Raw genomic sequence first — 55815 nt, 5'->3', positions numbered from 1 at the left:
CGCCGGAAATCCGGGGAATCAGGCCAGTATCCGAAGAGACCGTGGCGCGTTCCGGCGTCGTACGCCGCCGCGATGCAGTGCCGGCGGATGCTCCGGCAGTCGGAGCCCCGGCGGTTGCAGGGGCAGACGGAGGAGCCGCCGGTGCGCCGGAACCGCGGCCCAGCCGCCCCAGCAGGGGCCGAAGCAGGTCGCGCAGCTCGGTGACCCGGAACAGCTTCAGCAGAACCAGGTACGCGGCCAGCATGACGGGGCCGACGACGACGATGGTCACCAGGGCGGCCGGCCGGCTGCTCCAGGCGAAGCCGACCGGGCTGTAGCTGCCCATGAGCCACAGTGCCCCGACGCCGGCAACGGCCGAGCCGAGGGCGGCGTAGCCCATGCGGATGTACGAGTTGATGATCCGCGGACCGTCCAGGTGTCCCAGCAACCGGCGGAGGAAGATGGCGGAGACAACCACCGAGAGGATGTTCCCTGCGGTGTAAAGAACGGCGATGGCGAAAATGATCCGGTCGAACGGCAGGAACTGGATGAAGAAGGCGGCCACGACATTAACCAGCGCCAGCACCAGCTGGATGTAGAACGGGGTGCGTGCGTCCTCGTTGGCGTAAAAGACCCGGGACATCATGAAGTTGGCGCTCATGAACGGGGTGCTGAGCGCCAGGATGGTCAGGGTCTGCGCCAGCAGGATACCGTCCGTGGGGTGCCCGCCGGAGAAAAACATGCCCAGCGGACCCGCCAGGGCGAAAAGCGCCAAGGCTCCGAAAACGGTGGCCACGGCCATGGTCCGCAGCCCGTGGGACAGGGCTTCGCGGAGTTCTGCGCGGTTCCCATCCTGGGAGGCCCTGGTCATCCGGTTGAACAGCACCGTGGCCAGGGAGAGCGCGATGATCGAGTGTGGCAGCAGGTACAGCTGGCTGGCCACCTCAAGCACAGCGTTGCCGGGCAGCATGGCGGCGGCGCCGTCGTCGCCCGCCTTCTCGAGGCGAAGCCGCTCGGTACCGGGAATCGTGGCGATGCGCATGACATAAAGGAACGCCAGCTGCCCGACGGCGGCCGTCAGGAGCGTCCACACGCTCAGTCGTGCGGCATGGCCGAGTCCCACGCCGCGCCAGCCGAACCGCGGACGCAGTCCCAGCTTCAGGCGGAATACGGGAATCAGCAGAATGGCGGTCTGGGCAACCACGCCGATCGTGGAGAAACCGGCGACAAAAAACGTCTGGGACGCACCCCAGTTGTCCAGCGAATGCGGATTGGCCTCGTTGGCGCCGAAGATCCAGATGAACATGCCGAGGCCCGCGATGGCTACGACGTTGTTCATAATGGGCGCCCACATGGCAGGTCCAAACGCGCCATTGGCATTGAGGACCTGGGTGAGCAGGGCATACAGGCCGTAGAAGAAAATCTGCGGCAGGCACCAGAAAGCGAAGGCAACGGCCAGCGACTTTTGCTGCGGCGAGTAGCCCTGCGTGGTGAGTTCAATGACGGCCGGTGCAAACAGGGTGACCAGCAGGGTCAGGGACATCAGCACCAGGACGGCCAGCGTGAGCAGCCTGCTGATGTAGTCCGCTCCCCTGTCCGGGGCCTTGCTCGCTTTGATGATCTGCGGGACCAGCACGGCATTGAAGACGCCGCCGGCCACCAGCAGGAAGATCAGGTTGGGCAGGTTGTTGGCATTGATGAATGTGTCAGTGACGGTGGAGCCCAGGCCGAGGGCGGCGGCCAGCATCCAGGTCTTGCCGAAGCCCAGAAAGCGCGAAACGAGGGTTCCCGCTGCCATGATGGCGCTGGAACGGGCCTCACCGGGCTGCGCGGCACTGGAGGCGGCCTCGCTGGCGGGCGTCACACCGGGCGGTGTTTCGCCCGGCTGCGCGGGCTGGTCGGAAGACGGATTGGCTGCTGACATCGTCTTCATCGTCTCACCCGGGTGCTGATATTGCGGCACGCAAGACGGTATCCGGCAGGCATTGCCGGACGGTCAGAGGTGCTCGGGAAGGACTTCGCGTGCCAGGTCGGCGATGCGGCGTTCATTGGGGAACGAAAGCTTGCGGGCAAGCTCGTGGATGGGAACCCAGGCAACATCAACCGCTTCCTTGTCAGGATCGTTTTCGATGGTGAGTTCACCGCCGGTGGCGCGCAGCAGGTAGTGGTGCACTGTCTTGTGGACGCGGTGCCCGCTGACGGTAAACCAGTAATCGATGCTGCCCAGCGGGGCCAGAATCTTGCCGTCGATGCCGGTTTCTTCCGCAATCTCACGGACGGCGGCTTCCTCGTTGTTCTCCCGGCCCTCCGGATGACCCTTGGGCAGGCACCACTCCAGCCGTCCGCCCCTGTTAAGGCGGGCAATAATGGCAACCCTCAGTTCGTCGTCGGACGTGTCCACCACGACGCCCCCGGCGGAGATCTCCTCAACGGTGGGGAGCGAGGCCGGGGCCGAGTGCGGTGCAGGCGCGACGTGGGCACCAATTGCCGACGGCAACGGTGGGTTCGTCCTCCTGCCGGGAGCGCTCGGTACTGGATGGGCCATGCAGTCCACTCTAACGACTCTTGCCCCGCCGTGATGACCGGGACATGGCTTGCAGATGGACTGCATGTAACGGGCTTCGCCGGCGCCGTCGCACAATGACGGGATTTGGTGCGGTGGGGCTTGGTTTTCTGACAAGCTTAAGTAACTATGGCGCACGCACATCAAAAGACTGATCTTCACACCGTTGACTTCCAGGTGGACCCGGTGGTCCTGGAGCTCGGCCAGCGGTTCGTGGATGCCGGTCATGAGCTGTCGCTCGTCGGCGGCCCGGTCCGGGACCTCTTCCTGGGCCGCACCTCCCCCGACCTCGATTTCACAACGGACGCGACGCCGGACCAGACCGTGGCGCTGATCAAGAAGTGGGCGGACAACTTCTGGGAGATCGGCCGCGCCTTCGGAACAATCGGCATGCGCAAGGCCGGCTTCCAGATAGAAATCACCACCTACCGCGCCGAAGCCTACGACCCCGAGTCCCGGAAGCCCGTGGTGGCCTTTGGTTCCTCGCTCACGGACGACCTGCTGCGCCGCGACTTCACCATCAATGCCATGGCCCTGCGGCTGCCCTCGATGGAACTGGTGGATCCCTTCGGCGGAGTCCGCGACCTGCACGCCTCCGTGCTGGCCACTCCGGGCGCTCCCGAGGCATCTTTTTCCGACGATCCCCTCCGGATGATGAGGGCAGCGAGGTTTGCCTCCCAGCTGGGGGTGGCTGTGCGGGACGACGTCCGGGTTGCCATGACCCGGATGGCCGAGCGCATCAGCATCATCTCGGCTGAACGCGTCCGCGATGAGTTGGTCAAACTCGTCTGCGGGCGGCACCCCCGCGTGGGCATCGACCTGCTGGTGGACACCGGCCTCGCCGAGTTCGTGCTGCCCGAGGTGTCCGCGCTCAGGCTGGAATCTGACGAGCACCACCGCCACAAGGACGTCTACCAGCACTCCCTCCAGGTCCTCGAGCAGGCGGCCGCCCTGGAGACGGATTCCGACGGCGCCGTCCCCGGCCCGGACTTTGTCCTGCGGTTTGCGGCGCTGATGCACGACGTCGGGAAGCCGGCTACGCGCCGGTTCGAACCGGGCGGCGCGGTCAGCTTCCGCCACCACGACATGGTGGGGGCCAAACTGACGGCGAAGCGGATGAAGAATCTGCGCTTCGACAACGACACCATCAAGGCCGTGGCCCGCCTCGTGGAACTGCACATGCGCTTCTACGGCTACGGAGACGCCGGCTGGACCGATTCCGCAGTGCGCCGTTACGTCACCGACGCCGGTCCCCTGCTGGAACGGCTGCACCGCCTGACCCGCTCCGACGTCACCACACGCAACCAGCGCAAGGCCGACCGGCTGTCCTTCGCCTACGACGACCTCGAATCCCGGATTGCGACCCTCCGCGAACAGGAATCCCTGGACGCGGTCCGGCCGGACCTTAACGGCGCCGAGATCATGGCCCTGCTGGACCTAAAGCCCGGACCCGTCGTGGGCAGGGCGTACAAGTTCCTGTTGGAGGAACGGATGGAAAACGGCCCGCTCGATCCTGCCGACGCCGCGTCCCGGCTTCGCGCCTGGTGGGCGGAGCAGCCTGAGTCAGTTGCTCCCTCTCCCGACTCTTCTGTTCCTCCTGCTTCTCCCGCCGACGTCGAATCTTCCCCAACCGAGGAGTCCAAGTGAACGCCGCCAACATCGCCCGCCCCCAGCTCTGGATCCTGCGGCACGGCGAAACCGAATGGTCCAAGAGCGGCCAGTACACCGGACTAACGGATCTTCCCCTGACGGTGGAGGGCGAGCAGCAGGCAGTCGAGGCGCGCAGGATCCTGGACACCGTCGATTTCGACCTGGTCCTGACTTCTCCGCTGCGCCGTGCCCGGCGGACCGCGGAACTCGCCGGTTTCCCCGATGCCGTCCACGAACCGCTGGCTGTGGAATGGGACTACGGCGACTACGAGGGCATCAGCTCCGACCTGATCCGTAAGGACAACCCTGACTACCTCATCTGGACGCACGGCGTTCCCAACGGCGAGAAGCTCCATGATGTGGCTGCGCGGGCAGACAAGATCGTGGCCCGGGTCCTGGAGTCCGGGCTGGACAACGTCCTGATCGTGGCCCACGGCCACTTTTCCCGCATCCTTACCGCCCGCTGGCTCGAACTCGAGCCTGAAGAGGGCCGGCATTTCATCCTGGGAACAGCCAAAGTCTGCACCCTTGGCTGGGACAAAAGGACGCCTGCCATTGTCCGCTGGGGTCTGTAAATAGCACCTTCTGGATTTATTTCCAGAATTTCCTGGGAATAAAGTAGTCAAGTACATCATTCCTGGTGTACTTTTATTCCTGACCCCAGAGCGACCTGCCAGGGTCATGGCGCACGTTGTCCGGCCAGTCAGCCTGCAACGGCATAGCAGAAAAGGAGGTTGGGAAAATGATTACTTTGACTAGCGGATGGAAGATGACCATCACCGCGTTTCCGGCCTTCGCTGCTGACCCGCGCCCTCTTCACGGACTCGCCCGAGCCTAATTCTGACTCCCCAGCCGTTCTCCCACACCTAGCGGGAGAGCAATCGGGACACCGGCAGATGATTCTGCCACATTCTCAGAAACTCTGATCCCGGCGGTCTGACGTAGCGGAACCTCGTGGTTTTGCGCAGCTACCCCATAACTCGGAACTCTGCTTCTTGTTGGGGTCGCCGCGCTGCCGTTTCGCGGGCCAATTGCCGCTTTTTCGCGGATTCCATTTACTTCCCGGGCATTTCTTTGCCTTTTTACGGCCATTTCTTCACATGCTCGAATGGCTCTAATTGCCATGCCCGGATTCTTTCCGCCATTTCCTGAGAGGAGGTGAAAAACCATGTTGCGCAAACTCCAAGAGATCCTTTCCGGCCGTGATTCCAGCGGCGATGCCGGCCTTTCCGGCCTCGATTCCGCACCGGCCCGGCAGCCACAGTTCGATGGCCGGCTGCTGGACCGGAAACGGGAGGACGTCTACACGCTCATGCATCAGCAGATGAGCAGCCTGCGCTGAGTTCTCGCCTTTTCAGCAGGGACCCACCGGTAAGCTCGAGACCATGCAGGAGACACAGCCGCCGCCCGATCGAAAGCTCGCGCGCCTGGTGGTGCCAAGCCGCAGCGACCGGCTCCTGCGGAACTTCACCGAGCTCATCGGCGGGCCCCTTGGTCAGCGGTCTGTGCCGGGGGTGGTCGCGCCTGGCTTCTTCACAGTGGAACGCGTGCTGATCATCCTGACGGTGTTCGCCGCCCTCGCTGCCATCGCCATCAAGGACTACTGCCGGGTGAACGGCTGGGAGACGCCGTCGCAGTTCTACGCGACCTGCTACTCGGATTTCCCTGAGCTGTTCCGCAACCGGGGCCTGGGCGACGGGGCCTTTCCGTTCTTCACGCCGGGTGCCCTCTTCGAGTATCCGGTCCTGATGGGGCTGATTGCCGGCATCACGGCCCGCCTGGTGCCCGGCGAAGGAGTCACCGACGCCCGGATCCTCGGGTACTTCGACGTCAACGCGACCCTGATCGCGGCCGTGTGGATCGTCACCGTGCTGGCCACGGCCCGCATGACCCGGCGGCGGCCCTGGGACGCAGCCATGGTGGCCCTGGCGCCCGGCATCGTCCTCGCCGGAGTGATCAACTGGGACATGTGGGCCGTAGCCATGCTGGCCCTCGGTATGTATTTCCTGTCGCGGGAGCGGCTGGTCCTGGCGGGCGTCATGATCGGGCTGGGGACTGCCACCAAGCTCTACCCCGTCCTGGTGTTCGGAGCCATCTTCTTGCTGGCCCTGCGCACCGGCAGGATCCGTGCCTTCCTGGTTCTGGCGGCATCCGCCGCCGCGGCCTGGCTTGCCGTCAACGTGCCCATTGCCGCGCGGGACCCGGCCGGCTGGAAGTACTTCTTCGAGTTCACGCAGGACCGCCCTGCCGGCTACAGCTCGCCCTGGTTCGCATACAACCTGGTGGCCGGGCGGGTGCACTGGACACTTCTCACCCCGGAGGCCATCAACACGCTCGCCCTGAACGTGTTCCTGCTTGCGTGCGTCCTCATTGCGGTCCTGGCCCTGACCGCTCCGCAGCGGCCGCGGATTGCGCAGCTGACCTTCCTGATCGTGGCGGCCTTCATCCTCACCAACAAGGTCTACTCACCCCAGTTTGTCCTGTGGCTCGTGCCTCTGCTGGCCATTGCCCGGCCGAAGTGGCGTGATTTCCTGATCTGGCAGGGCATCGAGGGGCTGCACTGGGCGGCCATCTGGATGTATCTTGGCCAAGTGACCAGCGGCGGCGTCTCACAGCACAACATCGACATGCCGTACTACGTCCTGGCCGTCGCCGCCCATATGCTTGCAACTGCATATCTCATGCTGCGGGTCGCGTGGGACATCTGGGACCCCCGCTACGATCCCATCCGACGGCATGCCATGGACGATCCACATGGCGGTCCCTTCAACAACGTCCCGGACAGGCTGCGGATCGACCTGCTCCGTCCCTCCGCTTCCCTGCTCCCATGGCGAACGGCCGCCCGCGATGCCTGACGTCGCCGTCGTTGGTTCCGGACCGAACGGACTCGCCGCCGCCGTCGTCATGGCGCGTGCGGGGCTCAAGGTGCACGTGTATGAGGCCGCGGACCAGCTTGGCGGGGGATCCCGGACGTCCGAGGTCATCGAGGAAGGGCACTGGCACGACATCTGCTCGGCCGTGCACCCCATGGCGCTAGCCTCGCCCTTTTTCCGGGCGTTCGAGCTAGCGCGGCGGGTGGACCTGCAGCTTCCGCCGGTACAGTTCGGCTCCCCGCTGGATGGTGGCCGGTCGGCCTTGGCGTACCGGTCGCTCGACCGGACCGCCGACGAGCTGGGCCGGGACGGCCGCGCCTACCGCCGGCTCCTCGCTCCGCTGGTGCGGCACATCGACGGCATAGTGCAAACCACATCCGATCAGCTGCTGCGCATTCCCGGCGACCCGCTGGCCGCGGCCGTTCTGGGACTGCGGACCGTTGAGCAGGGATCGCCAATCTGGAACCTGCGTTTCCGGCAGGACCTGGCGCCCGCGCTGATCAGCGGCGTCGCAGCCCACGTCGTGGGGCGCCTGCCCTCAATGTCCGGGGCGGGAGCTGGCCTGTTGCTCAACGCCTTGGCGCACAGCGGAGGCTGGCCCATCCCGGTGGGCGGATCGTCCGCGATCGCCGAAGCAATGGCCAAGGACATCGAAGCCCACGGCGGCGTGCTGCAGACAGGGTTCCGTGTCACGTCACTGGCGGAGCTGGAACCGGCGAAGGCGGTGCTGCTGGACGTTGCGCCTCCTGCCCTTGCACGCATCGCCGGCAGCCGCCTGCCCGCCTCCTACCGCCGCGCGCTGGAGTCCTTCCGGTTCGGCAACGGCGCGTGCAAGGTGGACTTCATCCTGTCCGGTCCCGTGCCGTGGACCGCTGCAGGACTGGCAGGGGCCGGAACAGTACATGTTGGCGGCACGCGCGAGGAAATGGCCGAGGCGGAGAACGCCGTGTCCCGGGGCCGGCACCCGGAGCGTCCTTATGTCCTGGTTTCGCAGCCGTCCGTGGTCGATCCGGGCCGGGCACCGGCGGACAGGCATATCCTCTGGACCTACTGCCATGTGCCGGCGGGGTCCACGGTGGACATGGGGCGGGCCGTCATGGACCAACTGGAGCGCTTCGCGCCCGGATTCCGCGACCTCGTGCTGCGGCACAAGGTCACGACGGCGGCCGAACTGGCCGCCTACAACGAGAACTACGTCGGCGGAGACTTCAGCGCCGGACTCCTGGACGCCCGGGGCCTGATCCAGCGGCCGGTCGTCTCTCCCGTTCCATGGCGCACCCCCGCGCGCGGGGTCTACCTCTGCTCCTCCTCGACGCCGCCCGGACCCGGCGTCACGGGCATGCCGGGGTTCCGCGCCGCCAAATATGCTCTCAAGGACATGTTTGGGTTGGACGTCCCTGCACTCGGCGGATAGCCGAGCGGGGCCGGAGCGCGTCAGGGTTGCGGCGTGGCTGTGTTGTGGCTCGCGCCCCGCATCCGCCGGGGGATAATAACGCCGTGGGGAACACTAAAAAACTTTCACTTGTCCTTGCCGGTCTCATACTCAGCGGCTCACTGGTGGCCTGCGACGACGGTCGCGGCGGCGCGGAAGCCGCTGCGAAGCAGCTGGCATCCGCGGTCGCTGGCCTGGACCTTCGCCCGGTGGCCTTCGACGGGCGCGATTCGACGGTGGCCAACGACCAGCTCAACCAGGTCTTCAAGGCGCTGGCGCCGGCCAAGCCCTCCGTCGAAGCGGGCGAGCTGACGCTCGACGGCGACACTGCCAGGATCCCGCTGAACTACAGCTGGAAGATTTCCACCGGCGAGTGGAAGTACACCGTCGAGGCCGGCTTGCGGAAATCCGGCGACAAGTGGCTTACCGTCTGGTCGCCCGGGCTGCTGGTCCCGAACCTGGCCGAGGGGGAGATCCTCAGCAAGGCCACGCGGTCATCACCGCGGGCAGACATCCTCGGTGCCGGCAACCAGAAGCTCGTGACGTTGCGCCCGGTGGTCAACGTGGGAATCGACAAGCCGCAGCTGGGCGGCGCCGATGCAGCAGATTCCGCCACCAGGCTCGCCAAGCTCGTGGGCGTGGACCCCGCGGCCTACGTGCAGCAGGTGGAGGCGTCCGGGGCTGAGGCATTCGTTCCCGCCATCACCTTGCGTAACACCAGCGACCGTGCCGTGACCGATGCCGAGATCGAGGCCATCCCGGGTGGCCGGTCCATCCCGGGCGAACTGCCGCTGGCACCGACGCGGAACTTCGCCCGGGCGGTCCTTGGCACCGTTGGCGAAGCCAGCGCAGAGCAGATTGAAAAGTCCAACGGCACCCTGACGGCCGGCGACGTCATCGGCACGGGCGGGCTTCAGGAGCAGTACGATGCACAGCTCCGCGGAACAGACGGCACCGTGGTCCGCGTGCAGCGCGCCGATCTGACCCGGGAGGAGATCCAGGCCGCACCCACCGACCCGCGGCGCACCGTCTTTGAGGTGCAGGCGGTTCCCGGCACGCCGTTGCAGACCACCCTTGACACGAAGCTGCAGCAGCTTGCCGAGGACACCCTTGCCGACATCAAGCCGGCGTCAGCCATCGTGGCGCTCCGGCCGTCCACGGGAGCGGTCCTCGCCGCCGCGTCGGGTCCCGGAAGCAACGGCTACAACACGGCGATGCTCGGCCAATACGCGCCGGGATCCACTTTCAAGGTGGTGGACTCCCTCGCCATGATGCGCAACGGATTCACCCCCGATTCCACCGTCGAATGCACGCCCACGCTCACCGTCGACGGCAGGAAATTCAAAAACGCCGAGGGCTATCCCAAGGACTCCCTCGGATCCGTGACCCTGCGTGAGGCCTTCGCCCACTCCTGCAACACCGCGTTCATTGCCGCCCGGGACAAGGTCACCCAGGCCCAGCTGGAGTCCGCCGCCACTTCCCTCGGCGTGGCCGTGGAGGCCCCGAAGCTTGGAGCCGAGGCTTTCCTTGGCTCCGTTCCCGGTGAGGCCGAGGGCACCGAACACGCGGCCGCCATGATCGGCCAGGGCAGGGTGCTGATGTCCCCGCTGTCCGCCGCCGTGATGGCGGGCTCGGTGGCGAAGGGCGCCCCCGTGTCCCCGGTCCTGGTGGAGGAGGCCGCTCCGTCCGCGTCGGCTTCGGCCAGTCCTACGCCGACCACGGAAGGTTCCGCACCGTCGTCGACCGTCACAGCGGAAGCCCCCGCGAAGACCGCCCAAACACCCGTCACCAAGGCGGAAGCGGCGGCCCTCACGGACATGATGCGTGCGGTGGTGACGTCCGGCCACGCCGGATTCCTGGCCGAGGTCCCTGGCGAACCTGTTGGTGCGAAGACGGGAACGGCCGAGTTTGGCAACGCCAACCCGCCCAAGACCCACGCATGGATCATTGCCGTGCACGGGGACCTGGCTGTGGCCGTGTTCGTCGAGGACGGCGGGCTCGGCGCCACGACCTCCGGCCCGCTCCTGAAGAAATTCCTGACCGCCGCCGGCTGACGCCCGCCGCACTCCCACCCCGACCCCCAGCCGGAGTTTTTGTCCACTTGTCGCGACTTTAGGGCGCCTTTGGGCACGATATCTGGACAAAAACTCCGGCGTGCGGGGCGTGGGAGAATTGCCCGGTGGCCCATATTGACGTTTCCGGCATCGACTACTTCCTCTCCGACGGCACCCAGCTGCTCAACGGGGTGACCTTCAAGGTCCCGGACGGCACCAAAACGGCGCTCATCGGACCCAACGGAACGGGCAAGACCACCCTGTTCCGGATCATCGCCGGAGACCTCACCCCGGACGAAGGCGTGATCGGCCGCTCCGGAAACATGGGAATCATGCGCCAGTTCGTGGGGCAGGTCCGTGACGAGTCGACGGTCCGCGACCTTTTGGTGTCCGCCGCACCTCCGGCGCTGGCTGACGCCGCCCGTGCCGTGGATGAGGCTGAGCTGGCCATGATGGAGCACGACGACGAGCCCACCCAGATGCGGTACGCGCAGGCAATCGTCGACTGGGGAGATGCCGGCGGGTACGACGTCGAGACCGTCTGGGACGAGGTCTGCATGGCAGCGCTGGGACTGCCCTTTGACCGCGCCCAGCACCGCCGCGCGTCCACGCTGTCCGGCGGCGAGCAGAAGCGGCTGGTGCTGGAGGCCCTCTTTGCCGGTCCCGACGAGCTGCTGCTCCTCGACGAACCGGACAACTACCTCGACGTCCCGGGCAAGCGCTGGCTCGAGGACAAGCTCAACGAATCGAGGAAGACGGTCTTCTTCATCAGCCACGACCGGGAGCTGCTGAACAACGCTGCCGGCCGCATCGTCACGCTCGAGCCGGGCATCAACGGGGCCGGTGCCTGGATCCACGGCGGGGGCTTCGGGTCCTATGTGGAGGCGCGGGCGGACCGGAATGCCCGCTTCGAGGAGCTTCGCAAGCGCTGGGACGAGGAGCACGCGAAGCTCAAGGAACTCGTGAACATGTACAAGAACAAGGCCGCGTTCCGCTCCGACATGGCCAACCGGTACCACGCCGCCCAGACCAGGCTGGCCAAATTCCTCGAGGCCGGGCCGCCCGAGGCGCTGCCGATCGAGCAGAACGTGCAGATGCGGCTCAAAGGCGGCCGCACCGCTAAGCGCGCCATTGTGGCCGAAAAGCTGGAACTGACCGGCCTGATGAAGGCCTTCTCCACGGAGATCTGGTTCGGGGACCGGGTGGGTGTGCTGGGCTCGAACGGCTCCGGCAAGTCGCACTTCCTGCGGCTGCTCGCCACCGGGGGCACTGATCCGGAGCGGGAACACCTTCCGGTGTCCGACGTCGAAATCGCCGAAGTGCCCCACGAAGGCACCGTGAAACTCGGCGCCCGTATCCGCCCTGGGTTCTTTGCGCAGACCCACGTCCGGCCCGACCTGCTTGGCAAGACACTGCTGGAGATCCTGCACCGCGGCGACGAACACCGTTCCGGCCTGGGCCGGGAGGCCGCTGCCGGAGCACTCGACGGCTATGGGCTGGCGGGGCAGTCGGAACAGAAGTACGAGTCGCTGTCCGGCGGACAGCAGGCACGGTTCCAGATCCTGCTGCTGCAGCTGTCCGGGGCGACGCTGCTGCTGCTGGACGAGCCCACCGACAACCTCGACCTGCACTCGGCCGAGGCCCTGGAGCGGGCCATCGATCACTTCGAAGGCACCGTCCTCGCCGTCACGCACGACCGCTGGTTCGCCCGCACCTTTGACCGCTTCCTGGTCTTTGGCTCCGACGGCAGGGTGTACGAGTCCGCCGAGCCGGTCTGGGACGAGAAACGGGTGGAACGCACCCGCTGATGGTTTCGGCGGGCTCAACCAGCGGGCGGCGCCGTGACTGACTAGAGTTGTCGAATGACCTCAACCCAGCAGCTTGCCGGCCGGCAGGTCTCCGCCGCCGCCTTGGCCACCTTCATCATCTTCGGCGCCAACGGCCTGGTCTTTGCGAGCTGGGCGGCCCGCATTCCGGCTGTCACGGAGATCCTGGGAATCTCGTCCGGGCAGATGGGAACCCTGCTGCTGTGCACCGCCGTCGGATCGCTGATCGCGCTTCCCACCGCCGGCCGCGTCATCACCCGGATCGGCACCGCCAACAGTGTCCGGGCGAGCGGCCTCCTCGCCGCGCTGGCCAGTGCGGGCATCTCGGCGTCGCTGTTGGCCGAATCAGTGCCCGGCACCGCTGCCTCGCTCTTCTTCTTTGGCATGGGCGTGGGGCTCTGGGACGTGTCCCAGAATGTTGAGGGGGCCGACGTCGAGCACCGGCTCCGGAAGACCGTGATGCCCAAGTTCCATGCGGCCTTCAGCGGCGGCGCGTTCGTGGGTGCGCTGATCGGGGCAGGCCTGTCCGGGTTGGGCGTTGGCCTGCCGCAGCACCTGCTGGTCATCGCCGCCTCGGTGGCCGTGCTGACGTTCGTGGTCCCTCGCTATTTCCTCCCCCACACCGCACCCGAGCAGCCGGCCGACGGTGAAGTCAAAATGGCCCGCGGACCCTCTGCATGGCGCGATGGCCGCACCCTGCTGATCGGTGTCGTGGTCCTTGGGGCGACACTGACAGAGGGTGCAGGCAACGACTGGATCGCCAAGGCGTCAGTGGACGGGCTGGGAACCTCCGAGGCCACCGGTGCCCTGCTCTTCGCGCTCTTCGTGCTGGCCATGACCGCCATGCGGTTCTTCGGCGGCCCCGTCATCGACAAGTACGGCAGGGTGGCAGTGCTCCGGGGAAGCATGGCTGCCGCTGCGGCCGGCCTCGGCCTGTTCGTGTTCGCCGGAAACCTCTGGCTGGCTGCTGTTGGAGCGGCGCTGTGGGGTGTGGGGGCGGCCCTGGCGTTCCCCATGGGAATGTCGGCCGCGGCAGACGATCCGCGGCACGCGGCAGCCAGGGTGTCGGTGGTTTCCACGATCGGCTACGTCGCCTTCCTGGCCGGTCCCCCGCTGCTTGGCTACCTGGGGGACCTGACCGGAATCCACCTGGCACTGCTGGCCATCGGTGTGCCGATCCTGGTCGCGCTGGTGCTCGCGGGCGCCGCCAAACCTCTTCCTGTCAGGGAATGATCCGCCCGCACAGATTCGCCCGGGACAGAATTCTGCCGTAGCGGGAACACACGCCTGTACCGGGCGGTAGGGTGGGGAAATGCGACGAATGCTGCGCCGCGGACCCGGCTGGGTTGCCGCCCTTGACCGCACGTTGATGCGGGCCGTCTCCGGCTTTCCGGGCGGGCACCATGACACCCTTTTCAGGCGCCTCTCCGCGTCGGCCAACAAGGGAAAGCTTTGGTTTGGTGTGGCTGCCGTGGCTGCCGCCATCCCGGGACGCACCCGGCGCGCGGCGGTCCACGGGCTTCTGGCCCAGGGCGTGGCGTCGGCCGTGACGAACCTTGTTTTCAAGACCCTGCTGCCCCGCGCCCGGCCCCTGCCTGAGCATCTTCCGGTGTTCCGGTTCGTCCATCCCCAGCCCACCAGTTCGTCCATGCCGTCGGGGCACTCGGCCTCCGCGGTGGCGTTCGCCCTCGGGACGGGACTGGTGCAGCCGGTGCTCGGAGCAGTCGTCGCTCCTGTGGCCGCCGGCGTTGCATATTCCAGAGTGCACACAGGCGCGCACTGGCCCTCGGATGTGCTGTTCGGTTCCGCGATCGGGGCTGGCGCAGCCCTCGTGACCAGGAAGTGGTGGCCTGTCCGGCCGCCCATGCCTGCCACGTCCAGGCGACGGGTGGAAGTGGCCCCGCTACCGCAGGGCGAGGGCCTGAGCATCGCTGTGAACACGCTGGGCGGGTCTTTCACCGAGGAAACGGCTGCCGCCCTTAAGGAAGTATTCCCTCTCGCGCATCTAACGCTCATGGCACCCGAGGACGATGTTGCCCAGCGGATGGAGGAGGCAGCCACCCTGCCCGGCATCGTCGCTCTCGGCGTGTGGGGCGGCGACGGCACGGTGGGCACTGCCGCGGCTGCCGCCGTCGCACATGATCTTCCCTTGCTGGTGCTGGCCGGCGGAACCCTCAACCACTTCGCCCGGGACGCCGGAACGCCCTCCCTGGTGGAGGCGGTGGCCGCGGCGGAGCGCGGCGAAGCGGCGCTTGCGGACGTGGGCGCCGTGGCTGTTGAACGCGGCCTCGCGGACGACCCCGAAAAGGTGGAGCTGATCATGCTCAATACCGCGAGCATCGGGCTGTATCCGAACCTTGTGCGGCGCCGCGAACATCTGCAGCCCGCGCTGGGCAAGCCGCTCGCCGGCGTCGTGGCGATGTTCCGGACCTTCGCCGTGGAGAAGCCGATCACGCTGATCGTCAACGGCGTCCGGCACAGGCTGTGGATCATGTATCTGGGCCGCGGCCGCTACTACCCGCGGGACCACGCTCCGCTCTTCCGGCCGGTACTGGACGACGGTGTGCTGGACGTCAGGATGATGACCGCCGACGAGTCGTTCGCCCGGCTGCGCATGCTCTGGTCCGTCCTGACCGGCACGGTGGCGACCTCCAGGATCACCCACCTCACCGAAGCCACCCGTGTCCGCGTGGAGTGTGGCACCGCCCCCATGGTGCTGGCCGTGGACGGCGAAACCGTGCCCGGCGTCCGGGCCGTCGAGTTCACCCTGAAACGTGCAGCGCTGCGCTACTACTCACCGGCGGAAGGCAGCTGAAGCGTCAGTCATCCCACCGGATGACGCCCGGTACCCTGAATCGCCCCTGAATCATCCCTGAGACCGGCGAATTCGGCGGTCGGCGTCGGTAGCGTGGAACGTGCACACCAGAGAGCACCCCGCAGCTACGCAAAGGAAACCTTCCATGATTGAGGCAGAAGGCCTGACGAAGGTCTACGGCGACAAAACCGCCGTCGGCGGCGTCAGTTTCACCGTCCAAGCCGGCCAGGTCACAGGCTTCCTGGGACCCAACGGGGCCGGCAAGTCGACCACCATGCGCATGATCATGGGACTGGACACCCCGACGGCGGGAACGGTCACGGTCAACGGCGTTCCGTTCGCCCGGCACACGGCACCGCTGCGCGAAATCGGGGCGCTGCTGGATGCCAAGGCCGTTCACACGAGCCGCTCCGCGTACAACCACCTGCTGGCCATGGCCGCCACGCACAGCATCCCGCGGAAGCGGGTGCACGAGGTCATCGACATGACGGGCCTCGCGGACGTGGCCCGGAAAAAGGTCAAGGGGTTCTCCCTTGGCATGGGCCAGCGCCTGGGCATCGCCGCCGCGCTCCTCGGCGATCCGCAGACCATCATCCTGGACGAACCCGTCAACGGGCTCGATCCGGAAGGCGTGGTCTGGGTGCGGAACCTCGTGAAGTACCTGGCCTCCGAGGGGCGCACGGTGTTTCTCTCCAGCCACCTCATGAGCGAGATGGCCCTGACCGCCGACCACCTGATCGTGATCGGCCGCGGAAAGATCATTGCCGACGCACCCATCAAGGACATCATCACCGGCAAGGGCCAGAGCCGGACCCGGGTGCGCTCCGACCAGCCTGACCGGCTTATGCACGTTCTCGCCGGAACAGGTGTCTCGGTGGAGCTGCAGGACCACGAACTCCTTGAGGTCGCGGGCCTGGACCCCCGACAGATCGCCCGCAGCGCCCTGGACAACCAGGTTCTGATCTACGAACTCACCCCGCTCCAGGCGAGCCTCGAAGAGGCCTACATGGAGCTGACGAAGGACGAGGTCGAATACCACTCGCTGATCACCACGGGAGCCCCGGCTCCCGCCCAGTCCGGAGGCAACTGACGCCATGAGCACATCGACTTCCACCCAGCCCGCCGCCGGTCCCGGCCGCGCCGCCGCCCGCAACGTCACCGGAACTCCGGCCAGCCCGGGGCCCGGTCCAAGTTTCCTCCGGGTCCTGAACTCGGAATTCATCAAGTTCCGCACGCTCTTATCCACTCTGATCCTGCTCGCCTCGACGGCCGTCGTGATGGTTGGCTTCGGCGCGCTGTCCGCCTGGGCAACAGGACAGTTCGCGGACCAGGCCGCCTCCGACCCCGAGGCGGCAGCACAGATTGCGGCGCAGGGCGGTGACCTCGCCGTCACTGTCCCCACCTCCGGCGCATCCTTCGCGCAGCTGATCCTGGGCTCACTGGGCGTCCTGCTCATGAGTTCGGAGTTCACCACCGGGATGGCCCGCTCGACGTTCGCGGCGGTGCCCAAGCGGCTCCCCGCGTTCATTGCCAAGCTCGTGGTGGTCATCGTCGGCGCCTTTGTCCTGACGGCGCTGTCCACCTACATCGCGGGCCTGGTGGCTGTGCCGATCCTGGACAATTACGGACTCAAGCTCGACCTCGCCAGCGCGCAGTCGGTCAAGCTGCTCCTCGTCACCAGCGCCTATGTGGCCGCCGTGGCCGCCATCGGCATGGCGCTCGGCACGCTGCTCCGGAATTCAGCCGGCGGCATCATGACCCTCGTGGGCCTGTTCTTCGTGGCACCGATCGCGTTCCAGCTCATCCCCGGAGACTTCTTCGAGGAGGCCCGCAAGTACCTCCCCGGAAACACAATCAACCCGATGACCGCCGTCGAACACGTACCGGACACACTCGAGGCCTGGCAGGCGGCGCTGGTGCTCGGCGCCTGGGTAGTGGTGCCGGTGGTCCTGGCCATGATCCTGCTGAAGAAACGGGACGTCTAGCCGCACCCGTAGACAAACCCATGATTGATGCTGTTTCCGTGAAGGACGCGCCAGCGACGCCGGCTGACGCGTCCTTCGCCGAGCTCGCTGCCCGACGGCGGGGCCTGCTCCGGCGCTACCTGCACCGGCGGCCGCGGGTCATGGATGCCGTGGTCGTGGCCTGCTATGCGGTGCTGGTGGTGCCCACAGTGATCGACGCTGTGAATGCGGGCAGGTGGGCCGCTGTGGGGCTGCTCGCCGCGGTCGCGCTGTCACTGTTCCTGCGGCGCCGGCGTCCGCTGGGCGTGGTGGTGTTCGTCGCGGTGGCCGAGGTTGCCGTGACTCTGCTCCATCCGTGGGGATCCAACGTGTCGGCAGGGCTGTGGTTCTCGCTTTACGCCGTGGCCGTGGTGCACACCCGCCGTTTTGCCCTGGTCACGATGGCCGTGGCCACCGCGCCGGTGGCATTGCTCTATTTCCTGGCTGCGGTGGGACCCCTGGAGCGGGAGCTGCCGAACCGTCCCGTCTCGCCCGAGGAGTTCCACCTCGTGACGAGCATTGCCGCCGGCACCAGCATCGCGTTCTCCAATATCATCGCCACCGGAATCGGTATTTCCGTCCGCCAGCGCCGTGAGCACGAGCAGGAGATTGCTGCGTGGGCCGCGCAGGCCGGCCGACTGGGTTCAGTCAACGAACGCAACAGGATCGCCCGCGAAATGCATGACGTCGTTGCCCACTCGCTGACCGTGATGGTCGCCCTGTCCGACGGGGCCGCCGTCGTGGTCCGCAGGGATCCGGAACGGGCCGCGGAGGTCCTCGCAGAACTGTCCAGGACCGGCCGCGCCGCCCTGGCGGACATGCGCCGGGTACTCGGCGTCCTGCGGGACGATGCGTCCGCCGGCCAGGCGCCCCGTGAGCCCCTCGCGGACGGCGCCAGCCTCGGGAAGCTGCTGGACGGCTTCCGGACTGCAGGCCTTCCGGTCCATTACTCGCACACGGGTCCGGCGCTGCCGGAGGACGTGGCTCTCCAGCTGACCGTGTACCGGATCGTGCAGGAGTCGCTGACCAACGTGCTGCGCCACGGCCGCGCCCTGAGCCGGGTTGACGTGCTGGTGGTGCGCGACGATTCCACCGTCGCCATTGACGTGCTCGACGACGGCCGGGGCACCGTTGATGCCGTCATTTCCGTCGGAACAGGACAGGGCCTGACCGGGATGAAGGAACGGGCCCGAATCTACGGCGGTACGGTGGAGGCAGGCCCGGCCGCCGGCGGCGGCTGGCGTGTGCGGGCGGTCCTGGCACTGAACGGCAGAATGCGGGACGGCAACTTGGAGAACGGCAAATGGGGGAACGAATGAACGAGTCCGGACGCCTCCGGGTCCTGCTGGCGGATGACCAGCCGCTGCTGCGGATGGGTTTCCGGCTCATTCTGGAGGGCGAGGAAGGCCTTGAGGTGGTGGGCGAGGCCTCCGACGGGGCCGACGCCGTCCGCCAGGTGGGCCGCCTCGACCCCGACGTGGTGCTCATGGATGTCCGGATGCCTACGCTCGACGGGATCGAGGCCACCCGGGCCATCACGAGTTCAGGGTCGCGTGCCAGGATCATCATCCTGACCACCTTCGACCTGGACGAGTACGCCTTTGCCGGGCTCCAGGCCGGGGCCTCGGCCTTTTTGCTGAAGGATGTGGCACCCGCCGAACTTGTCCAGGCGGTGCGGGTGGTGGCCAGCGGGGACGCCGTGGTGGCGCCCCGCGTGACCCAGCGGCTTCTGGAGACGTACGTCCGCGGTGCCGGACCCGCGTCCGCGCCGGACGGTCCGGGCATGGCGTCCCCGCCGGCCGCGGCACCTGCTCCCCGCGACCCGCTGCTGGAGGACCTCACTCCCCGGGAAACCGAGATGCTGGAAGCGATGTCCGAGGGGCTTTCCAATGCGGAGATCGCGCACCGCTATTTCCTGTCGGAGGCCACCGTGAAGACGCATGTGCGGCGGATCCTGACCAAGCTGCACCTCCGTGACCGCGTCCAGGCCGTGGTGTACGCCTACGAAACCGGTCTGGTGACCCCGAGCAACCCGGACTACTGAACTGGACTGCTGAACCGGCAATCTACTGAAACAGGCTCCACAGCTTCCACACACCCGGGCCCTATGCACGCCATAGCAGGCTGGAGTTGGATGGTGCCATGACAACTGCACCCCGCGCACCCGAAGGTCAGCAGCCCCGGCACGAGCCGCATCCCAACCATGACCGCGGGCTCGAGTTCGATCTCTCCACGCTGATGTCCCGACGCTCGCTGGGACTGTTCCTCGGCGCCGGCACGGCGGCCGCACTGGCGGCGTGCACGCCCGGCGGGTCATCATCGGCACCCCCAGGATCGCCGTCGTCGGCTTCTACCGGCGCAACGGCCACCGCCACTTCTTCCGCCACCACAACGACGACGGCGCCGTCCGCTTCCGCCACGTCGTCCCCCACCGTCACCCGGGCGATCGCCGAATGCGGCGTGGAGATCCCGCAGGAGACGGCCGGGCCGTACCCTGGCGACGGCTCCAATGGACCGAACGTCCTTGAAGCCTCCGGGGTGGTCCGGCAGGACATCACCTCAAGCTTCGGTACGTCCACCACGATGGCGGACGGTGTGCCGCTGACCGTCACGCTTACCCTGCTCGACAACGCCAGCGGCTGCGTCCCGCTGGCAGGCGCAGCGGTCTACGCCTGGCACTGCGACAAGGAGGGACGGTACTCGCTCTACGATTCGGGGCTGGAGAACGAGAACTTCCTGCGCGGCGTGCAGGAAGCGGACGCCAACGGCCAGGTCACCTTCAAGACCATCTACCCTGGCGCCTACAACGGCCGTTGGCCTCATATCCACTTCGAAGTGTTCGAGTCCATGAACAACGCCACGGCGGCAGGGCAGGTCCTTGCTGTCTCGCAGGTAGCCCTGACCGACGCCGCCTGCCGGGAGGTCTACGCCTCTGCGGGCTACGAAACCAGCGCCCGGAATTTCCCCAACACCACGCTGCAGTCGGACAACGTGTTCGGTGAGGACGGTGGCATCTACCAGCTGGCCACCATGTCCGGTTCCGTCTCCGGCGGCTACACGGCAGGGCTCAACGTCACCATCTAGGCCAACGCTAGACTCGGAGCCATGCCTCTCCATTCCTCCCCCGCAGAGCACATCCGGGACCTGGGCGACTACGTCAGCGCCTCGCCGTCGAGCTTTCACGCCGCCCACGAGGGCGCCCGGCGGCTGGCGGAGGCCGGCTTCACCGGCCTGGACGAGCTGCAGCCCTGGGACGCCGCGGCAGGCAGGTTCTACGTGGTTCGGGACGGTGCGCTCATCGCCTGGGTCACGCCCGACGGTGCCGGACCCACCACCGGCTTCAATATCCTGGGCGCCCACACGGATTCGCCGTCGTTCAAGCTCAAGCCCAAGCCGACCACGGGCCGTTTCGGGTGGCTCCAGGCCGGCGTGGAGGTCTACGGCGGCCCGCTGCTGAACTCCTGGCTGGACCGGGAACTGCAGCTGGCCGGGCGCCTCGTGATGCTCGACGGCACGCAGCACCTGACCGCCACCGGTCCGCTGCTGCGCTTTCCGCAGCTGGCGATCCACCTTGACCGGGCCGTGAACGAAGGCCTCACCCTCGACAAACAGCAGCACATGAACCCGGTGTTCGGGCTCGGCGATCCTGGCGGGGAGGACCTGCTGGCGTTGCTGGCCGGCCGGGTGTCCGGCGCGAGCACGCCCGTTGACCCGGCCCGGATCGGCGGGTACGACGTCGTCATCGCGGACACGCAGCCGCCTGCGGTTTTCGGGGTCAGAAGTGAATTCTTCGCCTCCGGGCGCCTGGACAATCTGTCCGCCACGCACGCCGGGATAACGGCGCTCATCGCGCACGCTGACGCTTCCGACGGCGGCCGGGAGGCTTCCCGGGCAACGGCACCGATTGCGGTGCTTGCCGCCTTCGACCACGAAGAAATCGGGTCGGCGTCCCGGTCCGGGGCTTGCGGGCCGGTCGTGGAAGACATTCTGGTCCGGATCTCAGACGGGCTGGGCGCCTCGGCGAGCCAGCGGCGGCAGGCGTTCGCGGCGTCGTTCTGTGTTTCTGCCGACGCCGGCCACGCCGTCCACCCCAACTATGCCGAACGGCATGACCCCGTCAACCGCCCCGTCCTCAACGGCGGGCCGCTGCTCAAGATCAACGCCAACCAGCGGTACGCCACCGACGCCGCCGGGGCTGCACTCTGGGCGCGGCTGTGCGGCGAGGCCGGAGTTCCCTTCCAGGAGTTTGTCTCCAACAACACCATGCCGTGCGGTTCCACGATCGGCCCGCTGACGGCCACCCGGCTGGGCATCAGGACAGTGGACGTGGGTGTTCCCCTGCTGTCGATGCACTCGGCCCGGGAGCTTTGTGGCGTGGAGGATCCGCACCGCCTTGCCAGGGTGACTGAGCTGTTCTTTGGAGCCGCAGCGCACGCCTAGTACGCACGGGACAGATTTCCACGCGGTTACAGAAGTGCCTTATAGGCAACATTTGTTGCTTCCATGGGTGCGTGGCTGGAAATGTGCCCGTTTCCGATTGCCGTAAACTGTGTCTTTGCACAGCCCGGACCTGCCCCCGGCTCCCTTAGTGTGAAACGCACAGTGTGGTCCCCGGCACAGACTCTGCCGCCCGGCCACTGCCCAAAACCTGCAATCAAAACGAGGATGGCGCAGCCATGCACGCTGACCAACAACTGTCGAAATCCCTAAAACCCCGGCACCTGTCGATGATTGCCATTGCGGGCGTCATCGGCGCCGGCCTGTTCGTCGGCTCCGGCGCGGCCATCCAGCAGGCCGGTCCCGGTATCCTGCTGGCCTACATGGCCGCCGGCATCGTGGTCATCCTCGTCATGCGGATGCTTGGCGAGATGGCGGCCGCGAACCCCGAAACCGGTTCCTTCTCCACCTACGCAGACAAGGCGCTGGGCCGCTGGGCGGGCTTCAGCATCGGCTGGCTCTATGCGTGGTTCTGGATCATTGTGCTGGGCATCGAAGCCACGGCCGGCGCGGCCATCATGCACCGGTGGGTGCCCGGCATCGACCAGTGGGTCTGGGCGCTGGCGCTCATGGTCCTGCTCACGCTGACCAACCTGGGCTCCGTGAAGTCCTACGGAGAGTTCGAGTTCTGGTTCGCTTCCATCAAGGTCACGGCCATTATCCTGTTCCTCCTTTTCGGTGTGGCGGCGATCCTGGGCCTGGTTCCGGGCGTCCCTGCGCCGGGCCTGAGCAACCTGACGGGCAACGGCGGCTTCCTCCCCAACGGCCCTGGAGCCGTCCTGGCCGGAATCCTCGTGGTGGTCTTCGCGTTCTTCGGCGCTGAAATCGCCACCATCGCGGCCGGTGAATCCGAAAACCCGGTTGAAGCAGTCAAGAAGGCCGTGAAGTCCACCGTCTGGCGCATCCTTGTCTTCTACATCGGCTCGATCGCGATCGTTGTCACGCTGCTCCCCTGGAACTCCGCCAACGTTGCCAAGAGCCCGTATGTCGCGGTCATTGAACTGTTCGGTATCCCCGGCGCGGGCACCATCATGGACGTCGTGGTGCTTACCTCGGTACTGTCCTGCCTGAACTCGGGCCTCTACACGGCCAGCCGCATGCTCTTCTCGCTCTCGCTGCGCGGGGACGCCCCGAAGTCCTGGACCCGCATCTCCAAGCGGGGCGTGCCCGCCGCAGCAGTGCTGGCATCCACTGTGGTGGGCTTCATCACCGTGGGACTGAACTACATCGCCCCGGACACGGTCTTCCTGTTCCTGGTGAACACCTCCGGCGCCATCGCGCTCTTTGTCTGGCTGGTCATTGCAGCGTCCCAGATGGTGCTGCGCCGCCGGATGGGGGCGGCCGCGAAGGATCTGTCGCTGAAGATGTGGTTCTTCCCCTACCTCACCTGGCTGGCGATCGGCAGCATCGTGGCGCTCATCATCGGCATGGTGATCCTGGATTCCACCCGCGAGTCGCTCCTGCTTTCCGTGGCCCTGGCCGTCGTGGTGGTCGGCATCGGCGTGTGGCGCTACCGCAAGGGCGGTCCGGGCCGGGCTGAGGTGCCGGCCGGCTCCGAAACGTCGCCGAAAACCGCGGATGCAGGCGTGGGGTCCGGCCCGGCGTCGTAACCACGCCTCGGCAGCTCTTTTGGAACCATCCGTCCGCACGGCCTCCCGGCTGGCGGGCGGATGGTTTTCTGTTGGACGGACGGTTTTCCGTGCGGGGCGCTAGCCCTGCCGTGGGGCGAACATGATCACGGCAACACCAACCAGGCACACGGCAGCACCAATAAGGTCCCAGCGGTCGGGCCGGAACCCGTCAAGAAGCATGCCCCAGGCCAGGGACCCGACGATGAAGACCCCGCCGTACGCTGCAAGGACACGGCCAAAGTGCGCGTCCGGCTGGAAAGCGGCCACGAAGCCGTAAAACCCCAGCGCCACGATCCCGAGTCCGGCCCACCACCACGCCTTGTCCTCCCGCACGGCCTGCCAGATCAGCCAGGCTCCGCCGATCTCCGCCACGGCAGCCAGGGTGAAAAGGAGCACGGATTTCGCAATCGTCATGGCTCCAGTATTCCGCGCCGGGAGTTGTCCACAGCCTCGGGCCGTATGACTGGCGCCGGCGCCGGATTCCCCCTAGATTCACAGCATCAGTGAGAGTCCGACAGAAATCTGGGGAAAATGTCGCAACAACCACCTGTTTCCGCGCCCGCCGTGCCCGATCTTCCGGCGCATCAACCTGGAACACCTCCCGCCGCACGACCGGGCATTTCATTCTTCGATTTCCGCCTGCTTTGGACCGGCTCTGCCGCTGCGGCTGCTTCCTACGTCGCGGTGTACATGTTCAGCCTCGCAACCGTGGTCCTGTCACTGGCAGGTATTGCCGCCAGCCAGGGCAACCAGATTCCCGCACTGGGCGCCGCAATTGCCGCGGAGCAGGCACCGGACGCCTGGTCCCAGCTGGGCCAACTGACCGCCCAGCTGGTGGCCATGGCGCATTTGGGCAGTGCGGGCACCGCCGTGGCAGGTGTGGTGCCCTTTCTTGGGTCCGTCCGGGGCGAGGGCCACATCTACGCAGTCCCGCTGGCTGTGCTGCTGGTCAGTGCTGCGGGCATCTATCTGGCCAGCCGCCTGGCGGAACTGCGGTTTCCTTCTGCTGGCCGCCCGCAGCTCCTGCTGCAGTCCGCAGTCAGCGGTACGGTCTTCGCGCTGCTGGTCAACGGCGTGGCTGCGGCCGCTGCCGTCCGTTTCCCCGCCGGGGGCGGATTCAGCGTCGATCCCATTTCAGCAGCCGGCGGATGGCCTGTTTTTGTCGCCTTTCTTCTTGCTGCAGGGCTCTCTGCGCTGTCCCGTAACGCTGCATATTCGCGGCGCGCGGCGTACGCCGGTGCGTCCCTCCTTCGCGGAAGGCTGAACCTGCCGCTGGCCGTCGTCGCTGTACACACGGCAGTTTTTTCGGCTATCGCCGTACCTGCGGCATGGATCACTGCCGCCGTCTCCGGCGGCTGGGCTGCCCTGCTGTCCGGTCCGCTGCTGATCGGCAACGCGGCGGGTTACGGCCTGGTAGCCGGCCACCTCGGAGGCCTCCGCGTGCTGTCAGAAACGACGCAGATTTTCGGGGCGCAGCCGAGCCTGAACGAGGACCAGACCATTTACGGCTTCGGTGCTGACGCAGCAGGCACGGACACCGCTGGCGCTGCCTGGGGGGCGCTGGCACTGGTATTGGTCTGCACGGTCATTTCGGGCTTTTGCGTTCTGCTGCGTAGGGGACCGGTTCCACACGGTGACCTCCGGTCATGGGTGCCCGTGCCCGCCGGGTTCCTCCTGCTGGGACTGCTTCTGTTGCCGCTCCTGACCGTCCGCGCAGACTTTGACGCACCGGGACTCGCTGCCGGGCAATATGTCCTGGCACCGGCGTGGTGGTCGCCGGCCGTCTTCCTCGGCTGGGGGCTGCTGGTCGAAGTTGCGGCACGCTTCCTGGCGCCTTACCTGGTGCCGGTGGTGCCGGACCGGCTGCAGCGGCTGGCCCGTGTCCTCCCTGCCCGCCGTGCAGTCACCCAGCCGGGCGCGGCAGCCGGCGGCGGGGTGGCGAATCAGCCGGCCGGGGAAAGCCGGCCGGGTGTAGCCGGTCCTGCGGCGACCGCCCCTGCTGAACGGCAGCTTACGCCCAAGGGCAGGAAGCGCCTGCTGGTGGCAGCCGCCGTCATGGTGCTGGCCGTCGGTTCCGTGGTGACGGTCAATGCTGTCAAACCCGGTCCGGACCAGCCGGTGAAGGACTACGCCCAGGCACTCGTTGACGGCGATGCGCGGAAAGCACTGGAAATTCTGGATCCTGACGTGCCCAATGAGGAGCGGACCCTCCTGACGAATGAGGTTCTCGGTGCCGCAGCGAACCGCATCGACGGCTTCTCGATTATTTCCACCAGGATTTCCGGTGAGTCTGCGCAGGTCCGTGCCGAACTGAGGCAGGGCGGGCGCAAGTACGAGCAGACGTTCGCCCTCGCCAAGAACCAGCCCGCGCTTTTGGACGACCACTGGAAGCTTGAGGCGTTCCCTCTGCAGCACGTCACCGTGTCCGCCGATGCTCCCCTGGCTGCTGTCGCGGTCAACGGTGTAACTGTCACCGCGGGTCAAAATGAGGCCACTGCTTTTGGCACAAACATCAGCCTTCCGGCGTTTCCCGGTACCTACTCCGTGGGCCTCCCCGACGACGAGAAATACGTTGCAGCCGACGACCAGCAGGTGGTGGTCTCTGGCGAGTCCCTGCCGCAGGCGCCCGAGGTGGCCAGGCTCACCGTCAAGGCCTCGGATGCGCTGGTGTCCGAAACGTCCCGGCAGGTGGCCGCCGCCCTCGCCGCCTGCGAGAAATCCACCGAACTTGAACCGGAGGGATGCCCGTTCTCCTGGTTTGCCTTCGGCGATGTCCGGAACGTCAAGTGGTCGGTTACCGCCGATCCTGACTACGCGATCGACCGGTCGTTCGACGGGACATGGCGGCTCAGTGGCGGAAAAGCCGGCGAGGCCACGGTGTCCTACGAGCGAAATGCCTCCTTCAGCAAGGCGAACCCCGAGTGGGAAAAGGAGACGGACCAGGTCCAGTTCCACGTCAGGGGCAACGTCTCGGTCGGGTCAGGCAAGGTACTGGTGAGCCTTTCAAGGTTCTGACGCCGCGGCTTCCCGCATGCGCGGTTTTCCACATAGCCGGCCCGCCGCTTCCGGCCCGCCATCGGGGCCAGTAGCCTTGGAGCTGTCCGAATCGGGAATTCCGCCCCGATGCACTAAGATAGTGAAGTCTGTGCTGCGCCCTGGTCCATTTTTGGATGCGGGCGTGCACGGCATCGCAAATGAACCTCCTGTTACGGAAATACCGTAACCGCTTAGCCCAAAGGAGGTGGGTTCACATATGCGTCCTTACGAATTGATGGTAATAATCGACCCCGAGGTCGAAGAGCGTACCGTAGAGCCGTCGCTTCAGAAGTTCCTGAACGTCATCACCAACGATGGTGGAACCATCGAAAAGGTTGACATCTGGGGCCGTCGCCGTCTGGCTTACGACATCAAGAAGAAGTCCGAAGGTATCTACGCCGTGGTGAACTTCACCGCGACGCCGGCTACCGCCAAGGAACTTGACCGCCAGCTGGGTCTCAACGAGACCATCATGCGTACCAAGATCATCCGCCCCGAAGAGCAGAAGGTTGTTGCTGAGTAACTTCAGCTCACAACTTTCATTCTTTACCCCGCAGGAACGAACAAGGAGGCAGTAGATGGCAGGCGAAACCACTATTACGGTCATCGGTAATCTCACCAATGACCCCGAACTGAGGTTCACACCGTCAGGTTCGGCAGTAGCGAACTTCACCATCGCGTCCACGCCTCGCACCTTCGACCGCCAGTCCAACGAGTGGAAGGACGGGGAAACCCTGTTCCTCCGCGCTTCGGTCTGGCGCGAGGCAGCAGAGAACGTCGCCGAGTCCCTCACCAAGGGCACCCGCGTGATTGTTTCCGGCCGCCTGAAGAGCCGTTCCTACGAAACAAAAGAAGGCGAAAAGCGCACCGTTATCGAGCTCGAAGTCGACGAAATCGGCCCGAGCCTGCGTTACGCCAATGCCAAGGTCAACCGCACCCAGCGCTCCGGCGGCCAGGGCGGCTTCGGCGGCGGCAATAGCGGCGGTTTCGGTGGCGGTGGATTCGGTGGCGGCCAGGGTGGAAACCAGGGCGGCAACACCGGAGGAAACTGGGGCGGCAACCAGCCCGCAGCAGCGCAGGATGACCCATGGGCCACGCCCGGAGTCAGCAATGCGGGCGGCGGCTGGGGCAACGGCCCGGATTCCGAACCTCCCTTCTAAACAACAAAACAAAGGTCCGGCGCAGCTTCCGCCAGAGCGTTCCACACGGCACGCCCTGGGCAGGCCGCGATCGGACCACCACCATCCCGTGGATCACGATTCACGGGCTCCATAGAATAGGAGCTCCACGATGGCTAAGGCTGAACTCCGTAAGCCCAAACCAAAGTCCAACCCCTTGAAGGCCGCTGACATCACTGTCATCGACTACAAGGACGTAGCATTGCTGCGCAAGTTCATCTCCGACCGCGGAAAGATCCGCGCCCGTCGCGTCACTGGCGTCACGGTGCAGGAACAGCGCAAGATCGCCCAGGCAATCAAGAACGCCCGCGAAGTTGCTCTGCTGCCTTACTCCGGCGCTGGCCGCGGCTAAGGAAGGGATTAACTAACATGGCAAAGCTCATTCTGACCCACGAAGTAACCGGTCTCGGTGCTGCTGGCGACGTTGTCGAGGTCAAGGACGGTTACGCACGTAACTTCCTGCTGCCCCGCGGTTTCGCCCTGACCTGGTCCAAGGGTGGCGAGAAGCAGGTTGAGTCCATCAAGGCTGCCCGCGTTGCCCGCGAGCACGCTTCCCTGGAAGACGCTCAGAAGCAGGCTGCTGCACTCTCCGCTAAGCCGGTCAAGCTCGTTGTCAAGGCTGGCGAGACCGGACGCCTGTTCGGCACCGTCAAGCAGGGCGACGTGGCCGACGCTGTTGAGGCCGCTGGCCTCGGCCGCATCGACAAGCGCAAGGTGGAACTGCCGGCTCACATCAAGTCGGTCGGTTCCTACCAGGCCAACGTCCGTCTGCACGACGACGTTGCCGCTGTGATCGAACTCGACGTAGTCGCAGGCAAGTAGTCGATCCGGCATTTGCCGGATCAACTCCGCAGTCTTGAACTGCTGACGGCCCCCGCCGTCGGATTCCTCCGGGAAGCCGACGGCGGGGGCTTCGTCGTTCCCACGGCCGTCGTCCGGCCGCCTACCGGCTGTGCAGGACTGTGGTCCCGTGGCGGTAGCCGATGCTGATCAGCTCGGCCAGCACGGCTTCATCGATATCGGCCAGCTTGTTGATGTAGAGGCAGCCGGCGCCCGTTTTGTGTTTTCCCAGGCGGTCGAGGAGCGCAGCCGACTCCGGCGCGTTCGTAAGGCCATACAGCGAGAGGCTGGCTTTGCGGGGAGAGAACCCCACCGCTGCAGTGTCCCCTTCGCGCCCGGTGGCGTACTTATAGTGCACCCTGCCGAAACCGACGATGGTGGGACCCCACATCTCCGGTTCCTGGCCCGTCAGCTCCGCCATGAGGGCGCGAAGGCGCAGGCCGTCCTGCCGGCGCACCGGATGCGCCAGCGCCGCGATGAAGTCGTCTGCCGAAACCCCTGTCACCTGTGTCTTGTTATCCGCCATGGACGCAGTGTAGTGGGCCGTCCGGTGGATACCGGAATAAAGGCCGGCAGCCCCGGGTTGACGGAGTAGATGCAAATGCATATACAGAGCCAACCAGAGGAGACCGCCATGGAGACCCGCCGCCTTACCGTTCTGTCCGCCGGCCTGGGAGTGCCGTCGTCGACCCGCCTGCTGGCCGACCAGCTGGCCGCCGCTGCCACACGGGAGCTGACGGCCGCCGGCTACGAGGTGACCACGGACGTCGTGGAACTCCGCGAACTGGCCGTGGACATTGCCAACAACTTCGTCACGGGTTTTGCCCCGCCCCGGCTGGCAGAGGTGATCGCCGGCGTCGAGGCCTCCGACGGCATCATCGCGGTCTCACCGGTGTTCAGCGCGTCCTACAGCGGGCTGTTTAAGTCCTTCATTGATGTCCTCGACCCCAAGTCCCTGGACGGCAAGGCGGCCCTCCTGGGGGCCACCGGCGGAACGGACCGCCACCAGATGGTGCTCGACCACGCCATGCGCCCGTTGTTCAGCTACTTGCGCACACGGACGGCCGCCACGGCCGTCTTCGCAGGCCCGCAGGACTGGGGAAACACGGACGACGGCGGAAACCCCCTTTCGGTGCGGATCGACCGGGCGGCGGCAGAGTTCAGCCGCCTCCTGGAGGGGGACCAGCCGGGCCGCAGGCCGGCCGTGCTGGAGTCTCTGCCCTTTGAACAGCTGCTGGCCGGGATCGCAGGCGGGCAGTAAGGCGAACTAATCGCAGCACCCGCTCGTTGTGCCGGGCATGAAATGTCCCATTGATTCTTCAGACCTGGTCATGAGCGAACGCAGCGGGGTGGAAATCGACTACTGCCCGCAGTGCCGGGGCGTGTGGCTGGACCGCGGCGAACTGGACAAGATCATCGACCGGGTCAACGCGGGGGCGCCGGCGGCACCTCCGGCGCCCGTTCCCCCTGCTCCGGCGTCACCCGCCCCCGGCATGGTTCCTCCCCCGTTGTACCGCAACGTCGAACCGCGGCGTGACCAGCCGCGCTACGACGACCGCAGCCACGGCAAGGGATACGACCGCGACTATGACAGCCGCCGCCACAAGAAGAAGGAAGGCTGGCTGGGGGACCTGTTCGACTTCTAGGTGGCTGCTTCTAGATGCCCGCGGCCACCCGGCCGCGGCTACTCGTCCAGCAGGGCGATGAATTCGCGCGCCTGCTTCATGGTGATGTCCGAGTGCCGGGTCAGTGCGGTGGCGGCTGCCTCGATATTGCCGCTCTTGGCGAGCGTGCGGATGCGGCCGTAAATCTCGTCATTGAGCATGTTGCTGCTGACCTCCCGGGTGACATCGCCTTTACTGGCAATGGCCCGATACCGGTACGGGAACCGCTGCGGTGGCTCCTCGTCGTCTTCGGGTTCGCTGGGCTCCTGGGCGGGTGAGCGGAAAGGCTGCGGGTGGGCTGCCAGCGCGGCCACCGCGTCCCGCGATGCGCGCAGGCCCTGTCCCGACACCTCGTAGTACAGCTTGATCGCCGCCATGGCCTGGCCCTGGGCGATGAGCGCATACAGCCGCCTGTGTTCATCCTCCGACAGCTTGGCTGCGGCTTCCCTGGCCAGCTCCGCGGACTCCGCCGGCGGTTTGGCCGGCTCCCTGACTGTCCGCCGGCGGTGGCTCAACGCGCGTGCCGCGAGGGCCACGGCGACGGCGACGGCCACGAGGATCAGGAAGGGGATCAGGAGCGATTCCATGGTTACAGCCGATCTACATATTGCTTGGCGGTCAAAAGGTTGGAATGGGTAGCCTGGCGCACGAGCCTGATGGCCTGGAGCTTCTGCCCGCTGCGCACCAATGTCTGCAGCTGCAGCGCCAGCTGCGGGTCAAGGGCGGCCCCGGGCGCAAGTGCCGCAGGATGCTGGTTCTGCTGCTGGATCTGCTGCTGCCGGTTCTGGCTTGGCAGGGCTGCAGCCTCTATGCGTGCCCGGGCCGCCATGGCCGCCTGAACCTGGGCTGCGTAGTGGGCCTGGGAACGCCGGGCCAGATCCAGCTGGTAGCGGTCCGCGTCGGACATGCCCCCGTCGCGCGGCTTCAGTGCCGTAGCGAAAGCCCAAAGGGCTGCGGCGAGGACAAGGGCAGGAACCAAGACTGTCAGAACGTCGCCCATACCTAGAGCTTAACGCCAGATCCGCGTTATCCACAGCATATGCCCGGCCGCGCATAGTGCGGCCCTTCGGTGATGACCCCTGACGGGAAGATTCGTCCAGACGGCATGCATGCGTGGACGGTCCGGACATATGCCGGTGATCCGTATCACAAAGTGGGAATGTAGCCGGCAAAAAGGCCCTCCTGTGGCGGACTTACCGGCCGGTATCCCCAGCAGGCGGGTTAAGGCTGTGGATGAAGGTTGACGCAAAATTTAAACTTGTCCACAGCGAATTTTGGACGTTTCCGCACGTCAGACCGCATATATACCAAAAATAAAATTTCTATCCACAGCTTCGCCCACAGGCTGTGCACAAGCAGGAGTATCTTGTGCACACGTTATCCACAGAGGTGCGAAACTGCGGGCTTTGTGAGTGGCCCGCCGGGCGCTAACGTAGCGGAGACACCCCATTCGGGTGGGTTTTCCCTTCAGACTCGAAGACCGGGGCCGGCGAACAGCCGGACTCCGGGAGATTCGTGCTGCGCTGTGGAAAACCTGTGGATGAGGCGTCGCCGGGGTTCAACGGCCCGGACCGAAAATGTCAGGGCCTGCTGGTGTAGTTGCATTAGCCCGGGCAGCAGATTTTGCTGCCCGACCCACCCACGGCACACGGCACACGCGCCGCAGTCCTCCTGCACGGACCGCGGACACAATGGAGGACGGCAGCTTTGTCAGTTACGCACCTGGACTCAATCGAAGGTACCCGCGAATCCGAAGGCAGCCGTAAACCTCCCCAGGACATCCCCGCCGAACAGTCCGTCCTGGGCGGCATGATGCTCTCCAAGGACGCCATTGCGGATGTGGTTGAGATCCTGCGTGGGCAGGACTTCTACCGCCCTGCCCACGAAACCATTTATGAGGCCGTCATCGACCTCTATGGCCGCGGCGAACCCGCGGACGCCGTCACGGTGTCCGATGAGCTGACCAAACGCGGCGAGATCAACCGGATCGGCGGACCGGCCTACCTCCATGAGCTCATTCAGACGGTACCCACGGCCGCGAATGCAGGCTACTACGCCGAGATCGTGGCCGAGCGCGCCGTGCTCCGGCGGCTGGTCAATGCCGGCACCAAGATCGTCCAGCTCGGGTACGGGCAGGACGGCGAGGTGGAAGACCTGGTCAACCAGGCCCAGGCCGAGGTCTACGCGGTCGCCGAGCGCCGCACGGCGGAAGACTACGTCGTCCTGAAGGACGTCATGGAGTCCACGGTGGATGAGATCGAGGCCTCCGGCCACCGCGGCGAAGGCATGGTGGGTGTTCCCACCGGCTTCTACGAGCTGGACGAGCTGACGCACGGGCTGCATCCGGGCCAGATGATCGTCATTGCCGCCCGGCCCGCCGTGGGTAAGTCCACCTTCGCGCTGGACTTTGCCCGCTCGGCCGCCATCAAGAACAACCTAAGCACGGTGATGTTCTCCCTGGAAATGGGCCGCAACGAGATCGCCATGCGTCTACTGTCGGCCGAGGCCACCATCGGCCTGCAGGACCTTCGCAAGGGCACTATCAAGGATGAGCAGTGGTCCAAGATCGCCACCACCATGGGGCGTATGAACGATGCCCCGCTGTTCATCGATGACAGCCCCAACATGTCCCTCATGGAGATTCGGGCCAAGTGCCGCCGCCTTAAGCAGCAGCATGACCTCAAACTCGTGATCCTCGACTACCTGCAGCTCATGAGTTCGGGCAAGAAGGTGGAGTCCCGCCAGCAGGAAGTCTCCGAGTTCTCCCGTGCGCTGAAGCTGCTCGCCAAGGAACTCCAGGTCCCCGTCATCGCGCTGTCGCAGCTGAACCGTGGTTCAGAGCAGCGACAGGACAAGCGCCCTATGGTCTCGGACCTGCGTGAATCGGGGTCCATCGAGCAGGACGCCGACATGGTGATCCTGCTGCACCGCGAGGACGTCTATGACAAGGAGTCCCCGCGTGCCGGTGAGGCAGACATCCTCGTGGCGAAACACCGTAACGGCCCCACCAAGGACATCGTGGTTGCCTTCCAGGGCCATTACTCGCGGTTCGCCAACATGGCTGGAGATGCCGGCGGAGGCGGAGGCTTCTAGGCTGCTAGTGCGGTTGTGACTGCAGCAGGTGGTTGGGCAGCCTGTTTCCCGGGGCTGCTGCCCTGATTTCCAGGAGCTCCCGCGCGTGGGCGTGCAGCCGCTTGTCCTCTCCGGACGCCGGGGTCCATGCAGGGATGGCGACCGAGTTGCCCTCGGCGTCGCGGGCAACCATCACGGTGAGGCAGTACGTGGTCAGGTTCAGTTCACGGCCCTTGGGGTCCCCGGACCGGACATGTACGGCAATGTGCATGCCCTTGGTGCCTGTGTAGACGAGCCGGGCCTCCACCTCCACCACGTGGCCGATCAGCAGCGGCCGGTAGAAGCGCACGCCGCCGGAGAAGACGGCCACCGTGTCCCGGCCGCAGTAGCGTGAGGCGCAAACATATGCGGCCTCGTCGATCCATTTCATGACGATGCCGCCATGGACTTTTCCGCCCCAGTTCACGTCGGTGGGGGCTGCCATGAACCGCAGGACGACGCGCTCGGCGGTGCCGGCATCTGTATATTCCTGGGCGCTCATGGCTTTGACGATCTGCTCGCGGATCCCGATCCGTGCCAGGGCGTGGTCCCGCTGTTCCAGTTCCTCCGCCGTTACCGGCTCGAACTGCTTCACCGGGACGGGTTTCCCGTCCTCGCCGACCGCCACAAAGATCACCATGCACTGGCTGCGCATGGTAGCCGGCCCGCCCTTGGGGTCCCCCGAGGAAACTACCGTTCGGATATGCATGGAGGAACGGCCGGTGTAGACGATGGTGGCGGTGACCTCGACCATATCGCCGATGTTCACCGGGTCTGCAAAGTGAATGTTCCCCACATAGGCGGTGACGCAGTAGGACTTGGCCCAGCCGACGGCGGCCGCATATGCCGCCTTGTCCACCCACTCGAGCACCGTTCCGGCGTCAACGGATCCGCTGTGGCCCACGTCCATGGGGGCGGCAAGGAAGCGGAGGGTTACTGAGTTGGCGGCAGTCTCGCTCATGGTCGCAGTTTACTGACAGCTGTCCTTGGGGCAGATCCAGGCCTTCACAAACGCGCTCATCGGCGCCATAAGGCGCGCTGGCCCCGAATCCCGCGTCATGCGAGACGCGGAGTGGCTGAAATCGCTAATGATAATGATTATTATTAGTCACATGTTGACGAGACGATTCACTTTTCCTGCCCCGACCGCCACCCGCCGCCGCGGCCGCCCAGGGGATCCGCTAACAAGATCGTCCAGACGATCGTTCAGGGCGCCTTCCAAAGGACCGCTCGCAGCGCCGCTGGCCGCGCCGGCGGCCGCCGCCTGCGGAGCTGTCCTGCTGCTGTCAGGCTGCGCCGGCCCCGCGCAGAGTGCCGCCGAACGTTCCACCAGCCCTTCCCCGCACGCAGAGGTCGCGCAACCTGCCGAGCTTCGTGCACCTGAGCCGCGCCTGGTCTACACCTACGCTGGCGGCGTCGGAGTTCTGAACGCAGCAACCCTTGAGCCTGCGGGGGACGTTGCGGTGGACGGCTACAACCGCATCAGCCCTGCGGGGGACGGCCGCCACGTCCTGGTGGCAGCGGGCGACTCGTTCCGCGTCTTTGATGCCGGCGCCTGGACCGAGCGGCATGGCGACCATGGCCATTCCTATGCCACCCGGCCAACACTGACCGATCACGCGTTCGCGGCGAGCAAGCCTGGCCATGTGGTGCGGCACGCCGGCAGGACCGTCCTGTTCAGTGACGGGTCCGGCAAGGTGGAGTCCTTTGAATCGGCCGCCCTCGGGGCGCTGGCGGACGGCAGGCTTCCGGAGACGACGACCTACACCGCGCCCGAGGCCCACCACGGCGTGGCTGTGGAACTGGATGACGGCAAGCTGCTGGTGACGGTGGGGGACGAGAATGCCCGCAACGCCGTGGCCCTCCTGGGGCAGGCCGCGGGCCGGGGCCGCAAGGAGATCCTCCGGAGCCAGAACTGCCCGGGCGTCCACGGAGAGGCGGTGGCCGGCGAAAACACCGTGATCTTCGGCTGTGAAGACGGGATGCTGGTGTTCAAGGACGGCAAGTTCGCCAAGGTCGCCAGCCCTGCCGCCTATGGCAGGATCGGCAACCAGGCCGGCTCGCCGGCGTCGCCTGTGGTGCTGGGAGACTACAAAGTGGACAGGGAAGCGGTCCTGGAGCGGCCCACCAGGATTTCCCTGGTGAACACGGACACCAAGGCCCTGAGGCTGGTGGAACTCGGGGCCAGCTATTCCTTCCGGTCGCTGGGGCGCGGACCGGCCGGGGAGGCGCTGGTCCTCGGCACCGACGGCAAGCTGCGTGTTCTCAACCCGCTTACCGGCGCCACCGTGTCCACGATCCCCGTCGTGCCGGCCTGGGAGGAGCCAGAGGCGTGGCAGGACCCGCGGCCCACCCTGTACGTTCAGGGCGCCATGGCCTACGTCACCGAACCGGCCACGCGGAAACTCCACGCCGTCGACCTGAAGGCGGGAAAGGCCGTCCGCACAGCAACGTTGGCCCACACACCGGATGAACTGACGGGCGTCACCGGCTGAGCAGACGGCATCACTGACCGGCCGGGCTGACAACAAACCGGCCGAAACAATGGAAAAACATCAAAACGACGGCGGCCGCCCACCGGGCACCGAAGCGCCAGGCGAGCAGCCGCCGTCGTTATTTCCTGGACAGTCAGCGCTCTGGAGCGGCGCTGCATGGCCGGGAATTGTTACGCGAGAACCTTGAGCTTTGAATTGCTGCGGCCGAACAGGGCTGCGTCCGCAGAGAGGCGGCCGGCTCCGGCAAGGGCGATGGCGGCTGCCCCGGCTGCAAGCAGGAGAACCAGCTCGTAGCCGCCGGTGGCGACGAATACTCCGGCCGAGGCGTGGACCAGGAAGAGGGCCCCAAGCATGTCCAGGGCGAGCAGTGCGGCGAAGACGCGGGTCAGTACGCCAAGGATGAGGGCGATGCCGCCCACCAGTTCCAGCGTGGCGACGATCGGGGCAGCGACCTCAGCGGCCGGGACCCCCATCTTGGCGAAGGATGCCTGCGTGCCGGCGATGGTGAATTCGTTGAACTTCTGCCAGCCGTGCGCGGCGAAGAGGAATCCCGCGATCACTCGCAGGATCGTCAGGGCTGTGGTGGTCTGGGTGGACTGGTTCATGGAGATTCTCACCGTTCGGATCGATTGGGGGTTTGTCTCTATTGGGAACGCGGTGTGGAGCGCGTCGGGTGAAGCTTCCCTTCCACTCTCCCGAAATTTCGTTGAAGAGTCAACTAATGTGTCGCAGTTATCCTTTCTGCGGCAGCTAGGCTGAACGCGTGCCCCAACCGCCTTCCGCCGCCGTTTCCACCCCAAAACCCGAGAGCCATGGCCGCGAGATCCTCCGGCTCGCCGTTCCCGCCTTTGGCGCGCTGATCGCCGAACCGCTCTTTTTGCTTGCCGATTCGGCCATCGTGGGGCACCTGGGCGTGGCTCAGCTGGCCGGCGTTGGACTGGCCTCGGCGGTGCTGCATACCGCGGTGGGGCTGATGGTTTTCCTGGCCTACTCCACCACGCCTGCCGTGGCGCGGGCGGTAGGGGACGGCCAACTGGGCAGGGCGCTGGCCGCCGGGCGCGACGGCGTCTGGCTCGCCCTGCTGCTCGGAACCGCGCTGGCGCTGGCAGGGTTCCTCGCCGCGGATCCGCTGATCGGGCTCATGGGGCCGAGCCCGGAGATCCGCACGTTCGCCGTGGACTATCTGCGCTGGTCCATGCCCGGGCTGGTCGCGATGCTGCTGATCTTCGCGGGCACGGGCGTGCTGAGGGGGCTGCAGGACACCCGGACGCCCCTGGTGGTGGCCACGGCGGGATTCTCGCTGAACGTCGTGCTGAACCTGGTGCTGGTTTACGGTCTCGGGCTGTCTGTGGTCGGTTCTGCGGTGGGAACCAGCATCGCGCAGTGGGCTATGGCTGCGGTGTATCTGGTGATGGTGCAGCGGAACGCCCGTCACCACGGCGTCAGCCTGCTGCCCGACTGGCACGGCATCCGGGCCATGACCAAGGTGGGCTCCTGGCTCATGCTGCGGACCCTTAGCCTGCGCACCGCCATTCTCGCCACCGTCCTCGTGGTGACGGCCCAGGGGGCCGTGAACCTGGCTGCCCACCAGCTGGCCATGACGGTCTTCACCTTCCTCGCCTTCGCACTGGACGCCCTGGCCATCGCCGCGCAGGCGCTGATCGGCAAGGAGCTGGGGGCCTACAACCCCGGCAAAGCCCGGATCCTGACCCGGACCATGATCCGCTGGGGCGCCGGCTTCGGTGTGGCCACCGGCGTGCTGCTCGCCCTGGCGGCCCCGTTCGCCGGTGCGCTCTTCACCCCCGACGCCGGCGTCCAGTCGGCGCTGACCGCGGCACTGTGGGTCCTGGCCGCGGGCCAGCCGCTCGCCGGATACGTGTTCGTCCTCGACGGGGTGCTGATCGGGGCCGGCGACGCGAAGTATCTGGCGATTGCCGGCGTCGTAAATCTCGCGGTGTACCTTCCGCTGCTGCTGGCGGTGCCGCTGGCCGGGGCCGACGGCGCGGCGGCGCTGGTTTGGGTGTGGGTGGCCTTTTCACTGGGCTACATGTGCGCCCGGGCCTTGACCCTGGGACTGCGGGCCAGGACAGACCGCTGGATGGTGCTCGGCTCCTAGCTCGCGGCCCGGGATTCGCGGGCCCAGGTTGGCGCACTAAACTGGAGCGGTGAGTTCCCCCGTTAACCCTGCTGAATCCGACGTGCCTGCCCCCTCGGCGGAGCTGTGGAAACCCGCCCTGCTGCGGGCCGCCGCCGCGCTGGTGTTCGGCGCCGTGACAGTGTTCTGGGCGGCTCCTTCCGTGACCGGAATGTCGCTGGCGGGCGGGGCGTATCTGCTGGCCACCGGCCTGATCCTGCTGTGGGGCGTTCCGCTGACCGGCTTCCGCAGGGAGGCGCCTGCCGGCCGCATGCTGTCCGCTGCCGGCGCAGCCCTGACGGGTGCCGGAGTGGCCCTGCTGTTCCTGCACGGCAGCCTGGTGTTCGCCGTGATTGGCGCGTTGGGGTTGGCCGCGGCGTCGGCGGCCGAACTGTGGCTGGGCATTAAATTGCGCGGACGGCATGTCCTGGCCCGCGACTGGCTCGCCTCCGGAGTCATCGGGCTGGGCACGGCCGGCACCCTGCCGTTCTTTGTGGGCCTTGGCCCGCATGCGCTGCTGGGGGTTGCCGGCGGCGGGGCCATAATCTCGGGCGTGCTCTGGATCCTGGCAGGCCTCTCCCTCCGGCATGATGCGCGGGCGGACGCGTCAAAGGCCGTAAACTAGTACCAGGGCTTCTACTCGTTGTAGAACAGCCTTCGGCAAACCAGTACCCCTTCAGGACCAGCACACATCACAGAGGGCAGGCCGCATCGCGCCGCCCGCACGGGAGGAATCACCTTGGCACACCAGAAACCAGGAGAACCGCGCAATCTGCGGACCTCGGTGAAGGGACCCCTGATGTTCTCCGCCTTCTGGGCTGTGGTGGCGTTCGTCGCAGTGCTGATTTTTGCTTCCGGCGGCAGCGCCCGGTCGCCGCGGTTCGACCTTGCCTTCACCGCCGCCGGCATCGCCTTCATTGTCACGCTCGTCATCGCCGCGATGCTGTCCATGAGCTACAAGGACAACGCCGCCCACCTGGGCAAAGGCTCCGGCGTGAACCTGAGCTCGGCCCGGAAGTCCTCGCAAGGACACGGCGGCCATGGGACCCAGGGAACCCAAAATGAGGGAACCCAGCGCCGCCCGGATGCCCCGGGCGCTGCTGGTTCGGCCGGAACCGGCGAATCCGGGCCCAACGGCGAAGCCTCCTAACGCACGACAGTTAGTCGCCGCCGGCGCGGCATAGTCTCTGTACGCGCAGATTGCTTTCCGCTGGAGCTGATTACTCTCCGCTGGAGCTGATTGCTTTCCGCTGGCGCTGATTACTCTCCGCTGGCGCGGCGCGCCCGGTAAGCCGCCACATGCGCGCGGTTGGCGCAGTTTCCGGTGTCGCAGTACCGCTTGGACCGGTTCCGGCTGAGGTCGAGCACCGCCGCGTCGCAGTCATCGGCAGCGCACACGAGCATGCGGTCCATCTCCTTGCTGCGGATCACGTCCACCAGCGCCATCGCTGCTTCCGTGCCCATCCTGTCCGCCAGGGGGGCATCGTGCGTGGTGGCGTGCAGGTGCCAGTCCCACTGGTCGTGCTTGAGGAGCTGGGGGAGTGCTTGGGCCTCGCGCAGGAGCCGGTTCACGCCAGCCACGGCCGTATCCTCATCCGCTGTCCACAGGGCTGCCAGTTCCGTCCGCAGTGCGTGGATGCTGGACAGCTCGGCGGCGTCGTGGGTGCGGGAACCGGTAAAGCCCTCCTGCCGCAGGAACTCGTCCAGATCCTCCACCGTGGCCAGGTTTTCCTCGCCATTGGCGGCCGAATTGATGAGCTTCACCACGAAGCGCAGGGAGAGTTCCGTGTCAGGGGCAAAAACCATCTTGACTCCTTACAATGTGGAGGCGTAGTGTCAGGACCAATACCCCACTTTACTCCTGACGGGAGGCATCCGTGCCCGCATCGAACAACCGTGCCGAAATGTCGCTTACTTCTGCGGTGGCGCCGGCAAAAGCGTCCGGCTTCCTTGCGTCAGGACTGGGTGTCGCCCTTTTTTCCTCCGCGATCTTCGGGCTTTCCGGCTCCTTCGCCAAGGCGCTGCTGGAAACCGGCTGGACGCCCGGTGCTGCCGTCACTGCCCGGCTGACGGGGGCCGCGCTCATCCTGGCAATCCCTGCAGTTCCGGCACTCCGGGGCCGGTGGCACCAGCTGCGGTCGAACTGGCTGACCATTGTCCTGTTTGGCCTGATCGGCGTCGCAGGCTGCCAGCTGTTCTACTTCAATGCGGTGGCTAGGCTGTCTGTTGGCGTGGCACTGCTGCTCGAGTACCTCGGCCCGGTATTGATTGTGCTGTGGCTCTGGGTGGCCAGCCGGAAGCGGCCGCGCCCCCTCACCATCGCAGGGACGCTGCTGTCCCTGGGCGGGCTGGTCCTCGTCCTGGACCTCACAGGGGCAGTGAAGGTTGACGCCGTCGGCGTGCTTTGGGGCCTAGCCGCCGCTGTGTGCCTTGCCATCTATTTCTTCCTCACGGCCAAGGAGAACGACACTCTGCCGCCCATCGTCCTCGCGTCGGGCGGGCTTCTGATGGGTGCGGCTGTCATGTGGCTGACGGCGGCCACCGGCCTCCTGCCGATGGCCATGAGCACCGCCGATACCAAACTCGGCCCATGGACCACGCCGTGGTGGGTTCCGCTGGGCGGTCTTGTGGTGCTGGCGACCGTCCTGGCTTACGTTTCCGGGATCATGGCTGCCCGTGCTCTCGGCACCAAGGTGGCCTCGTTCGTGTCCCTCACCGAGGTACTGTTTGCCGTGATCTGGGCCTGGCTGCTGCTTGGCGAACTGCCCGGTGCCATCCAGCTCGCGGGCGGAATGCTGATCGTGGGCGGGGTGCTGTGCGTCCGGCTGGATGAGCTCCGGGGAGCCAAACCGGGGGCCCAGGCAGCGGTGACTGGACCGCTCGACCACGCGAACGACGTCGAACCCGTCCCCTAAGTCTTCAATGACGGACCCGTCTTTAGTGACGGGCCAGTCTTTAGTGACGCAGCGCTTAAATGCCGGAGGGCCGGACGCATGGTGCGTCCGGCCCTCCGGTGCGTTCCCGGTTTAGCGGGAGGCTTCCTCCTGCTGGGAAGCGTTGCGGCTGGCCTGCTTGCCGGCCTCGTCCAGTGCCTGCGCCACCTTGGCGAGGGCTGCTGCGTGCTGGCCGTGCCACTCGCTGCGGAACTTGTCAGCGTCCGGGCCCTTCCAGTCGGTGCCCTCGAGCACCTTGGTCAGCAGGGACTTCTGCTTCTCGATTTCGTTCGAACCAGCCTGAAGCTTGGTGCCCAAGTTCTTCAGCTGCGCAATGTCCGCACCCCAAATAGCCATTAGATATCTCCTTTAATCAACGGACCCGATCCAGTCGGCATCCCCAGCGGCCTCCGGCTCGTCCGGAAGATCCATTGCCTAAAAACTATCCTCCGGTCCAAAAGTGTGTCGATGGGCAGTGCTCCCCATGGAGTCCTCCCCATGGGCAGAAGCCCCTCCAGAAGGGGGCCCGGAAGGGTCGATCCTCGGCGTTCCAGAGCCTAGCATGGGGGTATGTGCCGGAATATCCGAACCCTCCACAACTACGAACCCCACGCGACGTCCGAAGAGGTGCACGCCGCGGCGCTGCAGTACGTCCGCAAAATCAGCGGCAGCACCAAGCCCTCGAAGGCCAACGAGGAGGCGTTCGAGCGCGCCGTGCACGAGATAGCGCACGTGACCCAGCACCTGCTCGAATCCCTTGTGACGCACGCTCCCGCCAAGGACCGCGACGAGGAAGCGGCCAAGGCGAAGGCGCGGTCGGCCGTGCGCTTCGGGACGGCTTAGGGTTTGGGTCCCGCCGGCCCAAGTGAGTAGCAGCAGAGGGCGTTCCCACGGCTGGGAACGCCCTCTGCTGCGACCTAGTTGGGTACTACCTGCCGAAGCGGCGCAGCCTGAGCGAGTTGGCCACCACCAGCACCGAACTCGCCGCCATGGCCACGCCGGCCACCATGGGATTGAGCAGGCCGAGGGCCGCCACCGGAATGCCCACCGCGTTGTAGAAGAAGGCCCAGAACAGGTTGGTCTTGATGGTGGCGAGCGTGCGCCGGGACAGCTCGATTGCGGTGGCAACCTGCCCGAGGTCGTTGCCCATTACGGTCAGGTCGGCGGCTTCGATCGCCACGTCCGTGCCGGAGCCCATTGCGATGCCAAGGTCGGCCTGCGCCAGGGCCGCGGCGTCGTTCACGCCGTCACCGGCCATGGCCACGGTCGCGCCGCCGGCCTGCAGCCGCCGGACGGCTTCCACCTTGCCTTCGGGCAGCACGCCGGCGAAGACATCGTCCGCGTCGATTCCGACGGCGGCAGCCACCTGGGCCGCGACCGCGGCGTTGTCGCCCGTGAGCAGCAGGGGCCGCAGGCCCAGAGCCTTGAAGCGTGCGACGGCCGCCTTCGATCCCGCTTTGACGGTGTCCCGCAGCTCGATGAGGCCGGCAGCCTCGCCGTCCACGGCCACCCAGATTGCCGTGGCGCCGGACTCTTCAGCGGCGCGGAGCGCCTGACCCTGCGCGGGCGTGGTCTCAACGCCGTTGTCCCGGAGCCAACCGCTGCGCCCGGCCACCACGAGCCGGCCTTCAACGGTTCCCACCACTCCGCCGCCCGGCGCGGAATGGAAGCCGACGACGGCGGGCAGGCCAGCGCCGTCGTCCGCTTCACTGCCGCCATGGCCGGTGTGCCGCCGGCCCGTCGCGGGCACTGCGGACCTCGCGGCCGCAGCGATCGCGGCGGCAATCGGATGCTCCGACGCTGACTCGACCGCACCGGCCAGCCGCACGACTTCCGCCTCGCTGAACGGGGCGAATGCCGCGGAAGCGACGACCGACAGCTGGCCGCTGGTGACGGTTCCGGTTTTGTCCAGCAGGATGGTATCCACCGTTCGGGTGTCTTCCAGAACCTGCGGACCCTTGATGAGGATGCCCAGTTGCGCGCCGCGACCCGTCCCGGTCAGGAGGCCCACGGGGGTAGCCAGGCCAAGGGCGCAGGGGCAGGCGATAACCAGCACGGCCACCGCGGCCGTGAACGCCGCGCGAAGCTCCGGCCCCGTGATGTCCGGCCCGGCGGCAAGCAGCCAGCCAGCGAACGTGAGGACGGCGATGGCCAGGACCACCGGCACGAATACCGCGCTGATTCGGTCAGCAAGCCGGGCGATGGGCGCCTTTCCGGTCTGCGCCTGGGAAACGAGCCGCCCCATCTGGGCAAGGGTGGTTTCGGCGCCGACGCGCGTGGCCCGGACCAGCACACGGCCGGACGTGTTGATGGTGGCACCTGTGACAAGGCTGCCCGGGCCAACGTCCACGGGAACCGATTCGCCGGTGACCAGCGAGGCATCCACTGCCGAGGCGCCGTCCACCACCACCCCGTCGGTGGCGATCTTCTCACCGGGGCGGACCAGGATCAGGTCCCCGACCGCCAGCCGGCTTGCGGGGATTTTCGCTTCGGTCCCGTCTTTCAGGATAGTGGCGTCCTTGGCGCCCAAGTCCAGGAGGGCGCGCAGGGCGTCCCCGGCCTTCGACTTGGCGTTCGCCTCCAGGAACCGGCCCAGCAGGAGGAATGTGGTGACCACGCTGGCCACCTCGAAGTACAGGCCGCCGGAACCCGCACCCATCTGTTCCATGCCGGGGTGTTCGGTCAGGCGGGGGCTGGCCAGGAGCTGCCAGGCGGAAAACAGGTAGGCGGCGATGACGCCGAGCGATACCAGGGTGTCCATGGTGGAGGCGAAGTGGCGGGCGTTGACGGCGGCCGCCTTGTGGAACGGCCACGCCGCCCAGCTGACCACGGGCAGCGCCAGGGCGCCCACCACCCAGCCCCAGTTGGGGAACTGGAAGGCGGGGAACATCGAGATCAGGAACACCGGCACGGCCAGAACGGCCGCGACGAGCAGGCGCGGCTTCAATTCGGGTGCCGTGCCGCCGTGGTTCATGTGGTCTTCGTGGTGCTCCGGGAGGGGCTTCTTGATCCGGGCCTTGTAGCCGGCTGAGGCTACTTGGTCTGTGATCTGCTGGTCCGTGATGCCTGCCGGGACTGTTACCCGGGCCGTTTCCAGGGGGAGATTGACCGTGGCCTGGACGCCGTCGAGCTTGGCGAGCTTCTTTTCCACCCTGTTCACGCACGACGCACAGGTCATACCCTCGACGTCGAGTTCGATCACCCGGCGGCCGGAGCCTGCGGGAAGGTATTCGGTGCCCATGGCTGGTCCTTCTGTGGTGGTGCTCTTGTGATGCTCGGTGTGCGGGCGGGGCGGGGCGTTAGGCCTCGTTGGCTACCACGAGGTAGCCCGCCTCGGCCACTGCCTCGCCGATTTCCGAGGGGGAGAGCTTCTGCGTGGAGGTGATGGTGACAGTCGAAACGCCGCCGGCATTGAGGTTGATGTCGATTTCCTCGACGCCGGCCAGTGCCTCGAGTTCCTCGCTGACGGCGGACACACAGTGCCCGCAGGTCATCCCGGAGACGTGGACTTTTGTGGAGATGGTGCTCATTGCTGACTCCTCGTTGGTGCGCTGACTGGGCTGGCCAGCTGGGTGGGTGGTGGTTTCTCCGCTAGCGCAGCAGGCGCCCGATGGCACCCGCCGCCTCCTTGACCTTGACGTCTATGGCTTCAGCCCGCAGGTCCGGATCAGGTTCAGAGGCTGCCCCGACAACGCAGTGGCCGATGTGTTCTTCCACGAGGCCCAGGCTGACGGCGTGCAGGGCCTTGGTCACGGCCGCGACCTGCGTCAGGATGTCGATGCAGTACTTGTCCTCCTCGACCATCCTGGCGATTCCGCGGACCTGCCCCTCGATCCGCCGGAGCCGGCGCAGGTACGCGTCCTTGTCCGCCGTGTAGCCGTGCGGCAGGGGTTCAGTAACAGCTTCTCCGTTGGGCGCCGTGGGCGTCCGTCCTTCGGAAGTCTCCATGCCCCCAAGTTATACCCCTAGGGGGTATCAGTCAAGGAGGATTGGGGAAGGCAGCGATAGTGCGAAAGTGAGGATGCGAAAGGGAGGACTGACGCCCGGAGGTTTTGGGCAACAAAAAAGCTCCGGAGCGCGTTATTGGGGGATACGCACTCCGGAGCAGTCTTTGGGCGGGCTCTGGATCAGCCTGCCTGATTAGCTTACTTGCCGGTAGCCAAGTTGGCCACCGCATCGAATAACTACTTTCGCTTTACTTTCCCTGGCCACATAAAGGCGCCGGCAAAGCTGCCATCCTGCTACTCCGCCGTGTCCTGATGCGCTGCCATCCGGAACGGGACCACCAGCACGGGCCGGCTCTGGTGGTGGGTGAGCCAGGCGGCCACGGAACCGTTCAGGAGCTCCGTTACGCGGTGCCCGAAGCCGCGTTCCGGCGTACCCACGACGATCATCGGAGCATTTACTTCCGATGCCAGCCTGCCGAGGGCGCGGGCGGGGTCTCCGGCCAGCGTGCGCAAGGTCCACGCCGGTCCGCCCTCCTGGATGGCCGACGTGATGACCGACTTCAGTTCTGTGGTTACGGAACGGATATCGTCGTCGTCCCTGTCTGGATGCAGGGAAAGGCGGTGCGCGGAGCGCGCCGGATCCCACTCAACGAGATAGCTTGCCTCGTCCACATAGGCGCAGAGCAAGGGGGCTGACAGCTTCTGGGCGAGGGTGACGGCGGTTTTGAGGACCTCCGGATGCTGGCCGGGAACCATGCCCACGAGGAGGGGAGGCGGGCCGCTGAAGTGCTCTGCATCCATAGTCAATTGTGTGCCCTCGGCGTCAGGAAACACCAGAGCAATCCCGGCCTTCGCCCCAGCTCAGCGGCCGTTTTCAATCCTGCGGTCCGGCTGCTGCCCTGCGGGACGGGGTGGCGATTTTCCCTTGAATCCCGGGCGCCGCGAGCCTAGCGTGGAGACGTAGAAAGGCGGCATCCATGCAGATTTACATGTGGTGGCTTGATCTGGACCTGAAAAGCAAGGAGTGGCTTCGCGAGAACCTGCGGGCCGGCGACGTTCCGCTGTTCGTGATGCAGGGCATCGCCGAAGCGGGAGGTCCGCACCCGGACACGCCGCAGGCAGTCCTCACCGAAGCCGAGTGGGATTTCATCGAGACGCAGTCTGAGTTTGTGGACTGAGGATTTCCCAGACTGACCGGCCCGCGGACGCGCGGGCCGGTCAGTCCCGTGCGGCCGGTCAGGCCGCGCGCACCACCGGTAACTCGTCCCAGTGCGTGGTGTAGCGCGGCGATCGCATTCCACGTTTCATGCTCCAGTCCAGGCCGCTCCTCAGGCCTGCGAACCCTAGCCCGATCGCGCCCCTGCCGTACTTCCGGCTGATTTCCTCCCCATGGCATTTAGCCGTTTTTCCAGCCGGCCCGCCACGCCCCAGGCCTCCGAGACCGGCAACCGGGCCATGAGCAGTTCACGTGCCTCCGGATCCATCGACTCCCAGCGGCACACCCCTCCGAGCGCGAGGTTGTTCTTGGCCCACCGGTTCGCGAGTTTGGCGAGCGTCTTGGTGGCAGCGATGCCGACGCACACGGGCACCCCGATGTTGCGCTGGACCGCCGCCTTGATGGTCTGGCCGAGAACCACCACCTGTTCCGGGCTACCCTTGATGCCCAGGAAGGCCTCGTCGATGCTGTACACCTCGAGCCAGGCCGAGTACCGTCCCAGCAGTTCCATGACGCGGGCGCTGATGTCGCCGTACAGTTCATAGTTGCTGGACCGGGCAACGAGGCCCCACTCCCTGGCCCGGGGGGCGATCTTGAACCACGGTTCGCCCGTGCTGATCCCCAGGGCCTTGGCCTCCGGACTGCGGGTCACGGCGCAGCCGTCGTTGTTGGAAAGCACCACCAGCGGTTTGCCTTCGAGGGAGGGGTCGAACGCACGCTCCGCGCTGGCGTAGAAGCAGTTCACGTCCACCAGCGCTATTTGTTGCCGTGTCTCAGACATGGTGCAGGCACCTCGTGGCCACGCCCCAGATGGTGAGGTCTGCCAGGGCGGGGACGCTGATGTCCGGATACAGGGGGTTGGCCGCCTGGAGCACCACACCGGCCGCGGTGATCTTCAGGCGCTTGATGGTGAGTTCGCCGTCCAGCACTGCGACCACCACGGATCCGTCCCGCGGTTCCAGTGCACGGTTGACGATCAGTTCGTCGCCATCACTGATGCCGGCCCGTTCCATGGAGTCACCGGACACCCGCACGATGTAAGTGCTGGTGATGTCCTTGATCAGGTGCTCGTTCAGGTCGATCCGCCCGTCAAAGTAGTCCTGGGCGGGGGACGGGAAGCCCGCCGCTACAGCCACGGGGGAGATCAGCACCAGCCGCAGGGAAAGTCCCGCCTCTATCACGCGGGGACCAATGATCACGCCCACAACACACCTTTTTTCGAATATATGTTCGATAGTTCAGTGTAGTCCCCGTGGCTGACAGAATGCAGCAAGGCCGGGCAGCGGTTGTGTTCATCACACGTTCGTCGCGCCGTCTCCGTCGCAGCGGGTCTGCGTCGCATACTGGTCTCATGGGGATGCAAGGCGCAGGAGGATCAGTGGTGGAAACCTTGAAAAGGGTGGTGCGGAACGAGTACTTTCCGGCAGCAGCCGTGCTGACGCTGGTGGTGCTCTTCTGGGTTGCGGGCCTGTTCGGCGGCCTGTCCCTGCTGAGCCGGAGCCAGCCCCCGATCGCCACGCTCACTTGGCTGCTGTTCGTTTACGCCGCCGCCGTCCTGACGCCCCTGGCCGGAATCCTGGCCGCCGCCGATCTGCTCCGCCGGTGGTGGCGAAACCGCCGTGCCGCGAAAGCCGGCACGGCGAAAGCCGCGAAAATCGGGTCGTAGGGCCGGCCCTGGCAACGTGTCCGGGCAAACCCGTGGGGGCCAAAACCATTGCAGCCCCTCCGCCCGAGTGGTTGCATGGGGTGCATGAATGCCTCAGAGAGTTTCGTTTTAGCAATCGGGACCAAAAAAGGCCTCTGGGTGGCCACCAGCCAAGACCGGAAGCAGTGGTCCTTTTCCGGCCCGCACTTCCTAATGAGCGAGATACCGAGCATCGGAATCGACACGCGGGACGGCCGCACACGCATCATGGTGGGCGTGCGGTCGGAACACTGGGGCCCGTACGTTGCCCACTCGGATGATCTGGGGGCCAGCTGGACCGAGCCCGAGCAGGGTGCCATCAAGTTCCCCGAAGGCACCGACGCCGCCGTGGAACGGATCTGGCAGATCTACCCCGACGCGGAATCCCGCCCGGGGGTGGTGTGGGCCGGCGCGGAGCCGATTTCGGTGTGGAAATCGACCGACGGCGGTGAGCACTTCGAGCTGAACCGCGGCCTGTGGGACCACCCGCACCGCAGTGAATGGGGTGCTGGTTATGGCGGCGCGGCCGCCCACTCGATCGTGGTCAACCCCGCCGGAGACAACGTGCACGTGGCCATGAGCACCGGAGGCGTGTACCGCTCGCTCGACGGCGGGACGTCCTGGGAGCCGCGGAACAAAGGCATCTCCGCCTACTTCATGCCCGATCCCAACCCGGAATTCGGCCAGTGCGTGCACAAGATTGCGGCGGACGCCGCCGTCGAAGGCCGCCTTTACGCGCAGAACCACCACGGCGTGTACCGCACCGATGACAACGCCGAGAACTGGGAATCGATAGCGGAGGGCCTTCCGGCCGACTTCGGGTTCGTCATGCTGACGCACCCCAGGCGTGCAGGCACGGCTTGGGTTGTCCCCTTAAAGGCCGACGGCGAACGCATTCCGCCGGGCGGAAAGCTCGCCGTGCACCGTACCGACGACGCCGGCGCCACGTGGAAGCGCCTGGACTCTGGGCTGCCGCAGTCAGAATTCAATGCCGTGCTTCGTGACGCGGCCAGCGTGGATTCCGCTGAACCCGCTGGCGTGTACTTCGGAACGCGCGGGGGCGCGGTATATGCCAGCGCTGACGAAGGTGAAACCTTTGCGGAGGTGGCGTCCCACCTGCCGGATGTGTTGTGCGTCCGCGCTGCTGTTGTGGCCGGGGCCCCGGTTACTGCGGCGGCATCTGCGTGAGGCTGTGCAGTGGCTGAGATCAGCGTGGTCCTTCCCAGCGTCCTCCAGCCGCTCGCCGGCGGGCAGTCCATACTGACTGCACCCGCCGACGGGGCGGTGACCGTGGGAAGGTTGCTGGATTCCGTGACCGGGACCTACCCGGTACTCGCCAGGCGGCTGCGGGACGAAACGGGTGCCCTCCGCCGCTACGTGAATATTTACGTGAACGGTGAGGAGGTCCGGCGTCTCCGCGGCCTGGAAACGGAAGTTTCTGCCGGCCAGGAAGTGCTGATTATTCAGTCGGTGGCCGGCGGCTAGGTGGCTCAGGCGACGCGCCAAACGCTGCACTCGTCGGTATTGATGGCCTTGCGCATGCCCGTGTGATGATCCATGATCCACACGACGCCGATGCCCGGGGCTGTCTCCTGGACGCTGCCGCGGCGGATGATGACGTCGTCATAGCTCGGGCCCACCGACAGGCGGGCCTCGATCTCGTCGCCGCGATGCAGCTGGTCCAGGGCACGGACCCGGGTGATGTGGGGTTTGGCTTCCTTCAACATGGCGTGGCCTCCTGAGCTGGAGCTGGTGCCTGCAATTGCCGGCACAACCAGTGTGGCGCGGTATTGTTGCGCACGCGTTTCCTGCCAGTTAGCGCCCGGTTAGTTTCCGGAGCCGTAACGGTTTCCGCGTACCATCGGCGGGCGGGGGGCTGCGGCCGGCCTGTGGGGGCAGCCTATGCGGACAAGCCATTGACCGGCGATTCTTCTGGAACAAGACTTTCAGTGGGCCAGCAGCCCGCCACCGTCGACCAGGAGGAGCCAGCGATGACCACCCAGGAAACCGAGGCAGAAGCGGCCTACCGGGCCGGCCGGGAATGGTTCAAGAGCGCGGTGGTGTACCAGATCTATCCGCGCAGCTTCGCGGACTCCGACGGCGACGGCATCGGTGACCTCCGCGGGATCATCGGCAAGCTGGACTACCTGCAAAAACTGGGGGTCGACGTCGTCTGGCTTTCACCCGTGTACCGGTCACCGCAGGATGACAACGGCTACGACATCAGCGACTACCGCGACATCGACCCCGTGTTCGGCGACCTGGCAACCCTCGACGAACTGCTGGACGGCCTGCACTCGCGGGACATGAAACTGGTGATGGACCTCGTGGTCAACCACACCTCGGATGAGCACCCGTGGTTCGTGGAATCCCGCTCCAGCAAGGACAACCCGAAGCGTGACTGGTACTGGTGGCGGCCGCCGCGTGAAGGCGCCGGGCCGGGAACAGCGGAGCCAGGCACGCCCGGCGCCGAGCCCAACAACTGGGGCTCTGCCTTCTCGGGGCCGGCCTGGGAGTACGACGCGGAGACAGGGGAGTACTACCTGCACCTGTTCTCCAGGAAGCAGCCGGACCTCAACTGGGAAAACCCGGAGGTGCGGGCCGCCGTGTACGACATGATGAACTGGTGGCTGGACCGGGGCGTGGACGGGTTCCGGATGGATGTCATCAACTTCATCTCCAAGGACCAGTCGCTGCCGGACGGTCCGCAGGCCGACGGCATGCTTTATGGCGATGGCGGACCGTACTTCATCTGCGGGCCGCGCATCCACGAGTTCCTGCAGGAGATGCACCAGGAGGTTTTCGCGGGGCGGGACAAGGACCTGCTGACCGTGGGCGAGATGCCTGGCGTCACCGTCGAGGACGCCGCCTTATTCACAGATCCCGGCCGGCGGGAGGTGGACATGGTGTTCCAGTTCGAGCACGTGGCACTCGACCAGGAGGGCGGCAACAAGTGGCGGCCCAAGAAACTGCTGCTCACCGACCTCAAAAAGTCACTGGGCCGCTGGCAGGAAGGGCTCGCCGAGAGCGGCTGGAACAGCCTCTACTGGGGAAACCACGACCAGGCCCGCGCCGTTTCCCGGTTCGGCGACGACGGCCCGTACCGGGAGTTGTCGGCGAAGATGCTGGCCGCCGTCCTGCACCTGCACCGCGGCACGCCGTACGTCTACCAGGGCGAAGAGCTGGGCATGACCAACATGGCGTTCGGCGCCATCAGCGACTACCGGGACATCGAAGTCCTCAACCACCACCGCGAAGCCACCACGCACCTGGGCCACACCGACGCCGAGGTCCTCGCGGCCCTGGCACCGCTGAACCGGGACAACGCCCGCACGCCCGTGCAGTGGGACGCCAGCCGGCATGGCGGCTTCACCACCGGGGCGCCCTGGATTGCCGTGAACCCCAACGCGAACACGATCAACGCCGCGGCCCAGGTTGACAACCCCGGTTCGGTCTTCAGCTTCTACCGCAAGGTGATCGCCTTGCGGCACTCGGATCCCGTGGTCGCGTACGGGGATTTCAGCATGCTGCTGCCCGACGACGAACACGTCTACGCGTTCAGGCGCTCGCTTCCGGATGCGGAGCTCCTGGTCCTTGGCAATTTTTCGGGGACCAACCGGACAGCCGGGATTAACGGCGGCACCTGGTCTGACGCGGGCGCCGAGCTGGTGCTGGGCAACTATCCGCCGGACGCCGGCGAGGTGCAACCCTTCGACCTGCGCCCTTGGGAAGTGAAGGTCTTCCGCCGGAACGTGTAGCGCAGCTTAGGGCGCCAGGCGGTCGCCGGGCCGGTGGACGCGGAACCAGCGGTAGCCGTACCGCCCCAGCTCAACGCTGAACCCGCCGTCGGCCTCCAACGGAACATTCCCGCCGTCGAACAGATCCAGCAGCATGGCGTCCCTGAAGCCCCGCGGCGCACCGTCCTCGGACCCGACCTTCGCGGTGACCTTCACCGGCGCGTCGCCGAAGTTGTGCAGCAGGACCACGGTGGCCTCCGCCGAGCTGCAGCGGTGCGCAAACACGGCCCGCTCGGGCTGTTCGAGGACGGCGAACTCGCCCCAGCCCAGCTCCGGTGACTCGCGGTACCGCTGGATGAGCGTGGCCATGAAGTTCCACAGCGACCCGGGGTCCCTTTTGGCGCTGGCCGCGTTGACCTTTTCCGGGCCGTACTCCCCGCGGGGCAACGGGACCACCAGCTCGGACACCTTGGCGCTGGAGAAGCCGCCGTTCTTTTCGTCGTTCCACTGCATGGGCGTGCGGACCGCGGCGCGGCCCTTCTGCCGCAGGTCCTCGCCCATGCCGATCTCCTCGCCGTAGAAGAGGACCGGTGTGCCGGGCAGGGAGAACATCAGCGAGTAGGCCATCCGGATCCGGTCGGCGTCGCCGTCCAGCATCGGCGGCAGCCGGCGCCGCAGTCCCCGCCCGTAGAGCTGCATGTTCTTGTCCGGCCCGAACGCGGCGAAGACCTCTTCCCGCTCTCCGTCGCTGAGCTTGTCCAGCGTGAGCTCGTCATGGTTGCGCACGAACATCGCCCAGTGGTTGTCGGGATGCAGCCGCGGACGCGTTTTCAGCGTTTCGGCCAGCGGACGGGCGTCCTGCCTGGCGAGCGACAGGTAGATGTGCTGCATGGACATGAAGTCGAACTGCATGTTCAGCTCGTTGCCTTCGCCGCCGCCGAAATACTCCAGCTGGTCCTTATACGGCAGATTCACCTCGCCCAGCAGCACCGCACCGCCGTTGCGCCGGTTAACGAAGCTGCGCAGGGCGCTGAGGTAGTCGTGCGGGTCGATGTTGGCCGCCTCGTCCTTGGGCGCGCCCCGGGTCTCCAGAAAAAACGGCACCGCATCCAGCCGGAATCCGTCCAGCCCGAGCTCCAGCCAGAGGCCCATGGCCTTGGCGATCTCGTTGCGGACCTTGGGGTTGGTGACGTTGAGGTCCGGCTGGTGCTCCATGAACATGTGCAGATACCACTCGCCGGTGGCATCGTCCTGGGTCCAGATGGAGGTCTGTTCGCCCGGGAACACCACCTCGGAGGACGTGTCCGGCGGCGGATCGCTCCGCCAGACGTAGTAGTCCCGGTACGGGTTGTCCACGGATTTGCGGGCCTCGACGAACCAGGGGTGCTGGTTGGAGGTGTGGTTGACCACGAAGTCCGCGATTACCCGGATGCCGCGGTCCTTCGCGGTGCGGATGAACTCCACGAAATCGCCCAGCGTACCCAGCCGGCGGTCGACGTCGAAGAAGTCCGTCACGTCGTAGCCGTCGTCGCGGTCCGGTGACGGATAGAAGGGCATGAGCCAGATGCAGTTCACGCCCAGCGCCGCCAGGTAGTCCACGCGCTGGGTCAGGCCGCCGAAATCACCGGTGCCGTCGCCGTCCTGGTCAAAGAACGTCTCAACGTCGAGGCAGTAGACGACGGCGGTCTTCCACCACAGGTCCGATGTCTCCGCGATGTTCATGCCACGGGAACCTTGCGCAGCTGCGGCAGGACGCTCTGCGCGAAGGCGTCGATAAACGGCGCCTGATCCTGCCCCACGAAGTGCAGGTACAGCTCGTCGAAGCCGAGGTCCAGGTACTCGCCCAGCCACTGCACGTGGCGGTCCAGGCTGGCGGAGACGTTCACCGATTTCCTGACCTGGGCTTCCCCGACGTCGGTGCTGACGCCGTCGAAGTGCGCCGCCGTCGGCAGGTCCCAGGGGATGGGCGGGGTGAAAACGTTCGAACGCCACTGGTCCATGGCAATGGCGGCGGCGTCCTCCTCGCGGGGAGCCCAGGACAGGTGGATCTGCAGCACGGCCTTCCCCCTGCCGCCCTCGGACCGGTACGCCGCCAGCATTTCCGTCAGCTTTTCGGCCGGCTGGTTCACCGTCACCAGGCCGTCAGCCCACCCGGCGGCCCGGCGGGCCGTTTCCACGCTGATGGCCGGTGCAATCAAGGGCGGCGGTGGGGAGGGCACATCCCAGATCCGCGCCTGTTCCACGGTGACCAGGCCGTGGTGGGTCACCTCCTCGCCCGCGTGCAGCCGGCGGATGATCTCCACGCACTCCTCCAGCCGTTGCTGGCGTGTTTGCTTCTGCGGCCAGGGGTCGCCGGTGACGTGCTCGTTCATGTTCTCGCCGCTGCCCGGGGCCATCCAGAACCTGCCCGGAAACATGGACGCCAGCGTGGCCGAAGCGTGGGCGATGATGGCCGGGTGGTACCGCTGGCCCGGCGCGGTGACCACGCCGAACCGCAGGCTGGTGGTGGCCAGGGCTGCCCCGAGCCAGGACCACGCGAAGCCCGAGTGCCCCTGCCGCGCCGACCACGGTTCGATGTGGTCCGAGCACATGGCGGCGTCGAAGCCCGCCTCCTCGGCGAGCCGGACGTCCTTCAGGAGCTGGCCGGGGCTGATCTGTTCATGCGATGCGTGGAAACCGATAGCTGCCATCGTTAATGTCTACCGGCGGGCGGGGGTCATGTCGAGGGTGCCGGGGCCGGCGTTCGGGCAACCAACAACCAGACCCGGCGTGGCCGGGGGTAGCGTCCGGCAAGGTCCCGGGCAAGAATGGGGCCTATGCAGCTGCCGGTCATGCCCCCTGTCGCCCCCATGCTGGCCAAATCGGTCGGTGCCATCCCCGAAGGCCGCCTGAGCTACGAGCCGAAGTGGGACGGATTCCGCTCCATCATCTTCCGCGACGGTGATGACGTGGAGATCGGAAGCCGCAACGAGAAGCCGATGACGCGCTACTTCCCCGAACTCGTGGAGGCGCTGAAGACCAACCTGCCGCCCAAATGCGTGATCGACGGCGAGATCGTCCTGGTGGGCTCCTCCGGCGACCGGCTGGACTTCGACGCGCTGCAGCAGAGGATCCACCCCGCGGCCAGCAGGGTCAAGATGCTTTCGGAGCAGACGCCGGCGAAATTCGTGGCCTTCGACCTGCTGGCCCTCGGCGACGAGGACTTCAGCGGCCGTCCCTTCGCCGAACGGCGCGCGGCCCTGGAGCAGGCGTTCGCCGCCGCCAGCGCCCCGGTCCACCTGACCGCCGCCACGCAGGATCCGGAGCTGGCCGGAAAATGGTTCCACCAGTTCGAGGGCGCCGGCCTGGACGGAATCATCGCCAAGCCGCTGGACGGGCCCTACCAGCCGGACAAGCGCGTGATGTTCAAGATCAAGCACGAGCGGACCGCCGACTGTGTCCTGGCCGGCTACCGCGTCCACAAGAGCGGCCCGGACGCGATCGGGTCGCTGCTGCTGGGCCTGTACAAACCCGACGGCGAACTCGCCAGCGTGGGCGTGGTGGGGGCGTTTCCGATGAAGCGGCGCAGGGAGCTCTTCGAGGAGCTCCAGCCCTTGGTCACCAGTTTCGACGAGCACCCGTGGGCCTGGGCCAAGCAGGAGGAGGGCGCCCGGACACCCCGCAATGCGGAGGGCAGCCGGTGGAGCGCGGGCAAGGACCTGTCCTTTACTCCGTTGCGGCCGGAGCGGGTGCTGGAAGTGAAATACGACCATATGGAAGGCGAGCGGTTCCGCCACACCGCCCAGTTCGTGCGCTGGCGCCCGGACCGGGATCCGGAGTCCTGCAACTATGAACAGCTCGAGGAACCGGTGAAGTTCGACCTCGCCGAAGTGCTCGCCACCTGATGGCTGTCTAAACCCCGACGGCGGTCCGCCCCTTCCGAAAGGGGCGGACCGCCGTCGTAAGCGGTTGGCTCCGGGGGCTACTTGACCCCGAGCTCCTTGGTGGGAACCTTGAACGTTTCCTTCGCCGTTATTGCGGAGACGGCGGCGATGACGCAAATGACCGCGGTGAAGATGCTGATCTGCACCCAGCCGCCGGGCTTGATGCCGCCCATGGCCGCAACGATGGCCGGGGCGAAGCCGGCCATCAGGAAGCCAAGCTGCGTGCCGATGGCCAGGCCGGAGAAGCGGACCTTGGTGCTGAACATCTCGGCGTAGAAGGAAGGCCAGACGGCGTTGGCGGCTGCATAGCCGCACGAGAAGAAGGCGATGGCGGCCAGGAACATCAGCGGCACGTTGCCTGACTCGAGGCTCAGCAGGAACAGCGGGGCCAGTGCCGCGCTGGACAGGGCTCCGTAGATGTAGACGGGCTTCCGGCCGATCCGGTCGGCCAGCTTGCCGAAGAGCGGCTGGGTGCCCAGGGCCACGAGGTTGGCGCCCACCACGAGCCAGAGGGTGATGGTTCCGTCCACGCCGGCAACGGTCTTGGCGTAGCTGATGGCGAGGGTGCCGAACACCGTGGAGACGGCGGCGATG

At 66.4% G+C, this 55815-nt stretch carries 56 protein-coding genes and 1 pseudogene (2 of these 57 cut by a window edge); 36 read left to right on the top strand and 21 right to left on the bottom strand.

Annotated elements, in window-relative coordinates; genetic code table 11:
• Together murJ and AC57BR_RS01810 are read right to left on the bottom strand one after the other, a co-directional pair.
• Window positions 1-1903, bottom strand: the 5' portion of a protein-coding gene (murJ, locus tag AC57BR_RS01815; RefSeq protein WP_496358076.1) for a murein biosynthesis integral membrane protein MurJ. The gene continues 212 nt to the left of window position 1, outside the view; the window shows 1903 of its 2115 coding nt (coding positions 1-1903); it begins with the start codon at window positions 1901-1903; its stop codon lies beyond the left edge, outside the window.
• Window positions 1904-1975: 72 nt separating this feature from the next.
• A complete protein-coding gene (locus AC57BR_RS01810) occupies window positions 1976-2476 on the bottom strand; it encodes an NUDIX hydrolase (protein ID WP_496358117.1) in 501 nt (166 codons plus the stop codon).
• Between the two features lie 195 nt (window positions 2477-2671).
• On the opposite strand from AC57BR_RS01810, the gene AC57BR_RS01805 reads away from it, so the two are divergent.
• The 16 genes from AC57BR_RS01805 (at window position 2672) to AC57BR_RS01730 (ending at window position 23302) form a co-directional block, all read left to right on the top strand.
• Window positions 2672-4189: a CCA tRNA nucleotidyltransferase gene (locus AC57BR_RS01805; RefSeq protein WP_496358075.1), complete on the top strand. Its 1518-nt coding sequence runs from the start codon at window positions 2672-2674 to the stop codon at window positions 4187-4189.
• Window positions 4186-4767, top strand: a complete 582-nt coding sequence (locus tag AC57BR_RS01800) for a histidine phosphatase family protein (protein WP_306920110.1) — start codon at window positions 4186-4188, stop codon at window positions 4765-4767. Before AC57BR_RS01805 ends, AC57BR_RS01800 begins: the two co-directional genes overlap by 4 nt.
• Window positions 4768-5360: 593 nt before the next feature.
• Complete coding sequence (locus AC57BR_RS01795) at window positions 5361-5534, top strand: hypothetical protein (protein WP_496358074.1); 174 nt, start codon at window positions 5361-5363, stop codon at window positions 5532-5534.
• Window positions 5535-5577: 43 nt separating this feature from the next.
• Window positions 5578-7047 (top strand): glycosyltransferase family 87 protein, encoded by a 1470-nt coding sequence (locus tag AC57BR_RS01790; RefSeq protein ID WP_496358073.1) that lies wholly within the window; start codon window positions 5578-5580, stop codon window positions 7045-7047.
• Window positions 7040-8479 (top strand): phytoene desaturase family protein, encoded by a 1440-nt coding sequence (locus AC57BR_RS01785; RefSeq protein ID WP_496358072.1) that lies wholly within the window; start codon window positions 7040-7042, stop codon window positions 8477-8479. Before AC57BR_RS01790 ends, AC57BR_RS01785 begins: the two co-directional genes overlap by 8 nt.
• A gap of 83 nt (window positions 8480-8562) precedes the next feature.
• On the top strand, window positions 8563-10551 hold the full coding sequence (locus AC57BR_RS01780) for a penicillin-binding transpeptidase domain-containing protein (RefSeq protein ID WP_496358071.1): 1989 nt from the start codon (window positions 8563-8565) through the stop codon (window positions 10549-10551).
• Between the two features lie 125 nt (window positions 10552-10676).
• The gene (locus AC57BR_RS01775; protein ID WP_496358070.1) at window positions 10677-12359 is read left to right on the top strand and encodes an ABC-F family ATP-binding cassette domain-containing protein; all 1683 of its coding nucleotides are present in this window, start codon (window positions 10677-10679) and stop codon (window positions 12357-12359) included.
• A 54-nt stretch (window positions 12360-12413) separates the two neighbouring features.
• Complete coding sequence (locus AC57BR_RS01770) at window positions 12414-13610, top strand: MFS transporter (RefSeq protein ID WP_496358069.1); 1197 nt, start codon at window positions 12414-12416, stop codon at window positions 13608-13610.
• Between the two features lie 79 nt (window positions 13611-13689).
• On the top strand, window positions 13690-15192 hold the full coding sequence (locus AC57BR_RS01765) for a bifunctional phosphatase PAP2/diacylglycerol kinase family protein (RefSeq protein WP_496358068.1): 1503 nt from the start codon (window positions 13690-13692) through the stop codon (window positions 15190-15192).
• 145 nt (window positions 15193-15337) lie between these two features.
• Window positions 15338-16282 (top strand): ABC transporter ATP-binding protein, encoded by a 945-nt coding sequence (locus AC57BR_RS01760; RefSeq protein ID WP_496358067.1) that lies wholly within the window; start codon window positions 15338-15340, stop codon window positions 16280-16282.
• 4 nt (window positions 16283-16286) lie between these two features.
• A complete protein-coding gene (locus tag AC57BR_RS01755) occupies window positions 16287-17177 on the top strand; it encodes an ABC transporter permease (RefSeq protein ID WP_496358066.1) in 891 nt (296 codons plus the stop codon).
• Window positions 17178-17197: 20 nt separating this feature from the next.
• Window positions 17198-18514 (top strand): sensor histidine kinase, encoded by a 1317-nt coding sequence (locus AC57BR_RS01750; RefSeq protein WP_496358065.1) that lies wholly within the window; start codon window positions 17198-17200, stop codon window positions 18512-18514.
• The gene (locus tag AC57BR_RS01745) at window positions 18511-19239 is read left to right on the top strand and encodes a response regulator (protein ID WP_496358064.1); all 729 of its coding nucleotides are present in this window, start codon (window positions 18511-18513) and stop codon (window positions 19237-19239) included. The genes AC57BR_RS01750 and AC57BR_RS01745 overlap by 4 nt, the downstream gene beginning before the upstream one ends.
• Window positions 19240-19337: 98 nt before the next feature.
• The gene (locus AC57BR_RS01740; RefSeq protein ID WP_496358063.1) at window positions 19338-20279 is read left to right on the top strand and encodes an intradiol ring-cleavage dioxygenase; all 942 of its coding nucleotides are present in this window, start codon (window positions 19338-19340) and stop codon (window positions 20277-20279) included.
• 21 nt (window positions 20280-20300) lie between these two features.
• Window positions 20301-21635 carry a M18 family aminopeptidase gene (locus AC57BR_RS01735; protein WP_496358062.1) on the top strand — a complete coding sequence of 445 codons (1335 nt, stop codon included), beginning with the start codon at window positions 20301-20303 and terminating at the stop codon, window positions 21633-21635.
• Between the two features lie 236 nt (window positions 21636-21871).
• Complete coding sequence (locus AC57BR_RS01730; RefSeq protein WP_496358061.1) at window positions 21872-23302, top strand: amino acid permease; 1431 nt, start codon at window positions 21872-21874, stop codon at window positions 23300-23302.
• Between the two features lie 99 nt (window positions 23303-23401).
• Here the strand turns inward: AC57BR_RS01730 and AC57BR_RS01725 are convergent, their stop codons facing one another.
• Window positions 23402-23737 (bottom strand): YnfA family protein, encoded by a 336-nt coding sequence (locus AC57BR_RS01725; protein ID WP_496358060.1) that lies wholly within the window; start codon window positions 23735-23737, stop codon window positions 23402-23404.
• A 117-nt stretch (window positions 23738-23854) separates the two neighbouring features.
• Between AC57BR_RS01725 and AC57BR_RS01720 the strand changes: the two genes are divergently transcribed.
• The 5 genes from AC57BR_RS01720 (at window position 23855) to rplI (ending at window position 28359) form a co-directional block, all read left to right on the top strand.
• Window positions 23855-26338 (top strand): hypothetical protein, encoded by a 2484-nt coding sequence (locus AC57BR_RS01720; RefSeq protein ID WP_496358059.1) that lies wholly within the window; start codon window positions 23855-23857, stop codon window positions 26336-26338.
• Window positions 26339-26576: 238 nt separating this feature from the next.
• The gene (gene rpsF / locus AC57BR_RS01715; RefSeq protein WP_003800148.1) at window positions 26577-26882 is read left to right on the top strand and encodes a 30S ribosomal protein S6; all 306 of its coding nucleotides are present in this window, start codon (window positions 26577-26579) and stop codon (window positions 26880-26882) included.
• Between the two features lie 55 nt (window positions 26883-26937).
• Window positions 26938-27519 (top strand): single-stranded DNA-binding protein, encoded by a 582-nt coding sequence (locus AC57BR_RS01710; protein WP_003800146.1) that lies wholly within the window; start codon window positions 26938-26940, stop codon window positions 27517-27519.
• Between the two features lie 130 nt (window positions 27520-27649).
• Window positions 27650-27889: a 30S ribosomal protein S18 gene (gene rpsR / locus AC57BR_RS01705; RefSeq protein ID WP_003800144.1), complete on the top strand. Its 240-nt coding sequence runs from the start codon at window positions 27650-27652 to the stop codon at window positions 27887-27889.
• 17 nt (window positions 27890-27906) lie between these two features.
• Window positions 27907-28359 carry a 50S ribosomal protein L9 gene (rplI, locus tag AC57BR_RS01700; protein WP_011693939.1) on the top strand — a complete coding sequence of 151 codons (453 nt, stop codon included), beginning with the start codon at window positions 27907-27909 and terminating at the stop codon, window positions 28357-28359.
• 121 nt (window positions 28360-28480) lie between these two features.
• Here the strand turns inward: rplI and AC57BR_RS01695 are convergent, their stop codons facing one another.
• The gene (locus AC57BR_RS01695) at window positions 28481-28903 is read right to left on the bottom strand and encodes a DUF1801 domain-containing protein (protein ID WP_496358058.1); all 423 of its coding nucleotides are present in this window, start codon (window positions 28901-28903) and stop codon (window positions 28481-28483) included.
• A 108-nt stretch (window positions 28904-29011) separates the two neighbouring features.
• Between AC57BR_RS01695 and AC57BR_RS01690 the strand changes: the two genes are divergently transcribed.
• Together AC57BR_RS01690 and AC57BR_RS01685 are read left to right on the top strand one after the other, a co-directional pair.
• Window positions 29012-29638: an FMN reductase gene (locus tag AC57BR_RS01690; protein ID WP_496358057.1), complete on the top strand. Its 627-nt coding sequence runs from the start codon at window positions 29012-29014 to the stop codon at window positions 29636-29638.
• A 37-nt stretch (window positions 29639-29675) separates the two neighbouring features.
• On the top strand, window positions 29676-30023 hold the full coding sequence (locus tag AC57BR_RS01685) for a TFIIB-type zinc ribbon-containing protein (RefSeq protein ID WP_496358056.1): 348 nt from the start codon (window positions 29676-29678) through the stop codon (window positions 30021-30023).
• A gap of 38 nt (window positions 30024-30061) precedes the next feature.
• Here the strand turns inward: AC57BR_RS01685 and AC57BR_RS01680 are convergent, their stop codons facing one another.
• Window positions 30062-30628, bottom strand: coding sequence for a hypothetical protein (locus tag AC57BR_RS01680; protein WP_496358055.1), 567 nt, complete (start codon window positions 30626-30628; stop codon window positions 30062-30064).
• A gap of 2 nt (window positions 30629-30630) precedes the next feature.
• Window positions 30631-31041: a hypothetical protein gene (locus tag AC57BR_RS01675; protein WP_496358054.1), complete on the bottom strand. Its 411-nt coding sequence runs from the start codon at window positions 31039-31041 to the stop codon at window positions 30631-30633.
• Window positions 31042-31748: 707 nt separating this feature from the next.
• Between AC57BR_RS01675 and dnaB the strand changes: the two genes are divergently transcribed.
• Complete coding sequence (gene dnaB / locus AC57BR_RS01670; RefSeq protein WP_003800110.1) at window positions 31749-33134, top strand: replicative DNA helicase; 1386 nt, start codon at window positions 31749-31751, stop codon at window positions 33132-33134.
• Between the two features lie 4 nt (window positions 33135-33138).
• Here the strand turns inward: dnaB and AC57BR_RS01665 are convergent, their stop codons facing one another.
• Entirely contained in the window at window positions 33139-34113 is a 975-nt protein-coding gene (locus tag AC57BR_RS01665) for an acyl-CoA thioesterase (RefSeq protein ID WP_496358053.1), read from the bottom strand.
• 151 nt (window positions 34114-34264) lie between these two features.
• Here AC57BR_RS01665 and aztD point away from each other — a divergent pair, with 151 nt between their 5' ends.
• Window positions 34265-35647, top strand: coding sequence for a zinc metallochaperone AztD (aztD, locus tag AC57BR_RS01660; protein ID WP_496358052.1), 1383 nt, complete (start codon window positions 34265-34267; stop codon window positions 35645-35647).
• A gap of 170 nt (window positions 35648-35817) precedes the next feature.
• On the opposite strand, the gene AC57BR_RS01655 is transcribed toward aztD, so the two are convergent.
• Entirely contained in the window at window positions 35818-36252 is a 435-nt protein-coding gene (locus AC57BR_RS01655) for a DoxX family protein (RefSeq protein WP_496358051.1), read from the bottom strand.
• Between the two features lie 158 nt (window positions 36253-36410).
• Between AC57BR_RS01655 and AC57BR_RS01650 the strand changes: the two genes are divergently transcribed.
• From AC57BR_RS01650 to AC57BR_RS01640, 3 genes are all read left to right on the top strand, one after another.
• Window positions 36411-37763 carry an MATE family efflux transporter gene (locus tag AC57BR_RS01650; RefSeq protein WP_496358050.1) on the top strand — a complete coding sequence of 451 codons (1353 nt, stop codon included), beginning with the start codon at window positions 36411-36413 and terminating at the stop codon, window positions 37761-37763.
• 49 nt (window positions 37764-37812) lie between these two features.
• On the top strand, window positions 37813-38406 hold the full coding sequence (locus tag AC57BR_RS01645; RefSeq protein ID WP_496358049.1) for a hypothetical protein: 594 nt from the start codon (window positions 37813-37815) through the stop codon (window positions 38404-38406).
• 114 nt (window positions 38407-38520) lie between these two features.
• Window positions 38521-38931: a hypothetical protein gene (locus tag AC57BR_RS01640; protein ID WP_496358048.1), complete on the top strand. Its 411-nt coding sequence runs from the start codon at window positions 38521-38523 to the stop codon at window positions 38929-38931.
• A 110-nt stretch (window positions 38932-39041) separates the two neighbouring features.
• Here AC57BR_RS01640 and AC57BR_RS01635 read toward each other — a convergent pair whose 3' ends face one another.
• Window positions 39042-39587, bottom strand: coding sequence for a CGNR zinc finger domain-containing protein (locus AC57BR_RS01635; protein ID WP_496358047.1), 546 nt, complete (start codon window positions 39585-39587; stop codon window positions 39042-39044).
• Window positions 39588-39685: 98 nt separating this feature from the next.
• Here AC57BR_RS01635 and AC57BR_RS01630 point away from each other — a divergent pair, with 98 nt between their 5' ends.
• Complete coding sequence (locus AC57BR_RS01630; RefSeq protein WP_496358046.1) at window positions 39686-40696, top strand: EamA family transporter; 1011 nt, start codon at window positions 39686-39688, stop codon at window positions 40694-40696.
• Between the two features lie 111 nt (window positions 40697-40807).
• Here AC57BR_RS01630 and AC57BR_RS01625 read toward each other — a convergent pair whose 3' ends face one another.
• Entirely contained in the window at window positions 40808-41071 is a 264-nt protein-coding gene (locus tag AC57BR_RS01625) for a hypothetical protein (protein WP_307098374.1), read from the bottom strand.
• A gap of 213 nt (window positions 41072-41284) precedes the next feature.
• Here AC57BR_RS01625 and AC57BR_RS01620 point away from each other — a divergent pair, with 213 nt between their 5' ends.
• The gene (locus AC57BR_RS01620) at window positions 41285-41557 is read left to right on the top strand and encodes a DUF2277 domain-containing protein (RefSeq protein ID WP_496358045.1); all 273 of its coding nucleotides are present in this window, start codon (window positions 41285-41287) and stop codon (window positions 41555-41557) included.
• Window positions 41558-41642: 85 nt separating this feature from the next.
• Here the strand turns inward: AC57BR_RS01620 and AC57BR_RS01615 are convergent, their stop codons facing one another.
• From AC57BR_RS01615 to AC57BR_RS01600, 4 genes are all read right to left on the bottom strand, one after another.
• Window positions 41643-43955, bottom strand: coding sequence for a heavy metal translocating P-type ATPase (locus AC57BR_RS01615; protein WP_496358044.1), 2313 nt, complete (start codon window positions 43953-43955; stop codon window positions 41643-41645).
• 58 nt (window positions 43956-44013) lie between these two features.
• Entirely contained in the window at window positions 44014-44244 is a 231-nt protein-coding gene (locus tag AC57BR_RS01610) for a heavy-metal-associated domain-containing protein (RefSeq protein WP_496358043.1), read from the bottom strand.
• A 61-nt stretch (window positions 44245-44305) separates the two neighbouring features.
• Window positions 44306-44662, bottom strand: a complete 357-nt coding sequence (locus AC57BR_RS01605; protein ID WP_496358042.1) for a metal-sensitive transcriptional regulator — start codon at window positions 44660-44662, stop codon at window positions 44306-44308.
• A gap of 293 nt (window positions 44663-44955) precedes the next feature.
• Entirely contained in the window at window positions 44956-45462 is a 507-nt protein-coding gene (locus AC57BR_RS01600; protein WP_496358041.1) for a universal stress protein, read from the bottom strand.
• Between the two features lie 176 nt (window positions 45463-45638).
• Here AC57BR_RS01600 and AC57BR_RS01595 point away from each other — a divergent pair, with 176 nt between their 5' ends.
• On the top strand, window positions 45639-45839 hold the full coding sequence (locus AC57BR_RS01595) for a hypothetical protein (protein ID WP_102972543.1): 201 nt from the start codon (window positions 45639-45641) through the stop codon (window positions 45837-45839).
• A 58-nt stretch (window positions 45840-45897) separates the two neighbouring features.
• Here AC57BR_RS01595 and AC57BR_RS01590 read toward each other — a convergent pair whose 3' ends face one another.
• The 3 genes and pseudogenes from AC57BR_RS01590 to AC57BR_RS01580 form a co-directional block, all read right to left on the bottom strand.
• A complete protein-coding gene (locus AC57BR_RS01590; protein ID WP_496358116.1) occupies window positions 45898-45993 on the bottom strand; it encodes a DUF4113 domain-containing protein in 96 nt (31 codons plus the stop codon).
• Window positions 45994-46046: 53 nt separating this feature from the next.
• A pseudogene (locus AC57BR_RS01585) lies at window positions 46047-46658 on the bottom strand (Y-family DNA polymerase); the annotation flags it as partial.
• Window positions 46651-47082: a LexA family protein gene (locus AC57BR_RS01580; RefSeq protein WP_496358040.1), complete on the bottom strand. Its 432-nt coding sequence runs from the start codon at window positions 47080-47082 to the stop codon at window positions 46651-46653. The gene AC57BR_RS01580 and the pseudogene AC57BR_RS01585, both read right to left, overlap by 8 nt.
• Before the next feature lie 176 nt (window positions 47083-47258).
• Here AC57BR_RS01580 and AC57BR_RS01575 point away from each other — a divergent pair, with 176 nt between their 5' ends.
• The 3 genes from AC57BR_RS01575 to AC57BR_RS01565 all read left to right on the top strand — a co-directional run bounded on the left by AC57BR_RS01575 (window position 47259) and on the right by AC57BR_RS01565 (window position 49046).
• Window positions 47259-47543: a hypothetical protein gene (locus tag AC57BR_RS01575; protein WP_496358039.1), complete on the top strand. Its 285-nt coding sequence runs from the start codon at window positions 47259-47261 to the stop codon at window positions 47541-47543.
• Between the two features lie 75 nt (window positions 47544-47618).
• Entirely contained in the window at window positions 47619-48749 is a 1131-nt protein-coding gene (locus AC57BR_RS01570; RefSeq protein WP_496358038.1) for a WD40/YVTN/BNR-like repeat-containing protein, read from the top strand.
• Window positions 48750-48758: 9 nt separating this feature from the next.
• A complete protein-coding gene (locus AC57BR_RS01565; RefSeq protein WP_496358037.1) occupies window positions 48759-49046 on the top strand; it encodes a MoaD/ThiS family protein in 288 nt (95 codons plus the stop codon).
• Between the two features lie 5 nt (window positions 49047-49051).
• Here AC57BR_RS01565 and AC57BR_RS01560 read toward each other — a convergent pair whose 3' ends face one another.
• A complete protein-coding gene (locus tag AC57BR_RS01560; protein ID WP_306920070.1) occupies window positions 49052-49288 on the bottom strand; it encodes a hypothetical protein in 237 nt (78 codons plus the stop codon).
• 264 nt (window positions 49289-49552) lie between these two features.
• Here AC57BR_RS01560 and AC57BR_RS01555 point away from each other — a divergent pair, with 264 nt between their 5' ends.
• Entirely contained in the window at window positions 49553-51319 is a 1767-nt protein-coding gene (locus AC57BR_RS01555; RefSeq protein WP_496358036.1) for a glycoside hydrolase family 13 protein, read from the top strand.
• Between the two features lie 6 nt (window positions 51320-51325).
• Here the strand turns inward: AC57BR_RS01555 and AC57BR_RS01550 are convergent, their stop codons facing one another.
• On the bottom strand, window positions 51326-53020 hold the full coding sequence (locus AC57BR_RS01550; protein ID WP_496358035.1) for an alpha-amylase family protein: 1695 nt from the start codon (window positions 53018-53020) through the stop codon (window positions 51326-51328).
• Window positions 53017-53988: a TIGR03885 family FMN-dependent LLM class oxidoreductase gene (locus AC57BR_RS01545; protein ID WP_496358034.1), complete on the bottom strand. Its 972-nt coding sequence runs from the start codon at window positions 53986-53988 to the stop codon at window positions 53017-53019. Before AC57BR_RS01545 ends, AC57BR_RS01550 begins: the two co-directional genes overlap by 4 nt.
• 126 nt (window positions 53989-54114) lie before the next feature.
• On the opposite strand from AC57BR_RS01545, the gene AC57BR_RS01540 reads away from it, so the two are divergent.
• Window positions 54115-55182 (top strand): ATP-dependent DNA ligase, encoded by a 1068-nt coding sequence (locus AC57BR_RS01540; protein ID WP_496358033.1) that lies wholly within the window; start codon window positions 54115-54117, stop codon window positions 55180-55182.
• Window positions 55183-55259: 77 nt separating this feature from the next.
• Here AC57BR_RS01540 and AC57BR_RS01535 read toward each other — a convergent pair whose 3' ends face one another.
• Window positions 55260-55815 carry the final stretch of an MFS transporter gene (locus AC57BR_RS01535; protein ID WP_496358032.1) on the bottom strand. It continues 764 nt past the right edge of the window, so the window shows 556 of its 1320 coding nt (coding positions 765-1320); the start codon falls outside the window, past its right edge; it ends in the stop codon at window positions 55260-55262.

This window comes from Arthrobacter sp. BGA-UO-ETr-C19 (assembly GCF_059568005.1).
The sequence above is the reverse complement of the archived record's forward strand: the minus strand, read 5'-3'. Positions and strand labels throughout refer to the sequence as shown.

Bases quoted from the DNA above. Each gene is read 5' to 3' on its own strand.
- AC57BR_RS01805 (WP_496358075.1), top strand. From the start codon at position 2,672: ATGGCGCACGCACATCAAAAGACTGATCTTCACACCGTTGACTTCCAG.
- AC57BR_RS01795 (WP_496358074.1), top strand. From the start codon at position 5,361: ATGTTGCGCAAACTCCAAGAGATCCTTTCCGGCCGTGATTCCAGCGGC.
- AC57BR_RS01790 (WP_496358073.1), top strand. From the start codon at position 5,578: ATGCAGGAGACACAGCCGCCGCCCGATCGAAAGCTCGCGCGCCTGGTG.
- AC57BR_RS01785 (WP_496358072.1), top strand. From the start codon at position 7,040: ATGCCTGACGTCGCCGTCGTTGGTTCCGGACCGAACGGACTCGCCGCC.
- AC57BR_RS01770 (WP_496358069.1), top strand. From the start codon at position 12,414: ATGACCTCAACCCAGCAGCTTGCCGGCCGGCAGGTCTCCGCCGCCGCC.
- AC57BR_RS01765 (WP_496358068.1), top strand. From the start codon at position 13,690: ATGCGACGAATGCTGCGCCGCGGACCCGGCTGGGTTGCCGCCCTTGAC.
- AC57BR_RS01760 (WP_496358067.1), top strand. From the start codon at position 15,338: ATGATTGAGGCAGAAGGCCTGACGAAGGTCTACGGCGACAAAACCGCC.
- AC57BR_RS01755 (WP_496358066.1), top strand. From the start codon at position 16,287: ATGAGCACATCGACTTCCACCCAGCCCGCCGCCGGTCCCGGCCGCGCC.
- AC57BR_RS01750 (WP_496358065.1), top strand. From the start codon at position 17,198: ATGATTGATGCTGTTTCCGTGAAGGACGCGCCAGCGACGCCGGCTGAC.
- AC57BR_RS01745 (WP_496358064.1), top strand. From the start codon at position 18,511: ATGAACGAGTCCGGACGCCTCCGGGTCCTGCTGGCGGATGACCAGCCG.
- AC57BR_RS01740 (WP_496358063.1), top strand. From the start codon at position 19,338: ATGACAACTGCACCCCGCGCACCCGAAGGTCAGCAGCCCCGGCACGAG.
- AC57BR_RS01735 (WP_496358062.1), top strand. From the start codon at position 20,301: ATGCCTCTCCATTCCTCCCCCGCAGAGCACATCCGGGACCTGGGCGAC.
- AC57BR_RS01730 (WP_496358061.1), top strand. From the start codon at position 21,872: ATGCACGCTGACCAACAACTGTCGAAATCCCTAAAACCCCGGCACCTG.
- AC57BR_RS01725 (WP_496358060.1), bottom strand. From the start codon at position 23,737: ATGACGATTGCGAAATCCGTGCTCCTTTTCACCCTGGCTGCCGTGGCG.
- AC57BR_RS01720 (WP_496358059.1), top strand. From the start codon at position 23,855: ATGTCGCAACAACCACCTGTTTCCGCGCCCGCCGTGCCCGATCTTCCG.
- rpsF (WP_003800148.1), top strand. From the start codon at position 26,577: ATGCGTCCTTACGAATTGATGGTAATAATCGACCCCGAGGTCGAAGAG.
- AC57BR_RS01710 (WP_003800146.1), top strand. From the start codon at position 26,938: ATGGCAGGCGAAACCACTATTACGGTCATCGGTAATCTCACCAATGAC.
- rpsR (WP_003800144.1), top strand. From the start codon at position 27,650: ATGGCTAAGGCTGAACTCCGTAAGCCCAAACCAAAGTCCAACCCCTTG.
- rplI (WP_011693939.1), top strand. From the start codon at position 27,907: ATGGCAAAGCTCATTCTGACCCACGAAGTAACCGGTCTCGGTGCTGCT.
- AC57BR_RS01695 (WP_496358058.1), bottom strand. From the start codon at position 28,903: ATGGCGGATAACAAGACACAGGTGACAGGGGTTTCGGCAGACGACTTC.
- AC57BR_RS01690 (WP_496358057.1), top strand. From the start codon at position 29,012: ATGGAGACCCGCCGCCTTACCGTTCTGTCCGCCGGCCTGGGAGTGCCG.
- AC57BR_RS01685 (WP_496358056.1), top strand. From the start codon at position 29,676: ATGAAATGTCCCATTGATTCTTCAGACCTGGTCATGAGCGAACGCAGC.
- AC57BR_RS01680 (WP_496358055.1), bottom strand. From the start codon at position 30,628: ATGGAATCGCTCCTGATCCCCTTCCTGATCCTCGTGGCCGTCGCCGTC.
- AC57BR_RS01675 (WP_496358054.1), bottom strand. From the start codon at position 31,041: ATGGGCGACGTTCTGACAGTCTTGGTTCCTGCCCTTGTCCTCGCCGCA.
- AC57BR_RS01665 (WP_496358053.1), bottom strand. From the start codon at position 34,113: ATGAGCGAGACTGCCGCCAACTCAGTAACCCTCCGCTTCCTTGCCGCC.
- aztD (WP_496358052.1), top strand. From the start codon at position 34,265: ATGTTGACGAGACGATTCACTTTTCCTGCCCCGACCGCCACCCGCCGC.
- AC57BR_RS01655 (WP_496358051.1), bottom strand. From the start codon at position 36,252: ATGAACCAGTCCACCCAGACCACCACAGCCCTGACGATCCTGCGAGTG.
- AC57BR_RS01635 (WP_496358047.1), bottom strand. From the start codon at position 39,587: ATGGTTTTTGCCCCTGACACGGAACTCTCCCTGCGCTTCGTGGTGAAG.
- AC57BR_RS01630 (WP_496358046.1), top strand. From the start codon at position 39,686: ATGTCGCTTACTTCTGCGGTGGCGCCGGCAAAAGCGTCCGGCTTCCTT.
- AC57BR_RS01625 (WP_307098374.1), bottom strand. From the start codon at position 41,071: ATGGCTATTTGGGGTGCGGACATTGCGCAGCTGAAGAACTTGGGCACC.
- AC57BR_RS01620 (WP_496358045.1), top strand. From the start codon at position 41,285: ATGTGCCGGAATATCCGAACCCTCCACAACTACGAACCCCACGCGACG.
- AC57BR_RS01615 (WP_496358044.1), bottom strand. From the start codon at position 43,955: ATGGGCACCGAATACCTTCCCGCAGGCTCCGGCCGCCGGGTGATCGAA.
- AC57BR_RS01610 (WP_496358043.1), bottom strand. From the start codon at position 44,244: ATGAGCACCATCTCCACAAAAGTCCACGTCTCCGGGATGACCTGCGGG.
- AC57BR_RS01605 (WP_496358042.1), bottom strand. From the start codon at position 44,662: ATGGAGACTTCCGAAGGACGGACGCCCACGGCGCCCAACGGAGAAGCT.
- AC57BR_RS01600 (WP_496358041.1), bottom strand. From the start codon at position 45,462: ATGGATGCAGAGCACTTCAGCGGCCCGCCTCCCCTCCTCGTGGGCATG.
- AC57BR_RS01595 (WP_102972543.1), top strand. From the start codon at position 45,639: ATGCAGATTTACATGTGGTGGCTTGATCTGGACCTGAAAAGCAAGGAG.
- AC57BR_RS01570 (WP_496358038.1), top strand. From the start codon at position 47,619: ATGGGGTGCATGAATGCCTCAGAGAGTTTCGTTTTAGCAATCGGGACC.
- AC57BR_RS01560 (WP_306920070.1), bottom strand. From the start codon at position 49,288: ATGTTGAAGGAAGCCAAACCCCACATCACCCGGGTCCGTGCCCTGGAC.
- AC57BR_RS01555 (WP_496358036.1), top strand. From the start codon at position 49,553: ATGACCACCCAGGAAACCGAGGCAGAAGCGGCCTACCGGGCCGGCCGG.
- AC57BR_RS01550 (WP_496358035.1), bottom strand. From the start codon at position 53,020: ATGAACATCGCGGAGACATCGGACCTGTGGTGGAAGACCGCCGTCGTC.
- AC57BR_RS01545 (WP_496358034.1), bottom strand. From the start codon at position 53,988: ATGGCAGCTATCGGTTTCCACGCATCGCATGAACAGATCAGCCCCGGC.
- AC57BR_RS01540 (WP_496358033.1), top strand. From the start codon at position 54,115: ATGCAGCTGCCGGTCATGCCCCCTGTCGCCCCCATGCTGGCCAAATCG.